Below are 56,652 nucleotides of genomic sequence, written 5' to 3'. Positions count from 1 at the left end.
TCGATGGAGGATCTCGTCGCCGCGCACCGCTCGCTCGGCGGTGAGGCGCGCGTGGTCGTCGCCGGCCGGCCGCGCACCCTCACGGCCGACCAGGCGACCGCGCTGCAGCGCGCGCTGCAGGAGGCGCTGAGCAACGCCCGCAAGCACGCGCCGGGACAGCCGGTCCGCGCCCGGCTGGACTGGGAGAATGACCGGGTGCGCCTCACCGTCTCGACCCCGCTCGGGGATGCAGCGCGCTCCGACCTGGCCGCGACCGGCGGCGGCCACGGCATCGAGGGGATGCGCGAGCGCTTCGCCGCCCTCCCGCTCGGCGGCGTCGCGACCGCCGGTGTGGACGGCGACGCCTTCACCGTGACCGCAGAGGCGAGGCTCGCGTGAGCGGGCAGGAGGCCGCCGAGCCGCGCATCCGGGTCGTCGTGGCGGACGATCAGGCGATCATCCGCGACGGGCTCGTCACCGTGCTCGGCCTGCTGCCGGACGTCGACGTCGTCGGGGCGGCCGCGGACGGGGAGGAGGCGGTCGCGCTTGCCGTCTCCGAGCGGCCCGACGTGATCCTGATGGATCTGCGGATGCCGGTCCTCGACGGGGTGGGAGCGACCGCGAGGGTCAGCACCGAGGCCCCGGAGACCGCGGTGCTCGTCCTCACCACCTACGCGGACGACGAGTCCATCCTCGGCGCCCTCCGTGCCGGGGCGCGGGGCTACCTGACCAAGGATGCGGGCAGGGCCGAGCTCGCGGCCGCCGTCCGGGCCGTCGCGCGCGGCCAGTCCACGTTCGCGCCGGAGGTGGGCGCGAGGATCATCGGGAACCTGACCGCCGCGTCCCCCGCTCCCGCCCCCGACCACGCCGGCGCGCTCGTGGCACGGTTTCCCGCGCTCACCCGGCGGGAGGCCGAGGTGCTCGCCCTGGTCGCGGACGGCCTGAGCAACGGCGAGATCGCGTCCTCTCTGTACGTCAGCGTCGCCACGGTGAAGACGCACATCAACGCGATCTTCGCCAAGCTCGCGGTGCGGGACAGGGCGCAGGCGATCGCGCTCGTCCGAAGCTGATCGCGGTCGTGGGGTCGCCTGTCGGCCGGATCCGGCGCAGGATGGCCGCATGACGGATCGTGTGCTCGTGACGGGTGGTTCCGGTTTCATCGGCGCGCATTGCGTGCTGGCGCTGCTGACGGCGGGCTACGAGGTGCGGACGACGATCCGCACACCGGGTCGTGCCGCCGACGTGCGTGCGCAGCTCGCCGAGGGAGGGCTCGAGGACGCGGGGGACCGGCTGACGTTCGCCGTGGCCGACCTCACCTCGGATGCGGGCTGGGCGGACGCCGTCGCCGGCTGCCGGTTCGTGCTGCACGTCGCATCCCCGTTCCCCGCCGTGCAGCCGAAGGACCCGGACGAGCTCATCGTGCCCGCCCGCGACGGGGCGCTGCGCGTGCTGCGGGCCGCGAGGGACGCCGGGGTCGAACGCGTGGTGCAGACCTCCTCCTTCGCCGCGATCGGCTACGGGCACGCGCCGACCGACCGGCCCTTCACCGAGGAGGACTGGACCGACCTGGAGAGCGGCCGCCCGGTCACGCCGTACGCCCGGTCGAAGACGATCGCCGAGCGTGCGGCCTGGGCCTTCGCGGCGGCGGAGGGTGGCGGACTGGAGCTGGCGACGGTCAACCCCGTCAGCGTCCTCGGCCCGGTCCTCGGGCCGGACTACTCCAGCTCCGTCGAGCTGGTCAAGCTGGTGCGGGAGGGGCGCCTCCGCCGGCTCCCCGACGTCTGGTTCGGCGTGGTCGACGTCCGCGACGTGGCCGATCTGCACCTGCTGGCGATGACGCGCCCCGAGGCGGCGGGGCAGCGCTTCATCGCGACGGCGGGGGACGCCATGAGCGCGCCGGAGGTGGCGCTGCTCATCCGAGGCCACCTCGGCGAGGCGGCCGGCGCGGGCATCAGCACCAAGCTCATGCCCGACTGGATGCTGCGGGCCGCGGCTCCGTTCAGCCGCCGCGTCCGCGGGTCGCTCCCCGAGATCGGCGTGCGCAGGAACGCCACCTCCGCCAAGGCGCGCTCGGTCCTCGGCTGGGACCCGCGCTCGCGCGAGGAGGCCGTCCTCGCGACCGTCGACACCCTCCCGCCGCGCCTCCGCTGACCGCTACGATCACCGGAATACCAAGGGGGCGCGCGGGGTTATACACCGAGACTGCGCCCCGGGTCAAGAAAAGACTGGACACGGCGCGTCTATTTGACATATAGTTGTTCTTTGCGCTCCCAGTCCACACATCTGCCTTCATATTGCGGTCGGCTCTGACTTTCCCCGCGCGCGCCTGGGCCCGGATCACCGGGTCAGATACGGCGTGAGCGATGCGCCTGGGAGTACTCGTCCACGAACCTACTCACCACCGACAGTAATCTGGCCCGACGGGGCCCACGGAGGTTATTTCCTTGGCTGCTGCGCGCAACGCAACCAACACTGACAAGACACCCAAGAACGGACGAGCCGCATCTCGTCTTTCGTTCGCAAAGATCACGGACACCCTCACCGTTCCCGATCTGCTCGCTCTGCAGACCGAGAGCTTCGACTGGCTGGTCGGCAACGACGCATGGAAGGCACGCGTCGCCGAAGCCGAGGAGCAGGGTCGTCAGGATCTGCCCGCCGCCACGGGCCTCGAGGAGATCTTCGAGGAGATCTCTCCGATCGAGGACCTCGGCGAGACCATGCAGCTCTCCTTCACCAACCCGTTCCTCGAGGAGAAGAAGTACTCGATCGACGAGTGCAAGGAGAAGGGCAAGACCTACGCGGCCCCGCTCTACGTCGAGGCCGAGTTCATGAACCACCTCACGGGTGAGATCAAGACCCAGACGGTCTTCATGGGCGACTTCCCGCTGATGACCGAGAAGGGCACGTTCATCATCAACGGCACCGAGCGTGTCGTCGTGTCGCAGCTCGTCCGCTCGCCGGGCGTCTACTTCGAGGCCGCCGCCGACAAGACGTCCGACAAGGACATCTACTCGGCGCGCATCATCCCGAGCCGCGGTGCGTGGCTCGAGTTCGAGATCGACAAGCGCGACCAGGTCGGTGTCCGCATCGACCGCAAGCGCAAGCAGTCGGTCACCGTCTTCCTGAAGGCCCTCGGCCTGACCAGCGAGGAGATCCTCTCCGAGTTCGCCGGCTACCAGTCGATCGAGCTCACCCTGGAGAAGGACGCCATCCTCACCAAGGAGGAGGCGCTCAAGGACATCTACCGGAAGCTCCGTCCGGGCGAGCAGGTCGCGGCCGAGGCCGCGCGTGCGCTGCTGGACAACTTCTACTTCAACCCGAAGCGCTACGACCTCGCCAAGGTCGGCCGCTACAAGATCAACCGCAAGCTGGGCCTGGAGGCTCCGCTCACGGACTCGGTGCTGACCGTCCAGGACATCATCGCCACGATCAAGTACCTGGTCGCCCTGCACGACGGCCAGACCACGATCAAGGGCCTCCGCAACGGGCAGCCCGCGGACATCCGCCTGGACATCGACGACATCGACCACTTCGGCAACCGTCGCATCCGCGCCGTCGGCGAGCTCATCCAGAACCAGGTCCGCACCGGTCTGTCCCGCATGGAGCGCGTCGTCCGCGAGCGCATGACCACGCAGGACATCGAGGCGATCACCCCGCAGACCCTGATCAACGTGCGACCCGTCGTCGCCGCGATCAAGGAGTTCTTCGGCACCTCGCAGCTCTCGCAGTTCATGGACCAGAACAACCCGCTCGCGGGTCTGACCCACAAGCGCCGCCTCTCGGCCCTCGGCCCCGGTGGTCTGAGCCGTGAGCGCGCGGGCGTCGAGGTCCGCGACGTCCACCCGTCGCACTACGGCCGCATGTGCCCGATCGAGACGCCGGAAGGCCCGAACATCGGTCTGATCGGCTCGCTCGCGTCGTTCGCGCGGATCAACTCCTTCGGCTTCATCGAGACGCCGTACCGCAAGGTCGTCGACGGCCGGGTCACCGACCAGATCGACTACCTGACCGCCTCCGAGGAGGACGACTTCGTCGTCGCGCAGGCCAACGCCCCGCTCGACGCCAACGGTCACTTCACCGAGGAGCGCGTGCTCGCCCGTCAGAAGGGCGGCGAGGTCGACCTGATCCCCGCCGAGGAGATCGGCTACATGGACGTCTCCCCGCGCCAGATGGTGTCGGTGGGTACCTCCCTGATCCCGTTCCTCGAGCACGACGACGCCAACCGAGCCCTCATGGGTGCGAACATGCAGCGCCAGGCGGTGCCGCTGCTCCGCTCGGAGAGCCCGGTCGTCGGAACCGGTATGGAGGGCTACGCGGCCATCGACGCCGGTGACGTGGTCATCGCCGAGAAGTCGGGTGTGGTCAGCGAGGTCTCGGCCGACGCTGTCACCGTCCAGGCGGACGACGGCACGTACAAGACCTACTACCTGCGCAAGTTCGACCGCTCGAACCAGGGCACCTCCTACAACCACCGCGTGGTCGTGGACGAGGGCGACCGGATCGAGGCGGGCGAGGTCGTCGCCGACGGCCCCGCCACCGAGAACGGCGAGCTCGCGCTCGGCAAGAACCTGCTCGTCGCGTTCATGCCGTGGGAGGGTCACAACTTCGAGGACGCGATCATCCTCAGCCAGAACCTGGTGAAGGACGACACCCTCTCCTCGATCCACATCGAGGAGTACGAGGTGGACGCCCGCGACACCAAGCTGGGCAAGGAGGAGATCACCCGCGACCTGCCGAACGTCAGCCCAGACCTCCTGGCCGACCTCGACGAGCGCGGCATCATCCGCATCGGCGCCGAGGTGCGCCCCGGCGACATCCTCGTCGGCAAGGTCACGCCGAAGGGCGAGACCGAGCTGTCGGCGGAGGAGCGCCTGCTCCGCGCGATCTTCAACGAGAAGAGCCGCGAGGTGCGCGACACCTCCCTCAAGGTCCCGCACGGCGAGGAGGGCACCATCATCGGTGTCAAGGTCTTCGACGCGCAGGACGGCGACGACGAGCTCGGTTCCGGTGTGAACCAGCGCGTGGTGGTCTACATCGCCCAGAAGCGCAAGATCACCGCGGGTGACAAGCTCGCCGGCCGTCACGGCAACAAGGGCGTCATCTCGAAGATCCTGCCGGTCGAGGACATGCCGTTCCTCGCGGACGGCACCCCGGTCGACGTGATCCTGAACCCGCTGGGTGTCCCGGGCCGCATGAACTTCGGTCAGGTCCTGGAGATCCACCTCGGCTGGATCGCCAAGAACGGCTGGGAGATCAAGGGCAAGCCGAAGTGGGCCGCTGAGCTCCCCGAGGCCGCGTTCAGCGCCGCCCCGAACACCAAGGTCGCGACCCCGGTGTTCGACGGTGCGAAGGAGGAGGAGATCGCGGGTCTGCTCGACTCGACCCTCCCGACGCGCGACGGAGAGCGCCTGATCGGCGGCTCCGGCAAGACGCAGCTCTTCGACGGCCGCTCCGGCGAGCCGTACCCGGACCCTGTGTCGGTCGGCTACATGTACATCCTGAAGCTGCACCACCTGGTCGACGACAAGATCCACGCGCGTTCGACCGGCCCGTACTCGATGATCACCCAGCAGCCGCTCGGTGGTAAGGCGCAGTTCGGTGGTCAGCGCTTCGGTGAGATGGAGGTGTGGGCCCTCGAGGCCTACGGTGCCGCGTACGCGCTGCAGGAGCTCCTGACCATCAAGTCGGATGACATCCTCGGCCGCGTCAAGGTCTACGAGGCCATCGTCAAGGGTGAGAACATCCAGGAGCCGGGCATCCCGGAGTCCTTCAAGGTCCTCATCAAGGAGATGCAGTCGCTCTGCCTGAACGTGGAGGTGCTGTCGGCCGACGGGCAGGCGGTCAGCCTGCGCGACGCGGACGACGAGGCCTTCCGCGCTGCGGAGGAGCTCGGCATCAACATCTCCTCCCGGTTCGAGTCGTCGTCCATCGACGAGATCTGACCCGGTAGCCAGACCCAACTGACGAATCTTCCATAGGAGAGAAGGAACATTGCTCGACGCAACAACTTTTGACGAGCTGCGTATCGGCCTGGCCACCGCTGACGACATCCGTCGCTGGAGCTACGGCGAGGTCAAGAAGCCCGAGACGATCAACTACCGCACGCTGAAGCCCGAGAAGGACGGCCTGTTCGGAGAGCAGATCTTCGGCCCGTCCCGCGACTGGGAGTGCTCGTGCGGCAAGTACAAGCGCGTCCGGTTCAAGGGCATCGTGTGCGAGCGCTGCGGCGTGGAGGTCACCAAGTCCTCCGTGCGCCGTGAGCGCATGGGCCACATCGAGCTCGCCGCGCCCGTCACGCACATCTGGTACTTCAAGGGCGTGCCGAGCCGTCTCGGCTACCTGCTCGACATGGCGCCGAAGGACCTCGAGAAGGTCATCTACTTCGCCGCGTACATGGTGATCGATGTCGACGAGGACGGCCGTCACGCCGACCTCCCCGGCCTCGAGAACGAGCTGCGCCTGGAGATCAAGACGCTGTCCGACCAGCGCGACGCCCGTGTGGCCGACCGCCTGCAGCGCCTCGAGGGCGACCTCGCTGCGCTCGAGGAGGAGGGCGCCAAGGCCGACCAGAAGCGTCGTGTCAAGGACACGGCGGAGAAGGAGATGGGCCAGATCCGCAAGTCCTACGACGAGGACATCGCCCGCCTCGAGCGCGTGTGGGAGTCGTTCCGCACCCTCAAGGTCGGCGACCTCAAGCCGGAGGACGCGGACTTCAACGAGCTCGTGGACCGCTACGGCCTGTACTTCGAGGCGTTCATGGGCGCCGAGGCGATCAAGCGCCGCCTGCAGGCGTTCGACCTGAACGCCGAGGCCGAGCTGCTCCGCGAGCAGATCGCGAACGGCAAGGGCCAGAAGAAGATCCGCGCGATCAAGCGTCTGCGCGTTGTCTCGTCGTTCCTCGCCACCGGCAACTCGCCGGCCGCGATGGTCCTCGACGTCGTCCCGGTCATCCCGCCGGAGCTGCGCCCGATGGTCCAGCTGGACGGTGGCCGCTTCGCGACCTCCGACCTGAACGACCTGTACCGCCGCGTGATCAACCGGAACAACCGCCTCCGTCGTCTGCTCGACCTCGGCGCGCCCGAGATCATCGTGAACAACGAGAAGCGCATGCTGCAGGAGGCCGTCGACGCGCTGTTCGACAACGGCCGCCGCGGCCGCCCCGTGACGGGTACCGGCAACCGCGCCCTCAAGTCCCTCAGCGACATGCTGAAGGGCAAGCAGGGTCGTTTCCGCCAGAACCTGCTCGGAAAGCGCGTGGACTACTCGGGCCGTTCGGTCATCATCGTGGGTCCGCAGCTCAAGCTGCACCAGTGCGGTCTGCCCAAGCAGATGGCCCTGGAGCTGTTCAAGCCGTTCGTGATCAAGCGCCTGATCGACCTGAGCCACGCTCAGAACATCAAGGCCGCCAAGCGCATGGTGGAGCGTTCGCGCCCGCAGGTGTGGGACGTGCTCGAGGAGATCATCCGCGAGCGCCCGGTTCTGCTGAACCGCGCCCCCACGCTGCACCGTCTGGGCATCCAGGCGTTCGAGCCGCAGCTCGTCGAGGGCAAGGCCATCCAGCTCCACCCGCTCGTCTGCGCCGCGTTCAACGCGGACTTCGACGGTGACCAGATGGCCGTGCACCTCCCGCTGTCGGTGGAGGCCCAGGCCGAGGCCCGCATCCTGATGCTCGCCTCGAACAACATCCTGAAGCCGTCGGACGGACGCCCGGTCACCCTGCCCTCGCAGGACATGATCATCGGTCTGCACCACCTCACCACCGTGCGCGAAGGCGCCGAGGGCGAGGGTCGCGCGTTCTCCTCGGTCTCCGAGGCGATCCTCGCGAAGGACCAGGGCACGCTGCACCTGAACGCCAAGGTCAAGATCCGCCTCGACAACTACGTGCCGTCGGACGCCGCCGACACGGGTGCCGAGCCGATCACCGCGATCGTGGAGACCACCCTCGGCCGCGCCCTCTTCAACGAGGCGCTGCCGGCGGACTACCCGTACGTGGAGGACGTCGCCGACAAGGGCACGATCTCGTCGATCGTGAACGCGCTGGCGGAGCGGTACCCGAAGGTGGAGGTCGCAGCCGCGCTCGACCGCATCAAGGACGCCGGCTTCTACTGGGGCACCCGCTCGGGCGTCACGGTGTCGCTGAGCGACATCCTGACCCCGCCGAACAAGGCGCAGATCGTGGCCGGCTACGAGAAGAAGGCCGCCAAGATCACCGCCGAGTTCGAGAAGGGTCTCACGACCGACCTCGAGCGTCGTCAGGAACTGGTGAAGATCTGGACCGAGGCGACCAACGAGGTGGCCGAGGCGATGCGCGCCAACTTCCCGGCGGACAACACCATCAACCGCATGGTCACCTCCGGTGCCCGTGGTAACTGGCTGCAGGTGCGCAACATCGCCGGTATGCGTGGTCTGGTGAACAACCCGAAGGGTGAGATCATCCCTCGTCCGATCATCTCCTCGTACCGCGAGGGGCTGTCGGTGGCCGAGTACTTCATCGCGACGCACGGTGCCCGTAAGGGTCTGGCGGACACGGCTCTCCGTACCGCCGACTCCGGCTACCTGACCCGTCGTCTGGTGGACGTCTCGCAGGATGTCATCATCCGCGAGGACGACTGCGGCACGACCAAGGGTCTTGACCTGCCGATCGCGACCGTGGACGCCGAGGGCGTGCTCACCCGCGACCCGAACGTCGAGAACTCCGTGTTCGCCCGGACGCTCGCGACCGACGCGGTCGCCGCGGACGGCACCGTCGTGGCGAAGGCCGGAGACGACGTGGGCGACGTGCTCATCGACAAGCTGGTGGCCGCCGGCGTGACCGACATCAAGGTCCGCTCGGTGCTCACCTGCGAGTCCGCGGTCGGCGTCTGCGCCGCCTGCTACGGCCGTTCGCTCGCGACCGGCAAGCTGGTGGACATCGGCGAGGCCGTCGGCATCATCGCGGCGCAGTCGATCGGTGAGCCCGGAACCCAGCTGACGATGCGTACCTTCCACACCGGTGGTTCGGCCTCCGCGGACGACATCACCCAGGGTCTGCCGCGCGTCCAGGAGCTGTTCGAGGCGCGTACCCCCAAGGGTGCGTCCCCGATCGCCGAGGCCGCGGGCCGCATCGTCATCGAGGAGACGGACAAGTCCCGCAAGGTCATCCTGACCCCGGACAGCGGCGACGAGCCGCACGTCTACCCGGTGCTGAAGCGCTCCACCCTCCTGGTGGAGGACGGGCAGCACGTCGAGCTCGGCCAGCAGCTGATCGTCGGCACCGTCGACCCGAAGGAGGTCCTCCGGGTCAAGGGTGTCCGCGAGGTGCAGAAGCACCTCGTGGGCGGCGTCCAGGGCGTCTACCGCTCGCAGGGTGTGCCGATCCACGACAAGCACATCGAGGTCATCGTCCGTCAGATGCTCCGCAAGGTCACCGTCGTCGACCACGGCGACACCGACCTGCTGCCGGGTGAGCTCGTCGACCGCTCGCGGTACAACGAGATCAACCGTGCTGCGCTGACCGAGGGCAAGAAGACGGCCTCGGCCCGTCAGGAGGTCATGGGTATCACCAAGGCCTCGCTGGCGACCGAGTCGTGGCTGTCGGCCGCGTCCTTCCAGGAGACCACCCGCGTCCTGACGCAGGCGGCCATGGAGGGCAAGTCCGACCCGCTGATCGGTCTCAAGGAGAACGTCATCATCGGTAAGCTCATCCCGGCCGGAACCGGCCTGTCGCGCTACCGGAACGTCTCCGTCGAGGCCACGGAGGAGGCGAAGGCGGAGCGCTACCCGAACCGCATCTTCACCGATGACTCCGCGTTCAGCGAGAACGACCTGAGCTTCGTCGACTTCGACAGCTTCAGCTCGGACGACTACACCCCGGGCACCTACAACTAAGGTTCCCGTACGACTGAGGCCCCCGGCACCCGCCGGGGGCCTTCGTCGTTTCCGGGCGGGGCGTCCAGCCGCCGAGTACGGAGATTCTCCGCGTACTCGGCGGTTTCGGGGGCATTCTCTGCGTACTCGTGAGGCTCCCTGTGGACAACGCGGGTGCGTGGATGCGGGAGAATGGGAGCATGTGGCGCCAGCTCCTCGAGTACACCGACAGCACCGGCAAGACCATGCTGGGCTGCGCGGGGGCGGCGCTGGTCGTGGCGGTCCTGAGCTTCGTCGCCGGGATCGCGCTCGCGGTCTCCGGGAACGCCACGCGCACGCTGCCGTTCTGGCTGGCGACGATGGGATGCGCGGTCATCGCCGGCGTCCTCGTCTACCTGGCCGGCCGCCGCGGCGACCTCAAGCGCCGCTGACCCCCGCACCGAGGGGCCCTCTCACCCGGCCTCATGGCTGACCCCCGCGCGCGGGGCACCCGCTCGCGGGGCTGTTCTGCGTGCAAACCGTGCGGTTACTGTGAACTGCTTCGTCGCCCCCGGAGTCTCGCCCGGGCGTGATGCGGCCCTGCCGGCATCACCCGACCCGGCCGGCAGGTCCTACCCGCAAGGAGGTCCCCCGTGGCGTCCATGACCGAGATCCTCATCCTTCACGGCCATCTTCCGATCGAGTATCTCGACCGGATCTCCTCAGAGCCCACCGCCGACGAGTCGGTGGTCAGGGAGCTGCTCCAGAACGGCGCGATCACGCCCGGCCAGATCGCCCGCGCCCGCGCGGCCCAGTCCGGCCTTCCCTTCGTGGAGCTGGCGGACTATCCCGTCGACCGCGCCGCCGTCACGCTCATCCCCGGCGCCATCTGCCGCAGGCACACCGTGCTGCCGATCGGCGTCGCCGACGGGCTCGTCATCCTGGCGATGGCCGACCCCGGCGACGTGTTCGCCATCGACGACGTCCGCGCGGCCTCGCACATGGGCATCGCGCCTGCGGTCGCCGACCAGGCCGACCTGCTGGCGGCGATCGACCGGTACGTGCGCGCCGACGGCGAGCTGAGCGACCTGACCTCGACCCTCGAGGAGGAGTCCGCTCCCGTCGAGCAGGCGTCGATCGCGGAGTCCGGCGACGACGACGCCCCGATCGTGCGGTTCGTGAACCTGCTGGTCAGCCAGGCCATCCAGGATCACGCGTCCGACATCCACATCGAGCCGGCCGAGCACGATGTGCGGGTCCGGTACCGGATCGACGGCGTGCTGCACGAGATGCAGTCTGCGCCGAAGGCGATCCAGAACGGCGTGATCTCGCGGCTGAAGATCATGTCGGACATCGACATCGCCGAGCGGCGGAAGCCCCAGGACGGCCGCATGTCGGTCGTGCACGGCGGCCGCCAGATCGACCTGCGCGTCGCAACGCTGCCGACCGTGTGGGGCGAGAAGGTCGTCATGCGGATCCTCGACAACAGCAACACGAGCATGTCGCTGCGGGACCTGAACCTGCTGGAGCGCAACTTCCAGACCTACAAGACGTCGTACTCCAAGCCGTACGGGATGATCCTGGTCACCGGCCCGACCGGCTCCGGCAAGTCGACCACCCTCTACACGACGCTGAACGCCGTCGCCCGGCCGGAGATCAACGTGATCACCGTCGAGGACCCGGTGGAGTACCGGATGGCGGGCATCAACCAGGTGCAGGTGAACCCGAAGGCCGGACTGACGTTCGCGTCGGCGCTCCGCAGCATCCTGCGCTCGGACCCGGATGTCGTGCTGCTGGGCGAGATCCGCGACCACGAGACGGCGCAGATCGCGATCGAGGCCTCGCTGACCGGTCACCTCGTGCTCTCGACCCTGCACACGAACGACGCGCCGAGCGCCGTCACCCGCCTGACCGAGATGGACATCGAACCGTTCCTGGTGGGGTCCGCGCTGGATTGCGTCGTCGCCCAGCGGCTCGCCCGACGGCTCTGCGACCGCTGCAAGCAGCCCGCGTCGTACGCCGCGGAGGACCTTCGCAGGCTGCGCTTCGACGTGGCCGCGGACCAGCCGGTTCCCCAGGTCTTCGCGCCGGTCGGCTGCCCGACCTGCTCCAACACCGGGTACCGCGGCCGGATCGCCGTGCACGAGGTGATGGCGGTGACCGAGGAGATCGAACGCCTCGCCGTCGACCGCGCCTCCAGCGCCGAGATCGGCGGCGCCGCCCGCCAGCAAGGGATGCTCACCCTCCGCGAGGACGGATGGGAGAAGGCGAAGCTCGGCCTCACCTCGGTCGAAGAGATCCTCAGAGTCGTCGCATGACAGTCAAGGAGGCACGATGACGAACGAGACGAGCTGGGGCGGTTTCACGCCGCCGACGCCGAAGCCGGTCTACGAGATCCCCGTGACGCCACCCGGCGCCACAGCGGACGGCTGGCACCCCGGCGCTGGCGCGCCGCTGGCGCCGCCCTCGTTCCCCCTGAACCCGCCGACGTTCGCGGAACCGCCGGCCGCGCCGGCGTTCGAGGCGGTGCTGCAGGGTTCCGAGCCACCGACGACGACGGCTCCGCTGCCGGTGGCCGAGGTCCCACAGGTGCCGGTGTACGAGCCGGCCGCGTACGAACCGGTCGCGTATGAACCGCCGGTGCTCGAGCCACCTGTCCCGGCGTACGAGCCGACCGCGTACGAGCCGACCGCGTACGAGCCGGTGGCCGCACACGAGCCGCCGACCGCGTACGAGCCGACCGCGTACAACGCGCCCACGTACACCGCCGCCGCGTACGACGCCGCTACCCCCGCGCCGCCGGCGTACGACCCCGCCCCGTACGAGCCGGAGCAGCCTGCGCCCACCGCCGTCTACTCCCTCGACGACGGCTCCGCTACGCCGTTCATCGCACCCGTCACCCGGCTCGTCCCGGAGGGCAGGCGCGCGGCGGAACCGGTCGCCCCGTCCGCGCCGTTCGAGACGGCGGCGCCCGCCGCGTTCGCCGAGGACACCGGCACCCTCACCCCGGCCGAGCGTGCCGCGCTGGACGCCGCCGACCCCGACCTCGTCGCGGCGCTCCGCGAGGTGGTGCTGCAGAAGGCGTCCGACCTGCACGTGACCGTCGGTGCACCCCCGATGGTCAGGATCGACGGCTCGCTCACCCCGGCGGGCACCACGGAGCCGTGGAACCACGAGCGCACGCTCTCCGCCCTCACCAGCCTCCTGACCGAGCGTCAGGCCGAGGTCTTCAAGCGCGAGCTGGAGCTGGACTTCGCGTTCACGATCTCCGCTAACTCCCGGTTCCGCGTGAACCTGTACCAGCAGCGTGGCTCGGTCGGCGCAGCGTTCCGTCTCATCCCCACCGAGATCAAGCAGCTGCGCGAGCTCGGGGTCCCGGAGGCGATCGGGACCTTCGCGGGCATGCCGCGCGGCCTGGTGCTCGTCACCGGGCCGACCGGTTCCGGCAAGTCGACGACACTCGCCGCGCTGATCGACCTCGTGAACTCCACCCGCGCCGACCACATCGTCACGGTCGAGGACCCGATCGAGTTCATGCACACGCACAAGCGGTCGATCGTCAACCAGCGCGAGGTCGGGCACGACACCCACAGCTTCAACAACGCGCTGAAGCACGTCCTCCGCCAGGACCCCGACGTCATCCTGATCGGCGAGCTCCGCGACCTGGAGACGATCTCGGTCGCCCTGACGGCCGCCGAGACCGGCCACCTCGTCTTCGCGACCCTGCACACCCAGGACGCGCCGCAGACGATCGACCGCGTGATCGACGTCTTCCCGCCGCACCAGCAGGACCAGGTGCGCGCCCAGCTGGCCGCCACGCTCCAGGGCGTCGTCTGCCAGACCCTGGTGAAGCGCGCGTCCGGCCGCGGCCGCGTCGTGGCCACCGAGGTGCTGATGATGACCCCGGCCATCGCCAACCTCATCCGCGAGGGCAAGACCTACCAGATCGCCTCCGCGATGCAGGCCGGCCGCGGCGACGGGATGCACACGATGGACCAGCACCTGGCGGAGCTGGTGGACTCCGGCACGATCACACGGCGGGCGGCCATGGAGAAGGCGCACGACATCGAGGGGATCACCCGGCTGATCCAGCGCGTGGACTCCTCCTCCGACGCGGCGGCCATCGCCGCCGGCGGCCCGGACTTCGGCGACCGCTACTCCGGAACGGTCAGGTAGAGGGATGGTGAGCTAGATGGCGGGGACGACGACGTACGCCTACCGCGGGCGCAACGCCGAGGGGAAGGTCGTCAAGGGCAAGCTGGATGCGCCGGGCGAGTCGGCCGTCGCCTCCCGGCTGCGGACCATGGGGCTCTCGCCGATCTCGATCGAGGAGGCGCCGGATGCCACCGGCCTGAACCGCGAGATCAACATCGGCTTCGGCAGCGGTGTGAAGCTCAAGGACCTCGCCATCATGAGCCGTCAGATGGCGACGATGATCGGCTCGGGACTCTCCATCTTGCGCACGCTCAACATCATCGCGGAGCAGACCGAGAACAAGAAGCTCGCCGGGATCATGGGCCACGTGCGCGACGACGTGGAGTCGGGCATCGCCATCTCCGACGCCATGCGCAAGCACGGCGACGTCTTCCCGCCGCTCATGGTCAACATGGTGCGCGCCGGTGAGACCGGCGGATTCCTCGACTCGTCCCTCGAGGCCATCGCGACGAACTTCGAGAAGGACGTCAAGCTCCGCGGCACCATCAAGTCGGCGCTGACCTATCCGGTGATCGTGCTCATCATGTCGCTGGTCGCCGTGATCGCGATGCTGCTGTTCATCGTCCCGGTGTTCGAGAACATGTTCAAGGGACTCGGCGGCCAGCTGCCGCTGCCCACGATGATCCTCGTGGAGCTCTCGCACGCGATGGTGTGGGTGGCCCCCGTGCTGCTCGTCGGCGGCATCGTGGGCGGGATCTGGTGGACCCGCAACAAGAACACGGAGAACGTGCGGCGCCGGGTCGATCCGGTCAAGCTCAAGCTGCCCATCTTCGGGTCGCTGATGAAGAAGATCGCCGTCGCCCGGTTCGCGCGCAACTTCGCCAACATGATCGGGGCGGGCGTGCCGATCCTGCAGGCGCTGAAGATCGTGGGGGAGACCTCCGGCAACTGGGTGATCGAGAACGCGCTCGTGAAGGTGGCCGAGTCGGTCCGGCAGGGTGAGTCGATCGCCGGCCCGCTCGCGGACCAGCCGGTGTTCCCGGCCATGGTGACCCAGATGATCGCCGTCGGCGAGGACTCCGGGTCGCTGGAGACCATGCTGAACAAGATCGCCGACTTCTACGACCAGGAGGTCGAGGCGGCCACGGAGCAGCTCACCGCAATGATCGAGCCGCTCATGATCGCCTTTCTCGGCGTGGTCATCGGCGGCATGGTGATCGCGCTCTACATGCCCATTTTCCAGATCTCCAGCCTCGTGAAGTGATCGTTCACATTCTGAAAACCCCCTGAACGAGGGCTCCCCATAACTGGGGTGCTGTATCAGAGAAATTGCCCCCTTTTGTGGGATTCTGCTCAAAATTTGCTCGGAAATACCATCAAGCCACGGAAGGGCACTCGCACCCGTCCGATACCCGCATTCACCCGACCGAATGGACAGCGCAATGTACTTCCGTCTCATGGGCAAGCTGAACGCTCGCCGCAAGAACCTCCTGGAGGAGGGCGAGAAGGGCTTCACCCTGATCGAGCTCCTCGTCGTCGTCATCATCATCGGCATCCTCGCCGCGATCGCCATCCCGGTGTACCTGGGCATCCAGGACGGCGCGAAGGACACCGGCACGAAATCCGACCTGACCAACGGCAAGACCGCCATCATCGGATGGATGAACGACAACCCCGGGAAGACCTACACGGACGCCGGGACCGCGATCTTCCCGACTTCCACGACGCTCGGTACGAACGCAGCGAAGTACGGCGCCACGATCAGCGACAACACCACGAGCATCACGTTCTCGACTACGACCAACGGCTTCTGCCTCGTGGGCGTGAGTAAGAGCTCCTCGACACCGTCGTTCAACGTCACCGACAACACCGGAACCAAGCGCGGGGCCACCTGCGGTGCGGACACCCCGTAACCCAGCCTGACCCGAAAGGGGCGCCGCACCCGCGGCGCCCCTTTCCCACTCCCGAGCCCCACCCACCACCATCCCGAACCCGACCCTGGGGAGGTGAACGCAATGTCAGCTCTGCTCGCGCGTCTGCGCTCCATCCGGACCTCTGAGTCCGGCGTCAGCCTCATCGAGGTGATCGTCGCCATGATGATCTTCGCGATCATCTCCGTCGGCGTCGCCTACTCGCTGCTCTCCGCGTTCACCATCACCGGCGACTCCCGGTCGCGCGCCGTCGCGAGCAACCTCGCCGCGCAGGAGATCGACCTCGACCGTTCCAGCGGCGACCTGTTCTCGCTCAACAGCACGGACACCGACAAGCAGGTGCGGGTGCCCGCCGGCACCGGCCTCGTCTACTCGATCAAGCGCATCGCCAGCTGGGTCTACGCGTCCGGCGCGGACGTGAACTGCAACGCCTCCGCCGCGTCGTCCATGCTCTACAAGCGCATCCGTGTCGAGGTGAGCTGGCCGAACATGATCGGTCAGCCGGTCACCTCGGACACCGTGATCGCACCCTCAACGAAGGTCAGCATCGACACGCTCGGCACCATCCTCGTCTCGACGCGGTCCGCCGCCGGAACGCCCGTCGCGGGCGTCGGCGTGGCGGTCTCGCCGAACCCCGGCTCCGTGCCGACGGCGACCGACAGCATGGGCTGCAGCTACGTCCTCAAGGTGCCAACGGGCACGTACACCGTCACGGCGTCCCTGCCCGGCTACGTCGACCCGCTGCAGAACCCGACGCCGTCGTCGACGACCGTCAAGGTGGAGGCCGGCAAGAGCACCTCCGCGAGCTTCACCTACGACAAGGCCGGGACGATGAAGTGGTCCTGGCCGACGGGCGGTGTGATCGTGCCATCGACGGCGAGCGTCAGCTTCCTCGGCACCTACGGCGTCTGGAGCACCGCGGCGAGCTCCCCGACCACCGCTACGCTGTTCCCGTCGACCGAGTACGACGTGGTGGCCGGCACCTATGTCCCGTACACCGACTCCACCAACTCGGGCTGCCGGTCCCCGAATCCCGGCGACTGGCCCCAGTACACCTCGGCGGGGAAGACCTACGCCGCGCCGGCCCCTCCCTCCGGCACCGTGGCACCGGGCGCCACCGCCACGCCTCTGGACATCGGGAAGCTGCCGATGGGCACGATCACGGTAACGAATCCGTCGAACCAGACCGGCAAGCTCACCATCCGGGCGGTGAGCACCGCGCCGTTCGTCTCCGGCGACCCCGGCTGCACCGCCAAGCCGCAGGCCATCGACTTCAGCACCCAGCTCGGTGCGTCCGCGAACAGCAAGATGACGATCGCCCTTCCCTACGGAGCGTGGACCCTGAAGTACGGGACGTCAACGAACCCCACGACGGTGGCGCCCTCCTCGTGGCTCTCCGTCCCCACCGGCGCGACCGGTGTCACCATCGGCTCCGGCGGCGCCTTCACCCTCGACCCCCGGGTGGTGCAGCCGTGACCCCCGCGCGGCTGCACCACCGCCTGCGGCGCGACGAGAGCGGCATCAGCCTGGTCGAGTGGATCGTCGCGATGTTCGTCTTCGGCATCGTCATCACCCTCATCGCGAACCTTTACGTCAGCACCACGCGCGCGATGGACAACGCGCAGAACACGAACCAGAACACCCGCTCGGCCTCCAACGCCATGAACGAGGTCGCCAGGATGCTGCGCGCCGGGACCGACAACCCGATCCAGGCGACCGGCTTCGGCACGCCGCCGCCGAACGACCCCGCGTTCGTCTACGCGCGCAACGAGTCGGTGCTGTTCTACGCGTTCGTCAACCTGACCGGCACCGCCCAGCAGCCCATCCAGGTGCGGCTGCGCATCGACGCGACGACCCGCAAGCTGTACGAGGACATCTGGCCGGCGACCAACATCGGCAACGGCTACTGGTCGTTTCCCGCCGAGTCCACGACCCCGCAGAAGACCAGGATTCTCGCCGACGCCATCGCGCCGCAGACCGGCACGGCCCCGTGGACCTTCACCTATCTGGATGCGAGCAATAACCCCATCACGACGAGCGCGGGAGCGGCGGGCGGTGTCGCCAACGTCAAGACCACGCTGGCGACCATCGCCGCCGTCCAGGTGTCGCTGACCATCCTCACCAAGCTCGGGGTCACCGCTCACTCAGTGACGCTGCAGAACTCCGTCGGCCTCCCGAACCTCGGACAGAACAGGGTGATCTCATGATGCGGAGTGTCAACGCCTGGTTCCGCGCCATCCGCGAGGGCCGCGAGGACGGCATGGCCCTGATCACCGTCGTCATCTTCGGGACCGTCCTCGTGATGCTCGTCGCGACCGCCGCCGCCTTCGCGGGCAGCGGCGCGATGAAGTCGCGGACGGACGACGACTGGAACGCCGCGATGGCCGCCGCGTACGCCGGGCTCGAGGACTACAAGGCCCGGCTGGCGAACGACAACACCTACGTGCAGTACCGGAACCCGGACGCGCCGTTCTCGGCGACCAGCACGGGTGCCCTCCCGCCGACGACGAACCGGGCGCTGCTCCTGGGCACGGGGCCCGACAAGTGGGCCCAGGTCCCGTCCGGCGACCCGGACAAGCCGTCTCGCGCCTACTACCGCTACGAGGTCGACAACTCCCAGTACTCGACGACGGGCGTCGTCCGGCTGCGCTCGACCGGGATGGTCGGCACCGAGATCCGCTCGATCGTCGTCAACGTGCGCCAGACCGGCTTCATCGACTTCCTCTACTTCACGGACTTCGAGGTGAAGGATCCGTCGCAGTCGAACAGCGCGTGCGCGACCTCGACCGGCAAGCCGAACTACGCCTGGTACTACTCCACGAACACCCATGCCAGCGCCTGCACCGAGATCCAGTTCGGCGCGAACGACACCATCAACGGCCCGCTGCATTCGAACGACACCCTGCTCATCTGCGGGTCGACGTTCAACGGGCCGGTGACCACGTCCAACCCCAAGACGCCGTTCTTCACGAAGGTGGACGGCTGCGCCGACCCGATCTTCAACAAGGGCACGCCGACCCTGGATGCGACGATCGGGATGCCGCAGACCAACTCGCAGATGAAGACCGAGACCCGGCTGGACGTGGACTCGGTCAAGCGGCCCGGCTGCCTCTACACGGGACCGACGATCATCACGTTCACCTCGGACGGGAACATGAACGTGAAGTCGCCGTTCACCTCGGTCACCCAGATCAAGGGCGACCCAGCCGGGGCCGGATCGGGAACGCCGGCCATGTGCGGCACGCCGGGCAACGTCGCCAATGGCCTCGGTTCGCCCGGTGGTGCGACCATTCCCGTCATCCCGCAGAACCTCATTTACGTGCAGGACGTACCGTCCGTCCCGACCACCACCGACAAGAACGGCTGGCCGTCGGGCACCTGGCCGACCGGCTTCACCTGCACCAACTCGCCGACCACCGGATCCGGCTTCACCTTCGGCACCGCCGCCTTCCCGATGGCGAACGAGGACGTCCCGACGGCGAGCCCCTCGCACTACGGCTGCCGCAAGGGCGACGTCTACGTTCAGGGAACGGTGCACGGCCAGATCACCGTCGCCGCTCAGGACTACGTGTACATCACCGGCGACCTGCTCTACCAGGACTCCACCAAGGACATCCTCGGCCTCGTCGGCAACAACGCCGTCTGGGTCTGGAACCCGTTCAACGGCAGCACCCCGCTGCTCGGCAAGAACCGCACGATCTACGCGGCGATCCTCTCGGTGGCGCACACCTTCATGGTGCAGAACTACGACAAGGGCACCGCGAAGCGCGGCACGCTCAACGTCTACGGCGCCATCGCCCAGGAGTACCGCGGCACGGTCGGAACGGCGGGCTCGCCCGGCACAGGATATGACAAGAACTACAACTACGATCCCCGCTTCAAGTACACGGCACCGCCCAAATTCCTCTCGCCGGTCTCCACGAGCTACGGCGTGAGCACGCTCGTCGAGGTGCCGAAGGCGTTCACGCCCGACGGGAGTGCAGCCGGATGACCGGCGCGACCGCCTCCGCGCTGCTCTGGTCCCTCGTCGTTCTCGGTGGGGTGCTCGGTCTCGCCGTCGGTTCCTTCCTGAACGTGGTCGCCTACCGCCTGCCGATCGGCGCCTCCCTCGTGAGTCCGCCGAGCGCGTGCCCGGGATGCGGCTCGGCGATCCGGGCATACGACAACATCCCCGTGCTGTCCTGGCTGGCACTGCGCGGCCGGTGCCGGGACTGCCGCGAACCGATCAACTGGCGCTACCCCGTCGTCGAGGCGGCGACCGGCGTGCTGTTCGTCGTCGTGGCGGTCGTCTTCCTGCCGGGATTCGGGACGGGGAGCGCGGTGTCCGCCGCGCTGACCCTGGCGGCCTTCCTCTACCTCGCCGCAGTCAGCGTTGCCCTGGCCGTGATCGACATCGACACGCACACGCTGCCGAACCGGATCGTGCTGCCGGCCTATGCCGTCGGCGGCCTCCTGCTCGGGGCGGCGCTGATCGTCGACGGCGAGTGGGGGAGGCTGCTGTCGGCGGCCGTCGGCTGCGTCGGGGCGTTCCTCTTCTATCTCGTCCTCGCGCTCGCCCGACCGGGAGGGATGGGCTTCGGCGACGTCAAGCTCGCGGGTGTGCTCGGCCTGTACCTCGGCTCCCTCGGCTGGGCCCAGCTGGCGATCGGCGTCTTCGCCGCGTTCGTCCTGGGGGGCGTGTACGGCATCGCGCTCACGCTCGCCCGGCGCGCCACGCGGCGCAGCGGCATCCCATTCGGCCCGTGGATGCTCGCCGGGGCGTGGCTCGGAATTCTCGCCGGCGGACCGCTCTGGGCGGGCTACCTGGCTCTGATCGGACTCGGCTGAGGCCGGGGAAGGAGGATGGCATGTCGACCAGCATCGTGGGTGTGGACATCGGCAACGGCATGATCCGCGCCGTCGAACTCGCCGACCCCGCAAAGCCGAAGCCGACGCTGTTGCGGCACGCGGAGGTCCCGCTGCCGGAAGGCGCGGTGAACCGCGGAGAGGTGCTCGAGCCCAACACCGTCGCCGCGGCGCTGCGCGAGCTCTGGCGCAAGGGCGGCTTCAAGACGCGCGACATCGTGCTCGGGATGGGCAACCAGCGGGTGCTCGCGCGCGATCTGGCGATGCCGCTGATGTCGATCGAGCGGATCCGCGAGTCCCTCCCGTTCCATGTGCAGGACATGCTGCCCGTGCCGGTCGCGGACGCACTCCTCGACTTCTACCCGGTCTCGTACGGACAGAGCGAGGGCGGCCCCGTCGTCAACGGCCTGCTGATCGCGGCCGTCAAGGATGCGGTTCTCGCCAACGTCCGCGCCGCCGAGCTCGCCGGTCTCACGCCGGTGGACGTCGACCTCATCCCGTTCGCGCTGAGCCGGGTGCTGCTGACCCGCGGCGAGCCGAGCGGATTCTCGGCGCTGGTCGACATCGGGGCGAACACCACGACGGTCGTGATCGCCGCCGACGGTGTGCCGCAGTTCGTCCGCATCATCCCCGCCGGCGGCAGCGACATGACCGAGGCGCTCCGCTCCGGGCTCGAGATCGCCCCGCACGAGGCGGAGGGGGTCAAGCGCACACTCGGACTCGCCTCGCAGGTGAGCAGCGTCGACGAGCAGCGCGCGGTGGAGATCATCTACCAGGCCGCCGGCGAGCTGCTGTCGAGCCTGCGGAACACGATCAACTACTTCGTGAACACCCGCCCGGACGCCCGCGTCGAGCGCGTCGTGCTCAGCGGCGGCGGCGCGGGCCTGCAGGGACTGCCGGAGGCGCTCGGTGAGATGACCCGCCTCCCCGTCGTGCCCGGTGACCCCTACGTTGCTGTCGGGTTGTCCCGGTCCTTGAACGCGGATGAGCTCCGCGCGAAACGCTCCAGCCTGACGGTGGCGCTGGGCCTGGCGATCGGAAGTGCAGCATGAGCAGGACCCAGACGACGTCCTCGGCGGCGACCGCCGAGAAGCCGGCGAAGACCAATTGGCTGACCCGCCCGATCGGCGGTTCCGGCAAGGCCAAGCAGCCGAAGGGACGCGCGGCGGCGCCGGCGCTACCACCGGCGCCGGTGGAGGGCCCGCCCGGCGGCGCGGCCGCGCCTCCGTCCGTTGCCGCAAAGGGTGGGGCGGCCGCCGCGGCGAAGGACGCACCGAAGGCCGCGCCCGCGCCGATCGCGGTCGGCGGAGAACCGCGCGTCTCGCTGATCCCACCGGAGGTCCTCGCGCGCAGGAAGGCCCGCGGCGTCCGCCGGTCCCTCGCGTGGGGCGTGCTGGGAGTCGTCCTCATCACGGTCGCGGCCGTCGGCGGTACGGCCGTGCTCGGCATCCGGGCGCAGATCGATCTCGTCGCGGCGCAGGCGCGCACCGGGGAGCTCCTGGCCGAGCAGGCGCAGTACACCGAGGTACGGAAGGTGCAGGATCAGGTCTCCCTCGTCGAGGCCGCGCAGCAAGTGGGCGCATCCACGGAGATCGACTGGAAGGACTACCTGCAGAAGGTCCAGGCCACACTGCCAGGGGACGTCAGCATGACGGCGGTCACCATCGACTCGTCGACGCCGCTGGCGACCTACGCGCAGCCGACCGCGCCCCTGCAGGGCGCCCGCGTCGCAACTCTCACGTTCGAGGCGTCCAGCCCGACGCTCCCGGTCGTGCCCGTCTGGCTGACGGCTCTCGCAAAGCTGCCCGGCTTCGCCGACGCGACCCCGGGTTCCGTGAGCCTGGATGAGACGACGAAGACCTACACCCTCAGCATCACGATGCACATCAATGAGACCGCCTTCGACCGGCGGTTCGACTCCCAGGAGAAGTGAGCATGGACAAGAACCGGCTGTGGATCATCTGCAGCGTGCTCGTCATGGCCCTCGTGCTCGCGGGCGGCTGGTTCCTCGGCGTGCAGCCCCAGCTCGCGGCGATCGGCGACGCCGAGTCTCAGACCGCCTCCGTGCAGAGCACGAACGACCAGTACGCCCAGGCGATCGCGAAGCTGAAGAAGGAGTCCGAGGATCTGCCCGCGCTGAAGAAGAAGCTCGCCTCGCTCGCGGCGTCCGTGCCGGAGGGGTCCGCCATCCCGGCCTTCGTCGATCAGTTGAACGCCCTGTACGCGTCCTCGAACGTGGTGTGCGTCGACCAGTCGTTCTCCGACGCCGTCGCCTACACGCCGGTCGCGCCTCCGGCAGCAGCGACCCCGTCGAGCACGCAGACCCCCGCTCCGGCGGCGACCGCGGCGCCGACGCCCGCCCCGACTCCGGCGGCGACGGCCGGCGTCCCGCCCGTCGTGAACTCCCTGATCACGACTACGAACTTCGCCGCGCGCCCGGTCTCCGTGACGGTCCGCGGCCAGTACGCGGACATCCTCACCTTCGTCAAAGGACTGCAGAGCGGATCGAGGCTCTTCCTCGTCACTTCGCTGAGCACGGCCCCGACCACGGGTGCGGACGCGCCGCCGGGTTCCCTCGACGCCAAGATCGCCGGCTACGTCTTCTCGCTGACGCCGGACGGCCAGACGGGCGGCGCTCAGCAGCAGGGCGGTGCAGCGCAGCCGCCTGCGGAGGCCTCCAAGTGAGCTGACCCGCCCCCGGCCCGCCCTCCCTCGGATTGGGGTGCCCCGTTGCTACAGTGGGCACGACTGATGGATGCCCGACCGGGCCGATCGAGGAGTGGCATCATGAGCGACACCACGCCGGAACCCGCGCCGAAGCCGAACGGCGCGAACACCGGGAGCGCCGAGGACGTGCGGAGCACGGACACCGCAGGCGCCGCCGCGTCCGCGCCGGCCGCACCCGCGACCTCCCCGGCCGAGTCCGCGGCCGCGGAGCCGTCCGCCGCCGAGCCGCGCGACGCCGATCCCGACGTGACGAACCCGCCGTCGAGCCCGGTCTCCGCCCGTGGTCACGTGAACCGCCCGGCCGGCGAGGATGCGGCACAGGCCGCGCCGGCAGCAGCCGCGCCCGCACCCGCGCCCGCGCAGGCCATCGAGCCCGAGCCGTCTCCCGCCGCCACCGAGGACGACGTCGCCGCCGCCGTCGCCCGCTCCACCGACCCGTCCGGGCAGCCCGGCGCGACAGCGGCCGGGTCCGCATCCGTCGACACCGCCTCGCCCGCGCAGTCGGCCACGCCCGTCATCGCCGCCGCCGAGGCCGCGAACCTGCAAGCGTCCAACGCGTCAAACGCATCCGCTGCGTCCAGCGCGACTACCGCGACCGCCGCCTACGGCGCCGCCCCCGCCGGCGAGGCCACCTGGGCTCCCGAGCCGGCCACGCAGGTCGCGCCCCAGCAGCCCGGACCGCAGCCCGTCGCTCCGATCTTCCTGCAGCGCCCCGAGCCGCCGAAGAAGAAGAGCAACCGCGGCGTCGGCATCCTCATCGCCCTGGTCGGCACCGTCGCGTTCGCGCTGCTCTGGGTGGTCGCGATCGTCCTGATCGGCGCGCTCATCACGCCGGGCAACGAGCTGCTCTCCACGCTCCGCGACTACTTCACCGCGCACTACTCCGGCTGGGTCCCCGTCGTCGCGTTCTTCATCGGGATGGTCGTGCTCATCCAGATCGTGAACCGCGCGCGCTGGTGGGCGTACATCCTCGGCGGCCTGTTCGTCGCCGTCTTCGTCTACCTCGCCTACGTGGGGGCCGACCTGATCGACCTGCGCTACTGGCAGCGGACTCCCGGCGAGCGGGCGATCCTGCTCGGCACCGTGTGGCCGAACCCGTTCGCGGTCGTCGCCGGCGTGCTCGCCCGCGAGATCTCGATCTGGACCGGCGCCTGGCTCGCCGCCCGCGGCCGCAAGCTCAAGGCGCGCAACGCCGAGGCGCAGGCCGACTACGAGCAGCAGCTCGCCGACGCCCAGAACCAGGCGGCCGCCGCCTACGTGCAGCAGGGGTACTGATCGGAGCACAGCCGGATGCGTGACGAGCGCGCGTACACGACGGTCGTCGCGTGCTTCGCGGCCGGGCTCTACCTGGCGGTGCTGGTCGCGGCGTTCGGCCTGATCTCGCTGGCCACGAACACCGAGGTGATCGCCGACCCGTCGGCGGGGCCGCTGGTCGGCCCGGTGATGACCGGCGCCGCGGTCGTGATGCTGCTGGTCTTCCTGATCGTGCTCGGCCGGCGCGTGCCCGGTGCCGCACAGCGCGTCGCCCCCGGTGTCGCGTTCGGCGTCGCGGTCGCCTGCTACGCGGTCTACATCGGCGCCGGCGGTGTGGTCGGCGCGGCCGGTGACCCGAGCCAGCCGTTCCACTACTTCCTGTTCGCGTTCGACCAGCTGCTCAGCTGGTACTCGCTCACCGTCGCCGTCGCCGCGTTCGTGGTGACCCTGCTCTACCAGCTGGTTCTGGTCGGCCGGTTCCAGCAGCGCGGCCGCCCGCGCTGGCCGTGGGAGCGCGACGACGACGAGTGAGCGTCACACCGGCAGCTGCACCCGCGTGAACGTGCCCTTGTGGATGTACATCCCGCGTCCGGGAGGGAACTCCGACCTGTTCAGCCGCGGCAGCGGCGTCTTCAGCAGCAGGTCGCCCTCCATCGAGTCCGGCTGCAGCAGGATCCCGCGCCGCCCGTTCTTCACCTCGCCGAGCAGCGGCCACGACGACCCCCACGCGCTCGTCTCCGCCTCGGCAACCAGCAGATGGTCGCTGCGGCGTGCGGCGCGCACCAGCTCCACGATCGGGGAGTCGGCCGGGGTCTGCAGGAAGTCGCCGATGCTCTCCACGAACACCGCGATCCTGCCCTCGGTGTCCGGATCGGTGACGGCCGCCGTGAGGTCCTTCGCGAGCTCGGCGGCGTCGGCGGGCGTGAGCGCCGTGCCCGCCCACAGCGGGGAGGCGGCGAGCGGCGACCGCGACGAGCCAAGGTAGTAGAGCCGCGCCTGCGGGTCGAAGCGCGCGAGCGAGGACGCGAGCGTCGCGAGCGCGGTGGTCCGGCCGCTCGCCGGTGGGCCTGCGACCAGCATCGTCCCGCTCGGCTCGAACCCGTACGGGCCGAGGTCCACGTCGCTGACGCCGAGCACCGGGCTGTCGCCGTGCGCGACCGGCAGCGAGGACAGCGGCACCTCCTTCGGCAGCGACCCGATGGCCGGCGCCGGCCGGATGCCCGCCCGCTCCATCGCCTCGGCGAGCCTCCGCACCGCCTCGGACTGGTCGGACACGGCGCGGGAGCCGCCGAGCACGGCGATCTGCGTCTCGAAGCCGTCCACGATCGCGCGGCCGGGAGGGGACGCGGGCGAGAGGATGTCGTTCGGCACGTCGAGCATCCCGTAGCCGTCCTCGGCGAGCCGCAACACGACCCGGCGCTGCACGAGCGCGCCGATCGCCGTCGGCACGGCGCCCGCACGGTCGCCGGTGAGCGCGACGTGCATCCCGAGCCGGCGGCCGTCGGCCAGGATGTCGCGGAACACGTCGTACCACTGCGAGCGGCCCGCCGGGATCTCGAAGTCCTCGCGGAAGCTCGGGAAGCCGTCCACCAGCAGCAGGATGCGCGGCTCGTCCAGGCGCCCGGTCAGCGACCGGTACTCTGTGATGCTGGACGCGTTCGCCTCCGCGTAGCGCGGGCCGCGCTCCTCCAGCGTCTGCTTCAGCGTGCGGAACAGCCGGATGATCCGCTCGGCGTCGTCGCCAGGGATGATCGAGCCGACGTGCGGCAGCTTCTCCAGCATCCGCAGGCTGCCCGCGCCGAAGTCGAGGCCGTAGACGTGCACGGGGCCGCCGCGCGGCGTGATCGCCGCGGCGGAGGCGATGGTGCGCAGCACCGTGGACTTGCCGGAGCCGCCGGTGCCGTAGATGGCCAGGTTGCCGTCCACGTCCGGCCGGAAGTACACCGGGCGCTGCTCCTGACGGTCCGGGATGTCGGAGACGCCGAGCAGCAGTTCCGCGTCCGTGCGCTGCCGCAGCAGGCCGAGGTCGTAGCCCGCGGCGAGCTCGTCGAGCCACGGGCGGCGGGGCGCGGGGATGCGCGCCGCGCTGTGGGCGCGCACGATCGAGGCGACCAGACGTTGCTGGTCCGTCGGGCCGAGGTCGCGGTCCGGCTGCTCGGCCGGGCGCTCCTCCTCCCAGCGCACCTCGCCGCCGAACCTCAGCTCGGCGACCTCGATGCCCGCTCGTTCCGGCTCGCGGGTCGTCCAGCCGCCGCCGTACGCCGACTGGAAGGTGGTCAGCCGGCCGGGACCGGTCTTCGCCATCCCGCGGCCCGGCAGCCCCTGGTCGAAGTGCGCCGCGTCCGGCACCCCGACGACGTCCTGGCTGTCGGACTCGTCCGCCATCCGCAGCGCGATGCGCAGGTTGGTGTTGGCGCGCAGGTTGTCCTTGATCACGCCGGCGGGTCGCTGCGTCGCCATGATCAGGTGGATGCCGAGCGAGCGTCCGCGCTGGGCGATGTCCACGACGCCGTCGACGAACTCGGGCACCTCGCCGACGAGCGCGGCGAACTCGTCGATCACGAGCACGAGCGCGGGAGGGCTGTCCGGGTCGCCGCGCTTCTCCAGCTCCAGCAGATCCTTGGCCTTCTTGCGGTTGAGCAGGTGCTCGCGGTGGTGCAGCTCGGCGCGGAGGCTGGTCAGCGCACGGCGCACGAGGTGCGGGGAGAGGTCGGTGACGAGGCCGACGCAGTGCGGCAGGTTGACGCAGTCGGCGAAGGCGGAGCCGCCCTTGTAGTCGACGAAGAGGAAGGTGACCCTGTCGGGGCTGTACTCCGCCGCCATCCCGAGCACCCACGCCTGCAGGAATTCGCTCTTACCGGCGCCGGTCGTGCCGCCCACGAGCGCGTGCGGACCCTGCGTGCGCAGGTCCAGGTGCATCGGGTCGACCCCTGCCGACCCGATGGTCGCGCGCAGCGTCCCCGGCCGGCGTTTGGCGGGCCGAGCGCTTGAGGAGCGGTCGTGGATGGACGCGTTCTGCCGCCAGCGGTCGATGACCGCGGACGACGACTCCGCCAGCTCGTGGCCGAGCAGCGTGACGAGGGACACCGAGCGCGGCAGATCGCTGGCGTCGGCGACGAGGGCGCCCGCGTCGATGACCGGGGCCATCCGGCGCGCGTAGTCGAGCGCGGTCGCGGCGGAGACCGGCTCGGTCACGACGTCGGTCACCGTCTCGCCCAGCCGCACGAAGCCGGCGGTGGCGCGGTGTGGCTGGTCGGTGTGCGCGAGGTACGTGCGGCACACGGCGGGGAGCGCCGCCACGTCGTCGGAGATCCAGACCGGGAACACACCGGCGTCGGCGGCGGCCTCCGCGAACTGCACGAGCCGGGCCCGATCGAGGGCGACGTCGTCGGAGATGACGACGACGACGGCGGGCACCGGGGACGGCGTGCCGTCGACCGTCTGGCCGCCGCCGACCTCGGCGCCGCGCTCGAGCGCCGCGCGCTCCTGCTCCATCGCTCCGCGGCGCTGCGCGGACCGCTTCGCCGTGGCCAGGCGCTCCTCCACGAGCCCCTCGAGCGCGCTCAGCACGCTCGCCGCGCTCGATGCGCTGTCGGCCAGGTGTCCTCCGGCGACCGGGCTGTGCGGGGAGGAGGTGTGCGGCATCCACTTCAGCCAGCCCAGCTCCTTCGACCAGCGCGGCGAGACCAGTGCGGCGACGGCGAGCTCGGCGGGGGAGTGCAGCGCGGTCAGCTGCACGAGCACCGAGTTGACCGACCCCGCCGCGTGCTCCGCGGGTCCTGCGATGCCGAGGGCGCCCGACTCGTAGAGGTTGTCGAGCACCGGCACGTCCTCGACGCGCTCGTGCGAGCGGATCACCGCATCCAGGCGCTCCTGGAACTCCGGGATGAGCTCGCCGCGTTCGCTCGACTGGATGCTGTTGCGCGAGGTCATCGAGCCGCGCCCGAGCTGCAGGTTCAGGAACGACCAGTGCTCGGGGCGCCGGGTCCACAGCAGCGGCCCGCGCAGCACGGCCTGGGACAGCGCGTCCGCCGTCGTCGGCGTCTCCGCTCGACGCAGCTCCGTCTCCCGGACACGCTCCTCGTCCAGCTTGTCCGTGAGCGCCGCGAGACGCTGCTCGAACACGGCGATCTGCTTCTTCAGCTTGCGCTTTCCCCTGGTGCGGCTCGCCACGTAGTTGCCGATCAGCATCACAGGGGACAGCAGTACGAACAGCAGCGTCGTCGGCTGGCGGGTGATGAAGAACATCGCGCCGCCGAGCAGCACGGGCGCGATCATCGCCAGCAGCGGGAAGGGCGGGTCGTCCTTCTCTCCCGGCACCTCCGGCGCCTGGAACACCTGCCCGGTGTAGCGGCGCTCCACCCGCGGCGACCGGTTGAAGAACACCGGCCCGGCGGTCGGCGTCGCCTGCGGCGCCTCCGATCCCGCCGCGACCGACAGCTCCACCTCGGTGTCGCCGATCAGCAGCGTCTCGGAGCGGCGCACGGTGAACCGGGTGACCAGGCCACCGTCGACGACGACGCCGTTCGCCGAGCCGAGGTCGACCACCTCCACACCGTCGCCCGCCTCGAAGCGGACGTGCCGCTTCGACACCAGCGGGTCCTGCAGCACGATGTCGCAGCCCTCGTCGCGGCCGAGCACCGTCGAGCCCGAGCGCAGCGGGAAGTCGCGCCCGGCGTCCGGACCGCTCAGGATGCGCAGGGTCGCGAGCACCGGCGTCTCGCCGAGCTCCGGGGGCGCGTAGTGCAGGCCGGCATCCGCGAGGGCGACCGTCGCGCCGCTCCCGATCCACGCCTCGCCGACCGGGGCGTCCGGCGGCAGGATCAGCGGCTCGGCCTGGCCGGGCAGCTGCGCGCGCAGGGTGAGCGCGGCGTCGTCGGCGAGCGTGCCCGTGCGCTTCGGGTCGATGCGGCCGATGGTCGCGGCGATCTCGGAGATGCTGGCGGCGGCGTCGGCGGTGACGACGATGTCGTCCGTGCTTCCGGCGGAACGGGCGAGGGTGAGTTTCAGGCGCACGATACGCACCATACCCACGCGCGCGCGTGGACGACGATGGGGACCGCTCCCCATGGATGCGGCTTGGGTTCTGTCCCACCGGATGGGGACCGCTCCCCATGGATGCGCGTGGCCCACCCGGGTAGGTTGCTGAAGGCAGGATGCCCGTGACCAAGGGGGAAGAAGTGTCCGACCTCGTACTCAAGCTCGACGAACTCGTCCAGCTGCGCGACGACCTCGACGCCGTCGTGCGCGAGTTCCACAACGCAGACGACTTCAGCGACTCCGTCGCCGACGCGACCGGCCACGACGAGCTCGCCGGCCACGTGCGCGACTTCGCGCACAAGTGGAACGAGAAGCGCAAGAGCATGACCGAGAACGTGGAGAACGTCCAGAAGGTCATCGCGGCCGTGGCGGACAACTTCACCAAGGTGGACGGCGACCTCGCCAAGGCCCTCGAAGAGAAGAAGTGAAGCAGGGAGCGGAGAAGAAGTGAGTGACAAGGAATTCCAGCCGCTGACCGGCGACCCCGACCTGCTCGAGACCAAGGCCAAGCACTACCAGGCGATCGGCGAGGCCATCCAGCGGGCGTCGAAGGAGCTGAACAAGATCCACGACGTCGATGGCTACAAATCTCAAGCGGTCGACAAGCTCAAGGAGATGTCCAAGGACACCGCGGACGACATCTCGAAGGCCAAGGACCGCTACGCGAAGACCGCGTCCGCGCTCATCGCCTACGCCGCCTCCCTCCGCGAGGCGAAGGACGACGCCGACAAGGCCATCGCCCTGATCAACAGCAAGCAGGCCGACGCCGACGCGGCGAAGACGGCGGCGAAGACCGCGCACACCGACGCCCAGAACGCCAAGCCCGACGACGCGTCCACGGCCAAGAAGTCGGCGGACGACGCCGACGACGCCGCCAGGGACGCGAACGCCGCCCTGCAGGCCGCCCACCAGGCCTGGTACGACGCCAAGGACAAGAAGGACGGCGCGGCGAGGAAAGCGGTCGACGCGATCGTCGACGTCGTCGACCACCACAACAACGGTCTGAAGAACCCCGGGTTCTGGGACAAGGTCATGGATGTGATCAGCACCATCGGCGACATCGCCGGCGTGCTCGCGATCTTCTTCTCCTGGGTGCCCATCCTCGGCCAGGTCCTCGTCGTCATCGCCCTCGTCGCCTCCGTCATCAAGCTGGTGGACGCAGTGGTCAAGTACGCGAAGGGCGAGGGCAGCATCCTCGGCATCGTCGGCGCCGCCGTCGGTGTCGCGCTCAGCCTCTTCGGCGGACGGATCTTCGCGTTCCTCGGCAAGGCCGCGCGCGTCAAGAGTCTGGCCCGCGTCCCGAAGCTCGCCGCCGGTGCGCAGCGCACCTCCCAGGACGCGCTCAAGCTGCGCATCGCCGACCGGCTGATGACGTCGGCGAGAAGCAAGCTGTTCCAGAAGCCGCTGGACGACGTCAACCCGGTCAAGATCTGGCAGGCGGCCGGCGAGTCCGCCGCGGGCCAGCGCGAGGCCTACCGGGCGCTGGTCACGGACGGCGCGGACAAGATGAAGGCGATGCGCACGCTGCTCGGCATCGACAAGAACATGACGTCGGCCGTGATCCACGACGCCCGCGACCTCCAGTGGCGGAACCCGCTCACGGCGGTCGTCGCGTACCATCAGGGCAGCGCGCTGTACAACAAGGCCGCGGGGCTGGCGAACGTGCCGAACTCCATCGACACGCTCGTGAACAAGTTCAGCGGCGGCCCTGCGCACTCGGACGCCCCGAAGCTGCCGAGCGTCGACCTGACCAAGTTCGCGGTCGACCACGCCGACAGGTACACGCCGACGTACAAGTCCAACAACGTCTGGGGAGGCTGAGCGGATGTCACTGAGGCCGCGCGACATCGTCGACATCTCCTTCGAGGCGCCGGAGGGCTGGTTCGACGTCGAGCTGCTCGGCGAGCCGGGCTCGGACGACTGGCCGGAGCGGCTGGCGTCTGCGCTCGCGTCCCCGGGCATGGCGGCGCAGCTCCGCGTGCTGCAGCAGGTGCTGCACGCCGAGGACCCGACGGGCGCGACGCGCGCCAGGGTCTACGTCCCCGAGCCGACCGCCGGGGTCATCTCCGCCTACCAGACGTACGAGCTGCTCCGGCTGGAGGTCGACGACACCCCCGAGAGCTACCTCGCCGCGACCGACGCCGAGAGCGCGCACAGGGAGCCGGGCTACGAGGTGATCGGCTACCGCTCGTGGCGGACCGCGCATCCCCTCGGCGAGCTCGTCGGCTTCACCCACCTGACCGCGCTGGAGGACGACGCGGCCGGGGACGCGCTGCTGGAGCAGCGGGTCGTGTTCGCGATCTTCCCGGTCGGCGCCGCGCAGGCGTTCCACACGATCTTCCGCTCCGGGTTCATCGGCGGCTTCGACGACATGGTCGCCGAGACGCAGGCGATCGCCGACTCCGTCCGCGTCACCCTCGGGGAGGCGGCATGAGCGACGCGCGGTCCGTGACCGTCGAGGACGAGCTCACGATCGTCTTCCCCGGCACCTGGGCGATGATCCCGCTGAACGACCCGGAACGCTCCGCGCGGAGTATCGCCCGGCTGGTCAGCGAGCGCGTCGGCCGGGCCGACCGCCTTGCCCGCGTCCGCCGGACGGCGAAGGCGGAGCTGGAGAAGCTGGTCGCGCTCGCCGAGGACTCCGACGCGTTCGCGCTCGCGATGTCCATGGAGATCCTCCCCGGCGTCCCGTTCCCTGCGTCGATCGTGATGGCGCGCGAGGCGCTGCCCGCGGGTGACGACGCGGAGGCGCGGCTGGAGCGGGCCTTCCCGGACGGGGAACCGCTCGCGTTCTCGTTCGGCCCCGTCCGCAGGCGCTCGAGCGTGCGGCAGACGACCTACGAGGAGGAGTCGGCGCCCGAACTGCTCGCCGACTACCGGTTCGAGGCGCCGGACGGCGAGCGGATCATCCACCTGCGGGTGAATGCGCCAATGGTCACCGACCCCGACCTCTACCTGGAGCTGTTCGACGCGATCGTCGACTCGATCAGCTTCCGCGCACCGCTCGAGCGGCCGGCTGCCGGTTGAGCTGACCGCGCGCCGCGCGGACGACCAGCAGCACCGTCAGTGCCACCAGCGCGAGCGTCACGATCGTCCAGACCACGGCGGCGACCGGCCCGACGGGCCACAGCAGCCAGCCGGCGAGCAGGAACGAGGCGAGCCCGTACGGAATGCCCGCAAGCAGCACCCCGCGGCTCGGGCGCCAGCCGAGGAACATCACCCGCGCCCAGAACTCCGTCCACGGCGTCAACCGGACCGGGAGCAGGGACATCGCGGTCGGCAGCACGGTGATCGGGCCGATCACGTCGCGCGACCAGCCGGTGCTCGAGAGCCTCTCGCCGGCGTATCCCGGCGAGAGGCTGCGGACGACGTACGTCCAGGCGAGCACCGCGAGCGGGACGGCCCCGAGCGCCAGCGTCACGTACGCGTAGCCGAGCAGCGGGACGAGGAGGACGACGACGAGCAGCAGGAAGAGCACCGTGGAGACGACGTCCGACTCCAGGAGGAACGCCCGCGCGCTGAAGTCGCCGTCGATGCCGAGCCCGATGGTGAGGGCGAGCGGGAGGGCGAGCACCACGACGGCGAGCACGGTCCACACGAGCGCGATCAGCAGATAGCCGAACGGACGCAGCGCGCGCTCCGTCCCCGACGGCGGGGTCGCGGAGCGGTCGGATCGCGTCTTCGCCGCGGCGGAGCGGGCAGCGGGCGAGGCCGGGTTGGGCTTCATCGGGCTGTATTTCGGCACGCGTCCCAGGCTAGACCGGCCCGTCCACGCACGCGAGCGGAGGGGATGGGTACCGCTCCCCATTCCGTCCACGCCGCCGTCCTGGTTAGGTGGATGACAGCTGGCCGGCCCCGGGGGACGGCCTTCCAGACGACACCGAAGGGACCAACTCCTCATGGCCAACATGAACGTCACGTACGGCGAGATGACCGATGCCGCCAACCGCCTCACCGCGGGCAAGGACGACATCACCGCCAAGCTGCACGAGCTCCAGAACCTCGTGAACGGCCTCGTCAACGGCGGCTTCGTCACCGACCAGGCGTCCGGAGCGTTCCACAGCTCCTACGAGCAGTTCACGAAGGGCACCACCGAGGCCGTGAACGGTCTCGACGGGATGTCGCAGTTCCTCACCAAGGCGGCGGACGCCCTGCAGAACGTGGACAGCGAGCTCGCCAAGGGCATCGGCGGCTGAGCCGGACCGGCACGCACGCTTCCAGACGAGCGCGGGTACCCCGAACGGGTGCCCGCGCTCGTCGGCGTTCGGCCATAGGCTGTCCCTCGGTCGAAGGGGGAACCGTGAGTCTCGAGCCTGCTGCAGCGCCGCCACGCCGGGTGCGCATCCTTTGGTACTGGTGGGCGCTCGTCGCAGCCGCGGTCCTGTCCACCGCGGCGGCCGCGTTCTTCTCCGCCACCACGATCGCCGCGGTGCAGGCGACGCCACGGATCGCCGTCGCCCACTACCTGGACGCACTGGTGCACGGCAAGGCGAAGGAGGCGATGCGGCTCGGCGGCATCGCAGCGCGCGACGGCGACCTGCTCCTCACCGAGAAGGCGTACGCAACCGCGTCCGACCGGATCACCTCGTACACGCTGGCCGCACCGGTCACCCGTAAGGGCGTGACGACGGTGAAGGCGACGGTGCAGCAGGGCGACCGGCCATACGAGCGCACGTTCCGGGTGGTGCGGGCGGGCGGCCTGCCGTTCCTGCCGCTCTGGGCGCTCGCCCCGGTGACCCCCGACACCGTCGAGGTCCAGGTCGCCGGCCCGACGGGCCTCACCTTCAGGATCGCCGGCGTCACGCCGAAGCCGGGCACCGGCGTACTCAAGCTCCGCGCGCTTCCCGGCAGCTACCCCGTGGACGTGACCTCCGCGAGCTCCGACTTCTCCGCCGATAGCGGTGTCGCCATCTCGCACCCCTCTGGCAGCGTCGTCACGCCGACCGTCTTCGCCGCCCGGCTCTCCGAGACCGGCTACGCCGACGCCAAGGCGGCCGTCGAGTCCTGGCTGGACGCGTGTCTTGCCACGCAGGACGCGGCGCCCGCCAACTGCCCCTTCACGGTGGGGGAGCCGGCGACCGACGGCATCCGGATAAGCGACCTGCACTGGTCCCTCGTCGCCCGACCCGACGTCGACATCCTGTACGGGGACTGGTATGACGGCGGCTGGGACGTCCGCGCGTCGGGGGGCACCGTGACGGCCTCCGCCACGCTGACCAGGATCACCGACGGGGCGACGACGCACGTCACCACGGGCGACATCCCGTTCGCGTACGCGGGAACGGTGACCTTCACCGGTGACGGCGCCGTCTTCACGCCGCTGCGGAACGACGGTTCCTCGCAGGGCTGACCGCCCTTTCGCCCTGCGCGGACACGGCACTAGCACGCCCGCGTTCATTTGACCGTCAACCGCGCGGACGATAGTATTTATCGGGTGTGCGCTCTGTCGCGCGCTTGTTGTGTGCTCGCGAGGGCCGACACCGAGCGAGCCGGCACGTACTCATCCGATGGGCGGAGAGACCGCACGGAATCACCGCCCCCACGGCATATCGGCCATCGGTCCGATACCCCTCGAATCCCGAATCGACCCGCGACGCGGGTGGATCGGGGTGCGGGGAAAAAGCAACAACTGTCACCGTGCAGTCCATATAAGGAGAAGTCAGTGCCAACCATTCAGCAGTTGGTCCGCAAGGGCCGGACGCCGAAGGTCACGAAGACCAAGGCGCCCGCCCTGAAGGCCAACCCCCAGCAGCGCGGCGTGTGCACCCGCGTCTACACGACCACCCCGAAGAAGCCGAACTCGGCGCTTCGCAAGGTCGCCCGTGTCAAGCTCTCGAACGGGACCGAGGTCACCGCGTACATCCCCGGTGAGGGCCACAACCTGCAGGAGCACTCGATGGTGCTCGTCCGCGGCGGTCGTGTGAAGGACCTCCCCGGTGTGCGCTACAAGATCGTCCGTGGCGCCCTCGACACCCAGGCCGTGAAGAACCGCAAGCAGGCTCGCAGCCGCTACGGCGCGAAGATGGAGAAGAAGTAATGCCTCGCAAGGGTCCCGCTCCGAAGCGCCCCGTCGTCGCCGACCCGGTGTACGGCGCGCCGGTCGTCAGCCAGCTCGTCAACAAGATCCTCCTCGACGGCAAGAAGGGCCTCGCCGAGCGCATCGTCTACGACGCGCTCGAGGGCGTCGCCTCGAAGTCCGGCCAGGACGCGGTCACCACGCTCAAGAAGGCGCTGGACAACATCCGCCCGACCCTCGAGGTCCGCAGCCGCCGCGTCGGCGGCTCGACCTACCAGGTCCCGGTCGAGGTCAAGCCGCACCGCGCGAACACGCTCGCGCTGCGCTGGCTCACCAGCTACGCCAAGGGTCGTCGCGAGAAGACGATGACCGAGCGTCTCACCAACGAGATCCTCGACGCTTCCAACGGCCTCGGCGCCGCGGTGAAGCGCCGCGAGGACACGCACAAGATGGCCGAGTCGAACAAGGCCTTCGCCCACTACCGCTGGTAAGCACGGCACCGCTGGTAACCCAAGTCATCCAGGAAACACTGGCGTCCGTCCGGGTGTTGCACTCTTCGTGAGCGCCGCACCCGGACGGCACCACTTCCACTCTCTACTTTTCGGAGGAACCCTGTGGCACAGGACGTGCTCACCGACCTGAAAAAGGTCCGCAACATCGGCATCATGGCCCACATCGATGCCGGCAAGACCACCACGACCGAGCGCATCCTGTTCTACACGGGCGTCAACCACAAGATCGGTGAGACCCACGACGGCGCCTCGACCACCGACTGGATGGAGCAGGAGAAGGAGCGCGGCATCACCATCACGTCCGCGGCCGTCACCTGTTTCTGGAACAAGAACCAGATCAACATCATCGACACGCCGGGTCACGTCGACTTCACCGTCGAGGTGGAGCGCTCGCTCCGCGTCCTCGACGGCGCGGTCGCCGTCTTCGACGCGAAGGAGGGCGTCGAGCCCCAGTCGGAGACCGTGTGGCGTCAGGCCGACAAGTACGTCGTCCCGCGCATCTGCTTCGTCAACAAGATGGACAAGCTCGGCGCCGACTTCTACTTCACGGTCGACACCATCGTGTCGCGCCTCGGCGCCAAGCCGCTGGTGATGCAGCTCCCGATCGGTGCCGAGTCCGACTTCGTCGGCGTCGTCGACCTGGTCGAGATGCGCGCGCTGGTCTGGCCGGGCGACGCCAAGGGTGATGTCACCATGGGCGCCAAGTACGAGGTCCAGGAGATCCCCGCCGACCTTCAGGAGAAGGCCGAGGAGTACCGCAACCGCCTGCTCGAGACCGTCGCCGAGTCCGACGACGCGCTGCTCGAGAAGTTCTTCGGCGGCGAGGAGATCACCGTTCCGGAGATCAAGGCGGCCATCCGCAAGCTCACCGTGAACAACGAGATCTACCCGGTCCTCTGCGGCTCGGCGTTCAAGAACCGCGGCGTCCAGCCGATGCTCGACGCCGTGATCGACTACCTCCCGTCGCCGCTCGACGTGCCCGCCATCGAGGCGCACAACCCGCGCGACGAGGAGCAGGTCATCCTGCGCCACGCCGACGCGAGCGAGCCGTTCTCGGCGCTGGCGTTCAAGGTCGCCGTCCACCCGTTCTTCGGTCGTCTGACCTACGTGCGCGTGTACTCGGGCCGGGTCGACTCCGGTGCCGCGGTCGTGAACTCGACCAAGGGCCGCAAGGAGCGCATCGGCAAGATCTTCCAGATGCACGCCAACAAGGAGAACCCGGTCGATTTCGTCACCGCCGGCAACATCTACGCGGTGATCGGCCTCAAGGACACCACCACCGGTGACACCCTGAGCGACCCCGACAACCAGGTCGTGCTCGAGTCGATGACCTTCCCGGAGCCCGTGATCGAGGTCGCGATCGAGCCGAAGACCAAGGCCGACCAGGAGAAGCTCGGCACGGCCATCCAGAAGCTGGCCGAAGAGGACCCGACGTTCCGCACCGAGCAGAACCAGGAGACCGGTCAGACGGTCATCAAGGGCATGGGCGAGCTCCACCTCGACATCCTGGTCGACCGCATGAAGCGGGAGTTCAACGTCGAGGCGAACGTGGGCAAGCCCCAGGTGGCCTACCGCGAGACCATCCGCCGCACGGTGGAGAAGTACGACTACACCCACAAGAAGCAGACCGGTGGTTCCGGTCAGTTCGCTAAGGTGCAGATCACCCTGGAGCCGCTCGAGGTCACCCCGGAGACCTCGTACGAGTTCGTGAACGCCGTCACCGGCGGTCGCGTGCCGCGCGAGTACATCCCCTCGGTGGACGCGGGCATCCAGGACGCGATGCAGGTCGGCGTGCTCGCCGGCTTCCCGACGGTGGGCGTCAAGGCGACGCTCGTCGACGGTGCCTCGCACGACGTCGACTCCTCGGAGATGGCGTTCAAGATCGCCGGCTCGATGGCCTACAAGGAGGCCGCTCGCAAGGCGAACCCGGTGCTCCTCGAGCCGCTCATGGCGGTCGAGGTGCGCACGCCCGAGGAGTACATGGGCGACGTCATCGGCGACCTGAACTCGCGTCGTGGGCAGATCCAGTCGATGGAGGACGCCAGCGGTGTGAAGGTCGTCAAGGCGAACGTCCCGCTGTCCGAGATGTTCGGCTACATCGGCGACCTGCGGTCGAAGACCTCTGGCCGCGCGGTGTACTCGATGCAGTTCGACTCCTACGCTGAGGTCCCGAAGGCTGTCGCCGACGAGATCGTCCAGAAGAGCAAGGGCGAGTGACCTCGGTCGCTGGCCTGGGCAACATCCCGTAACATTAGAAACCAATCCCGTAGATCCGCCGGTCGAAATCCGTCGACCGGGGTATCTACACGAGAGTCCTGAGGAGGACCCACAGTGGCTAAGGCCAAGTTCGAGCGGACTAAGCCGCACGTCAACATCGGAACCATCGGTCACGTCGACCACGGCAAGACGACGCTCACCGCGGCGATCTCCAAGGTGCTTGCTGACAAGTACCCGTCGGCGACCAACGTTCAGCGCGACTTCGCGTCGATCGACTCGGCTCCGGAAGAGCGTCAGCGTGGTATCACGATCAACATCTCGCACGTCGAGTACGAGACGCCGAAGCGCCACTACGCGCACGTTGACGCCCCGGGTCACGCCGACTACATCAAGAACATGATCACCGGTGCTGCTCAGATGGACGGCGCGATCCTCGTGGTCGCCGCCACCGACGGTCCGATGGCTCAGACCCGCGAGCACGTCCTGCTCGCGAAGCAGGTCGGCGTGCCGTACCTGCTCGTCGCCCTGAACAAGGCCGACATGGTCGACGACGAGGAGATCCTGGAGCTCGTCGAGCTCGAGGTCCGCGAGCTCCTCTCCAGCCAGGACTTCCCGGGCGACGACGCTCCCGTCGTTCGCGTCTCGGGCCTCAAGGCTCTCGAGGGCGACGAGAAGTGGGTGCAGTCGGTCCTCGACCTCATGGAGGCCGTCGACGAGTCCATCCCGGACCCGGTGCGCGACAAGGACAAGCCGTTCCTGATGCCGATCGAGGACGTCTTCACGATCACCGGTCGTGGAACCGTCGTCACGGGCCGCGCCGAGCGTGGCACGCTGGCCATCAACTCCGAGGTCGAGATCGTCGGCATCCGCCCGACGCAGAAGACCACGGTCACGGGTATCGAAATGTTCCACAAGCAGCTCGACGAGGCCTGGGCCGGCGAGAACTGTGGTCTGCTCCTCCGCGGCACCAAGCGCGAGGACGTGGAGCGCGGCCAGGTCGTCGTGAAGCCGGGTTCGGTTACGCCGCACACCAACTTCGAGGGCACTGCCTACATCCTCTCGAAGGAGGAGGGTGGCCGTCACAACCCCTTCTACACGAACTACCGCCCGCAGTTCTACTTCCGTACCACCGACGTCACCGGCGTCATCTCGCTGCCCGAGGGCACCGAGATGGTCATGCCCGGCGACACCACCGACATGACGGTCGAGCTCATCCAGCCGATCGCCATGGAGGAGGGCCTCGGCTTCGCCATCCGTGAGGGTGGCCGCACCGTCGGCGCTGGTACCGTCACGAAGATCATCAAGTAAGTAGCTTCTCTACTTCACTCGGCGAGGGCCGGATCCGCTTGGATCCGGCCCTCGGTCGTTTCCCGGGGGTTTACCTCTCCGCCGTCGAGGCGCAGAATGGGCCCACCGTTTCAACCGAACGGGTCCGTCGATGAAGGGAGACGCCTATGGTGAGCCGCAGCCTCGCAAACCAGACCAAGCCGCGAACCGGATCACGGACGAAGAGTTCGGAAGCCGCGTAAGCGGTCTTGGAACCACACGGGCGGCCGCGCGAGGAACCGCCTGGGGCGGGGTCGGCACACGCTGCCGGCCCCGCTTTCCCTGTCTGCCGCTCCTCGTCACGTCTGCGCATCGTCGCCCCGCCGCACACACGACACTGCGCCGCACTCTCGATCGTCCACAGGAAGAGGTGCGGTGGACTGTATCCACAGATGTGGTCGATGGCACACCTGATGGGCACGAGGTCACTAGACAGAGGGCATGGAGAGGGTGTCCGACGCCGAAATCGTCCTGGTTCGTGAGCTTCGCGACCGGACGGAGACGCGTCAGCAACATGCGCGGGCGGCGCTGAACGGCACCGAGGTCCGCGTCGCACACGGAGCGTATGTCGGACGCGCCGAGTGGGAGGGACGGGACGCGCGAGAGCGCCACCTCTTGCGGATGGTCGCGTACTCGCGTACTCGGAAACGGCCACCTCTCTTCTCGCACTGGTCGGCGGCGGTGGCTCATTGCCTGCCGTTGATCGGACCGGTTCCTGACAGGCTCCACGTCTCCATCGGCCGTACGAGCGGCGGACGGTCGGCGGGAGCCGTGGCGGCCCATTCCACCGCCATACCGGACACCGATGTCGTCGATATCGACGGACTCCGGGTCACGTCGCTCGCTCGCACAGTCGTGGATGTCGCGTCGATGTCCACAATGGCGGATGCCGTGACCATCGCCGACTGCGCCCTTCGACTCGGTCTACCGAAGACCTGCGTGATGGATGCCTGGGAGAGAGCCGTCCCCCTCCGGGGACACCGCCGAGCGCTCGACGTCATCGACTTCGCGGACGCGCGGTCCGAGTCGCCGCTCGAATCGCTGAGCAGAGTGAGCATGTATCGAATGGGTGTGGCGCAACCAGACCTGCAGCTGCCCTTTCGTGACCGCCGGGGGCTGATCGGTTACGTCGACTTCGCCTGGCCGAGCCTCGGCATCGTCGGCGAAGCGGACGGGGACGCGAAGTATCTCGACGCGACGATGCGCAACGGACGATCAGCCGACAGGGTGGTGCTCGACGAGAAGATCCGGGAGGACCGGCTTCGTGCGCTCGGCCTTCGCGTGGTCCGCTGGCGCTGGGAGGTCGCATCCCGCCCCCGAGAGCTCGCCTCTCTCCTGTTCGCAGCCGGTGTCCCACCCCGTGCGCCCGATGACTGCGGCGCCGCGTTACAACTGCGGTAGCGCGCCCCGCAGTGCACGTTACGCCGCGTCGCAGACACCGCGCAGGGCGGCGCGACACGCCCGGGTTGCAGCATCGCCGCGCATCTGGCAAACTTGTTGGGTTCAACATTTCGGAACGAGCGTGCTGACGTGCGCTCCGGACGGATCACTGCCAGGCAGTGCATAGCCCACCGCACAGGGCCTTCGGGACCGGCGGGACGATGGTTAGGCCGCAGGCAGCAGGACACGCTCACACAAGACCACCTTCGAGGCCAGGGGCTTTCTCTGTCCTGAATTCGGGCGACACGCCCGAGCGCGGGGGTCGGTGAGTTGACAGAAGAATAGTGGCGTTCCCCACGCGTACGTCGCACCGCGTCCAATGCGAGAAACGGCCTGAGAATGGCCCGGATCGTACGACGCCATAACAAGAGAGAGAGTCAGACATGGCGGGACAGAAGATCCGCATTCGGCTTAAGTCGTATGACCACGAGGTCATCGACACCTCGGCGCGCAAGATCGTCGACACGGTGACCCGTGCCGGCGCGACCGTCGTCGGCCCGGTGCCGCTTCCCACCGAGAAGAACGTGGTGTGCGTCATCCGTTCGCCCCACAAGTACAAGGACAGCCGTGAGCACTTCGAGATGCGCACGCACAAGCGGCTGATCGACATCATCGACCCGACCCCGAAGGCCGTCGACTCGCTCATGCGTCTCGACCTGCCGGCGGACGTCAACATCGAGATCAAGCTCTAAGGGGGAGTGCCGCTATGTCCAACATCGAGACCAAGACTTCCCGTGGCCTCCTCGGCAAGAAGCTCGGCATGACCCAGGTCTGGGACGAGAACAACAAGCTCATCCCCGTGACGGTCATCGAGATCACGCCGAACGTCGTGACCCAGGTCCGCACCCCCGAGGCCGACGGCTACAACGCCGTCCAGATCGCCTACGGCCAGATCGACCCGCGCAAGGTCAACAAGCCCGCCGCCGGTCACTTCGACAAGGCCGGCGTCACGCCGCGCCGTCACCTGACCGAGGTCCGCACCGCCGACGCCGCCGAGTACTCGGCCGGCCAGGAGCTCACCGTCGATGGCACCTTCGAGGCCGGCCAGCTGGTCGACGTCGTCGGCACCTCGAAGGGTAAGGGCTTCGCCGGTGTCATGAAGCGCCACAACTTCCAGGGCGTCTCCGCTTCGCACGGTGCGCACCGCAACCACCGCAAGCCGGGTTCCATCGGCGCCTCCTCGACCCCGAGCCGTGTCTTCAAGGGCATGCGCATGGCCGGTCGCATGGGTGGCGAGCGCGTGACCGTCCTGAACCTCAAGGTCCAGGCCGTCGACGCCGAGAAGGGCCTGCTGCTGGTCAAGGGTGCCGTTCCCGGCGCTCGTGGCCGCATCGTTTTCGTCCGCAACGCAGTGAAGGGGGCCTAAGGTAAATGGCTACCTCGATTGACGTCCTCGACCTGAAGGGCAAGAAGGCCGGCTCCGTCGAGCTCCCCGACAGCATCTTCGACGTTCAGACCAACATCCCGCTGATCCACCAGGTCGTGACCGCCCAGCTCGCCGCCGCGCGCCAGGGCACGCACAAGACCAAGAACCGTGGTGAGGTCTCCGGCGCCGGCCGCAAGCCGTTCAAGCAGAAGGGCACCGGTCGCGCTCGTCAGGGCTCCATCCGCGCTCCTCAGATGACCGGTGGTGGCATCGTCCACGGCCCGACGCCGCGCGACTACTCGCAGCGCACCCCGAAGAAGATGATCGCCGCGGCTCTGCTCGGTGCCATCTCCGACCGCGCACGCGGCGGCCGCATCCACGCCGTCCAGGCCTTCACCGCCGGCGAGGTCCCCTCGACCAAGGCCGTCGTGGACCTGCTCAGCGGCATCGCCACCTCGCGCCACGTCCTCGTGGTCCTCGAGCGTGACGACGAGCTCGCGTTCAAGAGCGTGCGCAACGTGCCGACCGTGCACGTGCTGACCTACGACCAGCTGAACGCCTACGACGTCCTGGTGAGCGACGACATCGTCTTCTCGCAGGCCGCGCTCGAGGGCTTCATCGCTGCCAAGACCAAGAAGGAAGAGGTGAACGCGTAATGGCCGCCGTCAACAAGGACCCGCGCGACGTCATCATCGCTCCGGTCGTCTCCGAGAAGAGCTACGGCCTGATCGACGAGGGCAAGTACACCTTCCTCGTCGACACGCGTTCGAACAAGACCGAGATCAAGCTCGCCATCGAGTCGATCTTCAAGGTCGAGGTCGCGTCGGTGAACACCCTGAACCGCCAGGGCAAGACCCGTCGCACCCGCTTCGGCACCGGCAAGCGCAAGGACACCAAGCGCGCCATCGTCACGCTGAAGTCCGGTTCCATCGACATCTTCACGGCCGTCGGCTGAGCGAAGGACTAGAGGAAGACAGACATGGCTATTCGTAACTACAAGCCCACGACCCCCGGTCGTCGCGGCTCCTCGGTCGCCGACTTCGCCGAGATCACCCGTTCGACCCCGGAGAAGTCCCTTCTCCGTCCGCTGTCGAAGAGCGGTGGCCGCAACAACCAGGGCCGCATCACGACCCGTCACATCGGTGGTGGCCACAAGCGCCAGTACCGCGTGATCGACTTCCGTCGCAACGACAAGGACGGCGTCAACGCCAAGGTCGCTCACATCGAGTACGACCCCAACCGCACGGCTCGCATCGCGCTCCTGCACTTCCTGGACGGCACCAAGCGCTACATCCTGGCGCCCGCCGGCCTGAAGCAGGGCGACATCGTCGAGTCGGGTGCCGGCGCTGACATCAAGCCGGGCAACAACCTGCCGCTGCGCAACATCCCGACCGGTACCGTCGTGCACGCGATCGAGCTGAAGCCGGGTGGAGGCGCCAAGCTGGCCCGCTCCGCCGGTGCCTCGGTGCGTCTCGTCGCGAAGGACGGCCCCTACGCCCAGCTGCGCCTCCCGTCCGGTGAGGTCCGCAACGTCGACGCGCGCTGCCGTGCGACGATCGGCGAGGTCGGCAATGCCGAGCAGTCGAACATCAACTGGGGCAAGGCCGGCCGTATGCGCTGGAAGGGCGTCCGCCCGACCGTCCGCGGTGTCGCGATGAACCCGATCGACCACCCGCACGGTGGTGGTGAGGGCAAGACCTCCGGTGGTCGCCACCCGGTCAGCCCGTGGGGTCAGAAGGAAGGCCGCACGCGCCACCCCAACAAGGAAAGCGACAAGCTCATCGTTCGCCGTCGGAACGCCGGCAAGAAGCGTAAGTAGGAGTTCAAGAAGATGCCACGCAGTCTCAAGAAGGGCCCCTTCGTCGACGAGCACCTGTTTCGCAAGGTGGTCGCCGCGAACGAGGCCAACAGCAAGAACGTGATCAAGACCTGGTCGCGCCGCTCGATGATCGTCCCGGCCATGCTGGGTCACACCATCGCGGTGCACGACGGTCGCAAGCACATCCCTGTGTTCGTCACCGAGACCATGGTCGGTCACAAGCTCGGCGAGTTCGCGCCGACGCGTACCTTCCGTGGTCACGTGAAGGACGACAAGAAGGGTCGTCGCCGCTAACGCGGTGACGAAAGGAGGAGAGAAATGGTGGAGTCGATCGCACGCGTGCGACACATCCGCGTCACCCCCATGAAGGCCCGTCGCGTCGTCAACCTGATCCGCGGCAAGCAGGCCCAGGAGGCCCTGGCCATCCTGAAGTTCGCTCCGCAGAGCGCGAGCGAGCCGGTGTACAAGCTGGTCGCGTCGGCCATCGCCAACGCGCGAGTCAAGGCCGACCAGTCGAACACCTACCTGGACGAGCAGGACCTGTACGTGAGCCGCGCCTTCGTGGACGAGGGCACGACCCTCAAGCGGTTCCAGCCGCGCGCTCAGGGCCGGGCCTTCCGCATCAACAAGCGCACCAGCCACATCACGGTCGTCCTCTCGACGCCGGATGAGGTCCAGGACGCCAAGGCTTCGAAGAAGGCGAGCAACTAATGGGTCAGAAAGTCAACCCGTACGGCTTCCGTCTGGGCATCACCACCGACCACGTGTCGCGGTGGTTCTCGGACAGCACGAAGAAGGGTCAGCGTTACAGCGACTACCTCGCTGAGGACGTCAAGATCCGCACCCTGCTGAAGACGTCGCTCGACCGCGCGGGCGTGTCCCGCATCGAGATCGAGCGCACCCGCGACCGCGTCCGCGTCGACATCCACACCGCCCGCCCGGGCATCGTGATCGGTCGCCGTGGCGCCGAGGCCGAGCGCATCCGCGCCGACCTCGAGAAGCTCTCGGGCAAGCAGATCCAGCTGAACATCCTCGAGGTCAAGAACCCCGAGGCCGACGCCCAGCTCGTCGCGCAGGGCATCGCCGAGCAGCTCGCGGCACGTGTGGCCTTCCGCCGCGCGATGCGCAAGGGCCTGCAGGGCGCGCAGCGCGCCGGCGCCAAGGGTGTCCGCATCCAGGTGTCGGGCCGTCTCGGCGGCGCCGAGATGAGCCGCTCGGAGTTCTACCGCGAGGGTCGTGTGCCGCTGCACACGCTCCGCGCCAACATCGACTACGGCTTCTACGAGGCCAAGACCACCTTCGGTCGCATTGGTGTGAAGGTGTGGATCTACAAGGGCGACATCACGAACAAGGAGCTTGCCCGCGAGCAGGCCAACCAGAAGCCGTCGCGCGAGCGCAACGACCGTGACCGTCCGCGTCGCGGCGGTGGCCGGGGCAACGCACCCGCCGCCGAGACCGCGCCGGCCGCAGCAGGAGTTGAGGCATAACCATGTTGATCCCACGCAGAGTCAAGCACCGCAAGCAGCACCACCCCGGCCGTAGCGGCCAGGCGACCGGTGGCACGAAGGTCTCCTTCGGCGAGTTCGGCATCCAGGCCCTGACCCCCGCTTACGTGACCAACCGTCAGATCGAGTCCGCTCGTATCGCCATGACGCGTCACATCAAGCGTGGCGGCAAGGTGTGGATCAACATCTACCCGGACCGTCCGCTCACGAAGAAGCCGGCCGAGACCCGAATGGGTTCCGGTAAGGGTTCGCCGGAGTGGTGGGTCGCTAACGTCAAGCCGGGTCGGGTCCTCTTCGAGGTCTCCGGCGTCTCCGAGCAGCTCGCTCGTGAGGCGATGACCCGTGCAATCCACAAGCTGCCCCTCAAGGCACGCATCATCAAGCGCGAGGAGGGCGACGCGTAATGGCGATCGGCACCAAGGAGCTCGCCCCCAGCGAGCTCGACACCTTTGAAGACGAGCGTCTGATCGACGAGCTGAAGAAGGCCAAGGAAGAGCTGTTCAACCTGCGCTTCCAGTCGGCCACCGGTCAGCTCGAGAGCCACGGCCGCCTGCGCGCCGTGAAGCGCGACATCGCTCGTATCTACACCGTGATCCGTGAGCGCGAGCTCGGGATCCGGGCGACCCCGGCTCCGGCCGAGGCCACGCCCGCCAAGGAGAAGAAGAGCAAGGCGAAGAAGGAGGCCCCCGCGGCCGCCGACGTCGCCGAGACCGAGACTGAGGAGGCCAAGTAATGGCTGAGACCACCAAGGCTGCGGCCGCGGAGTCGGCGGCCGACGAGGCCCTCGTCCGTGGTTACCGCAAGGCCCGTCGCGGGTACGTCGTCAGCGACAAGATGGACAAGACCATCGTCGTCGAGGTCGAGGACCGCGTGAAGCACCCCCTGTACGGCAAGGTCCTCCGCCGCACCTCGAAGGTGAAGGCGCACGATGAGAACAACACCGCCGGCATCGGCGACCTCGTTCTCATCAACGAGACCCGCCCCCTGAGCGCCAGCAAGCGGTGGCGCCTGGTTGAGATTCTGGAGAAGGCCAAGTGATTCAGCAGGAATCCCGACTCAAGGTCGCCGACAACACGGGTGCCAAGGAGCTCCTGACCATCCGTGTCCTCGGCGGATCCAGCCGTCGCTACGCCGGCCTGGGCGACGTCATCGTCGCCACGGTCAAGGACGCGATCCCCGGCGGCAACGTCAAGAAGGGCGATGTCGTCAAGGCCGTCGTCGTGCGCGTGCGGAAGAACACCCGCCGCCCGGACGGCTCCTACATCAAGTTCGACGAGAACGCCGCCGTGATCCTGAAGAACGACGGTGACCCCCGTGGCACCCGTATCTTCGGACCGGTCGGCCGTGAGCTTCGCGACAAGAAGTTCATGAAGATCATCTCGCTGGCCCCGGAGGTGCTGTAACCCATGGCGAACATCAAGAAGGGCGACCTGGTCCAGGTCATCTCGGGCCGCTCGCAGGCCCGCGGTGGTGACCGCGGCAAGCAGGGTCGCGTCATCGAGGTTCTCGTGGAGAAGAACCGCGTCATCGTCGAGGGCGTCAACTTCGTGACCAAGCACGTGCGCGTCGGCCAGACGCAGCGTGGCACGAAGACCGGCGGCATCGAGACCCACGAGGCTCCGATCCACGTCTCCAACGTGGCGCTGGTTGACCCCGAGACCAAGAAGCCGACCCGCGTCGGCTTCCGCACCGAGACCGTTACGAAGGACGGCGTCACCAAGACGGTCCGCGTTCGTTACGCCAAGAAGTCTGGTAAGGACCTGTAATGACGGACACTGCAACGAGTGCTGGCAAAATCCAGCCTCGCCTGAAGCAGAAGTACAAGACCGACATCTCCGCTCAGCTCAAGAGCGACTTCGGTTTCACCAACGTGCACCAGGTGCCCGGTCTGGTGAAGATCGTCGTCAACATGGGCGTGGGCGAGGCTGCTCGCGACGGCAAGGTGATCGACGGTGCGATCAACGACCTCACCCTGATCACCGGCCAGAAGCCGCAGGTCACCAAGGCCCGCAAGTCCATCGCGCAGTTCAAGCTGCGCGAGGGACAGCCGATCGGTGCGCACGTCACGCTGCGCGGCGACCGGATGTGGGAGTTCCTCGACCGCCTGCTCTCGCTCGCGCTGCCCCGTATCCGGGACTTCCGCGGCCTGAGCGACCGTCAGTTCGACGGCAACGGCAACTACACGTTCGGTCTCACGGAGCAGTCGATGTTCCACGAGATCAACCAGGACAGGATCGACCGCGTCCGCGGTATGGACATCACGGTCGTGACCACCGCGAAGAACGACGAGGAGGGTCGTGCACTGCTCAAGCAGCTCGGCTTCCCCTTCCGTTCCGCGGATGCGGCGAACTAGCAGCAACAGCTCTAGTAGCCTTGTCTACTTGTGGGCCGGCCACCCGGCCGGCCCACTTCCACCACAGGTCGTCAGTCGTGTAACGGCTGAACGAAACCTGGTGACAGAAGGAAAACCGAAATGACAATGACAGATCCGGTCGCAGACATGCTGACCAGACTGCGCAACGCGAACTCGGCTCACCACGACACCGTGTCGATGCCGCACTCGAAGCTCAAGTCGCACATCGCCGAGATCCTCACCTCCGAGGGCTACATCTCCGGCTGGGAGGTCACCGACGCCCGTGTCGGCCAGACCCTGACGCTGAAGCTCAAGTTCGGCCCGAACCGCGAGCGTTCCATCGCCGGTATCAAGCGCGTGTCCAAGCCCGGCCTTCGCGTCTACGCGAAGTCCACCGAGATCCCCAAGGTCCTCGGCGGGCTCGGCGTCGCCATCCTGTCCACCTCCTCCGGTCTGCTCACGGACCGCCAGGCTGAGAAGAAGGGCGTGGGTGGGGAAGTCCTCGCCTACGTGTGGTAACCCGCCATGTCGCGTATTGGAAGACTGCCCATCGACGTCCCCGCAGGGGTCGATGTGAAGATCGACGGCCAGGCCGTCGTCGTCAAGGGTCCGAAGGGTGAGCTCAGCCTCACCGTCGCGAACCCGATCGAGGTGAAGCTGGAGGAGGGCCAGGTCCTGGTCACCCGTCCGGACGACGAGCGCGAGTCGCGTTCGCTGCACGGCCTCACCCGCACCCTCATCAACAACAACATCATCGGCGTCACCCAGGGCTATACGAAGGGCCTGGAGATCGTCGGCACCGGTTACCGCGTCGCGCAGAAGGGTGCGGCCGTCGAGTTCGCGCTCGGCTTCTCGCACCCGGTCACCGTCGAGCCGCCGGCAGGCATCACGTTCACGGTCGAGGGCAACAACAAGCTCACCGTCAGCGGGATCGACAAGCAGGCGGTCGGCGAGGTCGCCGCGAACATCCGCAAGATCCGCAAGCCCGAGCCGTACAAGGGCAAGGGTGTGCGCTACGCCGGCGAGGTCGTCCGTCGCAAGGCCGGAAAGGCTGGTAAGTAATCATGGCTCTGGGTACCAGAGGAAAGAGCAAGGCGGCCGCACGTGACCGTCGTCACACCCGCCTTCGCAAGAAGATCGAGGGCACCGCGGTTCGTCCGCGCCTGGTCGTGACCCGTTCGGCCCGCCACGTCTTCGTGCAGGTCGTCGACGACGCGAAGGGCCACACGCTGGCCTCCGCGTCGACCATGGAGTCGGACCTGCGCACCTTCGACGGTGACAAGACCGCGAAGGCCCGCAAGGTCGGCGAGCTCGTCGCCGAGCGTGCGAAGAGCGCCGGCATCGAGGCGGTCGTCTTCGACCGTGGTGGCAGCAAGTACGCGGGTCGCGTCGCTGCTGTCGCCGAGGGAGCTCGAGAGGGTGGATTGAACCTGTGAGTGACAACAAGGAGCAGACCGTGGCCGACCAGGCAGTGGCCGAGGCGCCGGTGGAGACCGCTGCGTCCACCGAGAGCACCCGCAACGAGCGCGAGCCGCGCCGTGGTGGCCGTGAGCGCAACCCCAACCGTGACCGCGGCAGCCGCGACGCCGACAAGAGCCAGTTCCTGGAGCGCGTCGTCACCATCAACCGCGTCTCCAAGGTCGTGAAGGGTGGTCGTCGCTTCAGCTTCACCGCTCTCGTGGTCGTCGGAGACGGCAACGGCCTGGTGGGCGTCGGCTACGGCAAGGCCCGTGAGGTGCCGCTGGCGATCTCGAAGGGCGTCGAGGAGGCGAAGAAGAACTTCTTCCGGGTTCCGCGCGTCGGCAACACCATCCCGCACCCGGTGCAGGGTGAGGCCGCCGCCGGTGTGGTCCTCCTGCGTCCGGCCGCCGCCGGTACCGGTGTTATCGCCGGTGGTCCGGTGCGCGCCGTGCTGGAGTGCGCCGGCATCCACGACGTGCTGAGCAAGTCGCTCGGCTCGTCCAACACGATCAACATCGTGCACGCGACCGTCGAGGCGCTGCAGCAGCTCGAGGAGCCTCGTGCCGTCGCTGCCCGCCGTGGGCTCGACTACGACCAGGTGGCTCCGGCTCGCCTGCTGCGTGCCGAGGCTGAGGCGGCCGAGGCCGCCGCGAGCGCGAAGGCAGGTGCCTGATGGCTGCGCGTCTGAAGATCACGCAGATCAAGTCGAAAGTGAGCGAGAAGCAGTACCAGCGCGACACGCTGCGCAGTCTGGGACTGAAGCGCATCGGTGACGTCGTCGTCCGCGAGGACACCCCGCAGAACCGCGGGTACGTCAACACCGTCGCTCACCTGGTGAAGGTTGAGGAGATCGACTAATGGCTGACGACAAGCCGAACACTGAGGCTGCCGAGAAGCCGGCCGCCGCCAAGAAGCCCGCCACCAAGGCCGCCGCCAAGCCGGCTGCCGAGAAGGCGACCACCGCGAAGAAGGCTCCGGCCAAGAAGGCGCCGGCGAAGGCCGCCGCCGACAAGGCCGCCGCCTCCAGCACGGACGAGACCGTCGCCGCCCCGGCGAAGAAGGCCTCGGCCAAGAAGGACGTCGCCGCCCCGCGCGAGCAGGTCCTGAAGGTGCACCACCTGCGTCCCGCCGCCGGTGCCAAGAAGGACCGGACCCGCGTCGGACGCGGTGAGGGCTCGAAGGGTAAGACGGCCGGCCGCGGTACCAAGGGTACGAAGGCCCGCTACCAGGTCCGTCCCGGGTTCCAGGGTGGCCAGCTTCCGTTCCACATGCGGTCGCCGAAGCTGCGCGGGTTCAAGAACCCGTTCCGCGTCGAGTACCAGGTCGTGAACCTGGAGAAGCTCGCCGAGCTGTACCCGTCCGGCGGTGACGTCACCGTCGCGGACCTCGTCGCCAAGGGCGCCGTTCGCAAGAACGAGAAGGTCAAGGTTCTCGGCAACGGGGACATTGCGGTTAAGCTGAACGTTGCGGTCGACAAGGTCTCCGGCTCTGCTGAGCAGAAGATCGTCGCCGCTGGTGGCTCCATCAAGTAGCCGCCCGTAAAGCAGCGCAGTCGGGTGGCCGGGGTACCGGTCACCCGACTGACTCTTACAGGAAAGCAGGACGCACCTTGTTTAGCGCCGTCGCGCGGATCTTCCGCACCCCGGATCTTCGCCGCAAGATCTTCTTCACGCTGGGGATCATCGCCCTGTTCCGGCTGGGATCCTTCATCCCCGCGCCGTTCGTCGACTTCGCCAATGTGCAGACCTGTCTGAACGCCAACCAGGACACCTCGGGCCTCTACTCGCTCGTCAACCTGTTCTCGGGCGGCGCACTCCTCAAGCTCTCGATCTTCGCGCTCGGCATCATGCCGTACATCACCGCGTCGATCATCGTGCAGCTGCTGCGCGTGGTCATCCCGCGCTTCGAGACCCTCTACAAGGAGGGTCAGGCCGGTCAGGCCAAGCTGACGCAGTACACGCGTTACCTCACCATCGCGCTCGGCGTGCTCCAGTCGACCACGCTGATCACGGTCGCCCGCTCGGGCGCCCTGTTCGGCTCGACCGCCGTCCAGCAGTGCCAGCAGCTCGTCACGGACGACTCCTGGTACGCGATCATGCTCATGGTCATCACCATGACCGCCGGCACCGGCCTCATCATGTGGATGGGCGAGCTCGTCACCGAGCGCGGCATCGGCAACGGCATGTCGCTCCTCATCTTCACCTCGATCGCCGCGCAGTTCCCGAGCTCGCTCTGGGCCATCGCGCAGTCGCAGAGCATCGAGGTCCTCCTGGTCGTGATCGCCATCGGCCTGCTCATCGTCGCCGCCGTCGTCTTCGTCGAGCAGTCCCAGCGCCGCATCCCCGTGCAGTACGCCAAGCGGATGGTCGGCAGGCGGACCTACGGCGGGAACAACACGTACATCCCGATCAAGGTGAACATGGCCGGCGTCGTGCCCGTCATCTTCGCGTCGTCGCTGCTGTACCTGCCCGCGCTGATCGCACAGTTCAACCAGCCCGCCGCCGGCAAGGCTCCGGCTCCGTGGGTGACCTGGATCACGAACTATCTGACCAAGGGCGACCACCCGCTCTACATGCTCCTGTACTTTCTCCTGATCGTCGGCTTCACGTACTTCTACGTCGCGATCACGTTCAACCCGGAGGAGGTCGCGGACAACATGAAGAAGTACGGCGGCTTCATCCCCGGCATCCGCGCGGGACGCCCGACGGCCGAGTACCTGGACTACGTGCTCACGCGCGTGACCCTCCCCGGCTCGATCTACCTCGGTGTCATCGCGCTGATCCCGCTGGTGGCGTTCGCATTGCTCGGCGCCAGTCAGAACTTCATGTTCGGCGGCACGTCCATCCTGATCATCGTCGGTGTTGGTCTGGAGACGGTCAAGCAGATCGACTCCCAGCTCCAGCAGCGGCACTACGAAGGGCTTCTGCGTTGACCCGTATGCTGATCGTCGGACCTCCCGGAGCGGGCAAGGGCACTCAGGCCTCCCGCATCAGCACCGCGTACGGGATCCCCGACATCTCCACGGGCGACATCTTCCGGGCGAACATCAAGAACGAGACCCCGCTCGGTCTGCAGGTGAAGGCCATCGTGGACGCCGGCGACTATGTTCCGGACAGCCTGACCAACCAGCTCGTCACCGACCGTCTGGAGGAGGAGGACGCCCAGGGCGGCTTCCTGCTCGACGGGTACCCGCGCACGCTCGACCAGGTCCGCTTCCTGGACGAGCTGCTCGCGTCGAAGGGCCAGGAGCTGCAGGCGGTCATCCAGCTGGTCGCCGACCAGGACGAGATCGTCGCCCGGCTCAGCAAGCGTGCGCAGGAGCAGGGTCGCGCCGACGACTCCGAGGAGGCCATCCGGCACCGCCAGGAGGTCTACCTTCGCGAGACCTCGCCGCTGATCGACGTCTACCGTGAGCGCGGGCTGCTGGTCGAGGTCGACGGCCTCGGCGGCATCGACGAGGTCGCGACGCGCGTCCGCGAGGCGCTCGCCGATCGCGGCATCCACCCGCTCACCGGCGCCGACGAGCCCGTCGCGTAGCCTTCGTGGTGTTCAAAAAGTCCATCTACAAGTCGCCTGCCCAGTTGCGTCTCATGGTCGCGCCGGGCCGGGCGACCGCGGCATCGCTGTCGGCCGTCGCCGATGCGGTCGCCGCGGGTGTCACGACCCTCGAGCTCGACGGGATCGCCGAGGCGGCGATCGAGGCGCTGGGCGCCGCGTCGAACTTCAAGCTCGAGGCCGGCTACCACCACACCATCTGCGCCTCGGTGAACGACGAGGTCGTGCACGGCATCCCGGGCGCACGCATCCTGCAGCCGGGTGACATCGTGTCCGTGGACAGCGGTGCGATCCAGGAGGGCTGGAACGGCGATGCGGCGCGCACCTTCGTGCTGCCGGATCCCGCCCGCCCGGAGGTCGTCGCCGAACGCAGGCGCCTCTCCGACGTGACCGAGGCGTCGCTCTGGCACGGCATCGCGCGACTGGCGACGGCGCGGCACCTCAACGAGGTGGGGGAGGCCGTCGAGGACTACATCGAGTCGCAGGGCGACTACGGCATCCTCACCGACTACATCGGCCACGGCATCGGCCGGCGGATGCACGAGGAGCCACCGGTCTTCAACTACCGGGTCCGGGCGAAGGGCCCGGAGGTGAAGCCGGGACTCGTCGTCGCGATCGAGCCGATGGTGGTCCTGGGCGACCAGGACACCTACGTGAAGGACGACGGCTGGACCGTCGCCACCGAGGACGGCTCGGCCGCCGCGCACTGGGAGCACAGTGTCGCCGTGCACGCCGGCGGGATCTGGGTGCTCACCGCGGAGGACGGCGGTGCCGCGGGTCTCGCGCCGTTCGGCATCACCCCGGCCCCGATCGCCTGAACCGCGCGTTCGCTGAGAGCGGGAGCAGATCATAGACCAGGATTGGCGAATCCGGCGGACTTCCCATAAGATTGATCCTTGGTGTCTTAGGCGTGCTTTCCGCATGCCGTGATCCCAGTCAACGCACGACCAGCAAACCCCAACTTTTAGCGACAGTGAGGCTATGGCCAAAAAAGACGGTGTCATCGAGATCGAAGGATCTGTGATCGAGGCGCTCCCGAACGCGATGTTCCGCGTCGAGCTGACCAATGGTCACAAGGTTCTTGCCCACATCTCCGGCAAGATGCGTCAGCACTACATCCGCATCCTCCCCGAGGACCGCGTGATCGTCGAGCTGAGCCCCTACGATCTGACCCGCGGCCGGATCGTCTACCGCTACAAGTAAAGGTCTGCTGTAAGTAACGGCCACGCCACCGGGTAGCCCCTGGCGAGGTACGAGGACAGCGAACAAAGGTAAGAAACACTCATGAAGGTCAACCCCTCCGTCAAGAGGATCTGCGACAAGTGCAAGGTCATCCGTCGTAACGGCCGGGTCATGGTCATCTGCGAGAACCCGCGCCACAAGCAGCGCCAGGGCTGATCGCAGCCGATCCCAACTGAATATCGAGGCAATCCCAGAACCCGCGCCGTCTGACGGACGCGGGGGACACCCCCGGAGGAGGCCGGGGCACCGGGACTGCTGAAGACCTCCACTCAATACAGGAGAAGCCACACCATGGCACGTCTAGCAGGCGTCGACATCCCGCGCGAGAAGCGCGTGGAGGTCGCACTCACCTACATCTACGGCGTCGGGCGCACGCGTGCGCTGCAGACCCTTCGCGAGACCGGGATCTCCGGCGACATCCGCGTCAAGGACCTGACCGACGACCAGCTCGTCGCACTGCGCGACTTCATCGAAGGCAACTTCAAGGTCGAGGGTGACCTCCGCCGTGAGGTCGCCGCCGACATCCGCCGCAAGGTCGAGATCGGCAGCTACGAGGGCATCCGCCACCGCAAGGGCCTCCCGGTCCGCGGCCAGCGAACCAAGACGAACGCGCGCACCCGCAAGGGCCCGAAGCGCACCGTCGCCGGTAAGAAGAAGGCTCGCTAGGCCGACAACAGGACTGAAGGAGAAAGAAAATGGCAGCACCCAAGTCGGCCGCTCGCAAGCCGCGCAAGAAGGAAAAGAAGAACATCGCTGTGGGCCAGGCCCACATCAAGAGCACCTTCAACAACACCATCGTCTCGATCACCGACACCACCGGTGCGGTCATCAGCTGGGCATCGTCCGGCGGCGTCGGCTTCAAGGGCTCGCGCAAGTCGACCCCGTTCGCCGCGCAGCTCGCGGCCGAGTCGGCCGCGCGTCAGGCCCAGGAGCACGGAATGAAGAAGGTGGACGTCTTCGTCAAGGGTCCGGGTTCGGGCCGCGAGACCGCGATCCGCTCCCTCCAGGCCGCAGGCCTCGAGGTCGGCTCGATCAACGACGTCACCCCCCAGGCGCACAACGGCTGCCGCCCGCCGAAGCGTCGCCGCGTCTAGTTCTCTTCTCGTCCGCCCAGGCGGCGGTCCATCTCGGGCCGCCGCCTGACGGCGTGACGAACCCCACCTCACTCAACGCAAGTGTCATATAGCGGACACTTAGCCGAAAGGAATCAATAGTGCTCATTGCACAGCGTCCTACGCTCACCGAAGAGAACATCTCGGAGTTCCGGTCGCGGTTCGTCATCGAGCCGCTGGAGCCGGGCTTCGGCTACACCCTCGGCAACTCCCTGCGCCGCACCCTGCTCTCCTCCATCCCCGGCGCCGCGGTCACCAGCATTCGCATCGACGGCGTGCTGCACGAGTTCAGCACCGTGCCGGGTGTCAAGGAGGACGTCACCGAGATCATCCTGAACATCAAGGGTCTCGTGGTCTCGAGCGAGCACGACGAGCCGATCACCGCGTACCTCCGCAAGACCGGCGCCGGTCAGGTCACCGCCGCTGACATCTCGGCTCCGGCCGGTGTGGAGATCCACAACCCCGAGCTGGTCATCGCGACCCTCAACGACAAGGCGAAGTTCGAGGTCGAGCTGACCATCGAGCGCGGCCGCGGCTACGTCTCGGCGCAGCAGAACCGCAACGAGTACTCCGAGGCGGGCCAGATCCCGATCGACTCGATCTACTCCCCGGTCCTGAAGGTCACCTACCGCGTCGAGGCCACCCGTGCGGGCGAGCGCACCGACTTCGACCGTCTCGTGGTCGATGTCGAGACCAAGCCGGCGATCAGCCCGCGCGACGCCATCGCGTCCGCAGGCCGCACGCTCGTCGAGCTGTTCGGTCTGGCGCGCGAGCTCAACAGCGCTGCCGAGGGCATCGAGATCGGCCCGGCGCCGGTCGACCAGGTCCTCAGCTCCGAGCTGTCGATGCCGATCGAGGACCTGGACCTGTCGGTCCGTTCCTACAACTGCCTCAAGCGCGAGGGCATCAACACCGTGAGCGAGCTCGTCTCGCTGTCGGAGACGCAGCTCATGAACATCCGCAACTTCGGTC

The 56,652-nt window shown here is 68.3% G+C and carries 60 protein-coding genes (2 of these 60 cut by a window edge); 58 read left to right on the top strand and 2 right to left on the bottom strand.

Annotated features, from left to right (window positions below):
- The 19 genes from AAME72_RS02760 to AAME72_RS02670 all read left to right on the top strand — a co-directional run.
- Positions 1-378, top strand: the end of a protein-coding gene (locus AAME72_RS02760) for a histidine kinase (protein ID WP_348788709.1). 765 nt of this gene lie to the left of the window's left edge; the window shows 378 of its 1,143 coding nt (coding positions 766-1,143); the start codon falls outside the window, past its left edge; its stop codon occupies positions 376-378.
- On the top strand, positions 375-1,049 hold the full coding sequence (locus AAME72_RS02755) for a response regulator transcription factor (protein WP_348788708.1): 675 nt from the start codon (positions 375-377) through the stop codon (positions 1,047-1,049). Before AAME72_RS02760 ends, AAME72_RS02755 begins: the two co-directional genes overlap by 4 nt.
- A 49-nt stretch (positions 1,050-1,098) precedes the next feature.
- Positions 1,099-2,130 carry an NAD-dependent epimerase/dehydratase family protein gene (locus tag AAME72_RS02750; protein WP_348788707.1) on the top strand — a complete coding sequence of 344 codons (1,032 nt, stop codon included), beginning with the start codon at positions 1,099-1,101 and terminating at the stop codon, positions 2,128-2,130.
- 293 nt (positions 2,131-2,423) lie between these two features.
- Positions 2,424-5,921, top strand: coding sequence for a DNA-directed RNA polymerase subunit beta (rpoB, locus tag AAME72_RS02745; RefSeq protein WP_348788706.1), 3,498 nt, complete (start codon positions 2,424-2,426; stop codon positions 5,919-5,921).
- Between the two features lie 49 nt (positions 5,922-5,970).
- Entirely contained in the window at positions 5,971-9,846 is a 3,876-nt protein-coding gene (gene rpoC, locus AAME72_RS02740; RefSeq protein WP_348788705.1) for a DNA-directed RNA polymerase subunit beta', read from the top strand.
- 179 nt (positions 9,847-10,025) lie between these two features.
- Positions 10,026-10,256, top strand: coding sequence for a hypothetical protein (locus AAME72_RS02735; protein ID WP_348788704.1), 231 nt, complete (start codon positions 10,026-10,028; stop codon positions 10,254-10,256).
- Positions 10,257-10,457: 201 nt separating this feature from the next.
- The gene (locus AAME72_RS02730) at positions 10,458-12,122 is read left to right on the top strand and encodes an ATPase, T2SS/T4P/T4SS family (protein WP_348788703.1); all 1,665 of its coding nucleotides are present in this window, start codon (positions 10,458-10,460) and stop codon (positions 12,120-12,122) included.
- A 16-nt stretch (positions 12,123-12,138) separates the two neighbouring features.
- Positions 12,139-13,980 carry a PilT/PilU family type 4a pilus ATPase gene (locus AAME72_RS02725; protein WP_348788702.1) on the top strand — a complete coding sequence of 614 codons (1,842 nt, stop codon included), beginning with the start codon at positions 12,139-12,141 and terminating at the stop codon, positions 13,978-13,980.
- A 16-nt stretch (positions 13,981-13,996) separates the two neighbouring features.
- On the top strand, positions 13,997-15,223 hold the full coding sequence (locus AAME72_RS02720) for a type II secretion system F family protein (RefSeq protein WP_348788701.1): 1,227 nt from the start codon (positions 13,997-13,999) through the stop codon (positions 15,221-15,223).
- Between the two features lie 166 nt (positions 15,224-15,389).
- The gene (locus AAME72_RS02715) at positions 15,390-15,872 is read left to right on the top strand and encodes a prepilin-type N-terminal cleavage/methylation domain-containing protein (RefSeq protein WP_348788700.1); all 483 of its coding nucleotides are present in this window, start codon (positions 15,390-15,392) and stop codon (positions 15,870-15,872) included.
- A gap of 102 nt (positions 15,873-15,974) precedes the next feature.
- On the top strand, positions 15,975-17,366 hold the full coding sequence (locus AAME72_RS02710; protein ID WP_348788699.1) for a prepilin-type N-terminal cleavage/methylation domain-containing protein: 1,392 nt from the start codon (positions 15,975-15,977) through the stop codon (positions 17,364-17,366).
- Complete coding sequence (locus AAME72_RS02705) at positions 17,363-18,097, top strand: prepilin-type N-terminal cleavage/methylation domain-containing protein (RefSeq protein WP_348788698.1); 735 nt, start codon at positions 17,363-17,365, stop codon at positions 18,095-18,097. The genes AAME72_RS02710 and AAME72_RS02705 overlap by 4 nt, the downstream gene beginning before the upstream one ends.
- A complete protein-coding gene (locus tag AAME72_RS02700; protein WP_348788697.1) occupies positions 18,094-19,881 on the top strand; it encodes a hypothetical protein in 1,788 nt (595 codons plus the stop codon). Before AAME72_RS02705 ends, AAME72_RS02700 begins: the two co-directional genes overlap by 4 nt.
- Entirely contained in the window at positions 19,878-20,717 is an 840-nt protein-coding gene (locus tag AAME72_RS02695) for a prepilin peptidase (protein ID WP_348788696.1), read from the top strand. The genes AAME72_RS02700 and AAME72_RS02695 overlap by 4 nt, the downstream gene beginning before the upstream one ends.
- A 20-nt stretch (positions 20,718-20,737) precedes the next feature.
- Positions 20,738-21,787, top strand: coding sequence for a type IV pilus assembly protein PilM (gene pilM / locus AAME72_RS02690; protein WP_348788695.1), 1,050 nt, complete (start codon positions 20,738-20,740; stop codon positions 21,785-21,787).
- Positions 21,784-22,668: a hypothetical protein gene (locus AAME72_RS02685; RefSeq protein WP_348788694.1), complete on the top strand. Its 885-nt coding sequence runs from the start codon at positions 21,784-21,786 to the stop codon at positions 22,666-22,668. The genes pilM and AAME72_RS02685 overlap by 4 nt, the downstream gene beginning before the upstream one ends.
- Positions 22,669-22,670: 2 nt before the next feature.
- Positions 22,671-23,420, top strand: coding sequence for a hypothetical protein (locus AAME72_RS02680; protein WP_348788693.1), 750 nt, complete (start codon positions 22,671-22,673; stop codon positions 23,418-23,420).
- Between the two features lie 102 nt (positions 23,421-23,522).
- On the top strand, positions 23,523-24,737 hold the full coding sequence (locus AAME72_RS02675) for a hypothetical protein (RefSeq protein WP_348788692.1): 1,215 nt from the start codon (positions 23,523-23,525) through the stop codon (positions 24,735-24,737).
- A 15-nt stretch (positions 24,738-24,752) separates the two neighbouring features.
- Positions 24,753-25,247 carry a DUF6121 family protein gene (locus AAME72_RS02670; protein ID WP_348788691.1) on the top strand — a complete coding sequence of 165 codons (495 nt, stop codon included), beginning with the start codon at positions 24,753-24,755 and terminating at the stop codon, positions 25,245-25,247.
- A 3-nt stretch (positions 25,248-25,250) separates the two neighbouring features.
- On the opposite strand, the gene AAME72_RS02665 is transcribed toward AAME72_RS02670, so the two are convergent.
- Positions 25,251-29,732, bottom strand: coding sequence for an FtsK/SpoIIIE domain-containing protein (locus tag AAME72_RS02665; RefSeq protein WP_348788690.1), 4,482 nt, complete (start codon positions 29,730-29,732; stop codon positions 25,251-25,253).
- A 164-nt stretch (positions 29,733-29,896) separates the two neighbouring features.
- Here AAME72_RS02665 and AAME72_RS02660 point away from each other — a divergent pair, with 164 nt between their 5' ends.
- Genes AAME72_RS02660 through AAME72_RS02645 form a run of 4 tightly spaced genes read left to right on the top strand, consistent with a single transcriptional unit; the run spans position 29,897 to position 32,783 of the window.
- Entirely contained in the window at positions 29,897-30,184 is a 288-nt protein-coding gene (locus AAME72_RS02660; protein WP_314146757.1) for a hypothetical protein, read from the top strand.
- A gap of 19 nt (positions 30,185-30,203) precedes the next feature.
- Positions 30,204-31,577, top strand: a complete 1,374-nt coding sequence (locus AAME72_RS02655; RefSeq protein WP_348788689.1) for a putative T7SS-secreted protein — start codon at positions 30,204-30,206, stop codon at positions 31,575-31,577.
- Positions 31,578-31,581: 4 nt separating this feature from the next.
- Positions 31,582-32,190 carry a hypothetical protein gene (locus AAME72_RS02650; protein WP_348788688.1) on the top strand — a complete coding sequence of 203 codons (609 nt, stop codon included), beginning with the start codon at positions 31,582-31,584 and terminating at the stop codon, positions 32,188-32,190.
- Positions 32,187-32,783: a hypothetical protein gene (locus AAME72_RS02645; RefSeq protein WP_348788687.1), complete on the top strand. Its 597-nt coding sequence runs from the start codon at positions 32,187-32,189 to the stop codon at positions 32,781-32,783. The genes AAME72_RS02650 and AAME72_RS02645 overlap by 4 nt, the downstream gene beginning before the upstream one ends.
- Here the strand turns inward: AAME72_RS02645 and AAME72_RS02640 are convergent.
- Positions 32,743-33,501, bottom strand: coding sequence for a hypothetical protein (locus tag AAME72_RS02640; RefSeq protein ID WP_348788686.1), 759 nt, complete (start codon positions 33,499-33,501; stop codon positions 32,743-32,745). The two genes, AAME72_RS02645 and AAME72_RS02640, sit on opposite strands and share 41 nt — an antisense overlap.
- Before the next feature lie 154 nt (positions 33,502-33,655).
- Between AAME72_RS02640 and AAME72_RS02635 the strand changes: the two genes are divergently transcribed.
- The 35 genes from AAME72_RS02635 to AAME72_RS02465 all read left to right on the top strand — a co-directional run.
- Positions 33,656-33,952, top strand: a complete 297-nt coding sequence (locus AAME72_RS02635) for a WXG100 family type VII secretion target (RefSeq protein ID WP_314146762.1) — start codon at positions 33,656-33,658, stop codon at positions 33,950-33,952.
- 140 nt (positions 33,953-34,092) lie between these two features.
- The gene (locus AAME72_RS02630) at positions 34,093-35,106 is read left to right on the top strand and encodes a hypothetical protein (protein ID WP_348788685.1); all 1,014 of its coding nucleotides are present in this window, start codon (positions 34,093-34,095) and stop codon (positions 35,104-35,106) included.
- Between the two features lie 312 nt (positions 35,107-35,418).
- Positions 35,419-35,793: a 30S ribosomal protein S12 gene (gene rpsL, locus AAME72_RS02625; RefSeq protein ID WP_011186743.1), complete on the top strand. Its 375-nt coding sequence runs from the start codon at positions 35,419-35,421 to the stop codon at positions 35,791-35,793.
- On the top strand, positions 35,793-36,263 hold the full coding sequence (rpsG, locus tag AAME72_RS02620) for a 30S ribosomal protein S7 (RefSeq protein WP_301212339.1): 471 nt from the start codon (positions 35,793-35,795) through the stop codon (positions 36,261-36,263). The genes rpsL and rpsG overlap by 1 nt, the downstream gene beginning before the upstream one ends.
- Positions 36,264-36,386: 123 nt before the next feature.
- Positions 36,387-38,501, top strand: a complete 2,115-nt coding sequence (gene fusA, locus AAME72_RS02615; RefSeq protein ID WP_348788684.1) for an elongation factor G — start codon at positions 36,387-36,389, stop codon at positions 38,499-38,501.
- A 114-nt stretch (positions 38,502-38,615) separates the two neighbouring features.
- Complete coding sequence (tuf, locus tag AAME72_RS02610) at positions 38,616-39,809, top strand: elongation factor Tu (protein WP_298660390.1); 1,194 nt, start codon at positions 38,616-38,618, stop codon at positions 39,807-39,809.
- A 459-nt stretch (positions 39,810-40,268) separates the two neighbouring features.
- Positions 40,269-41,228: a hypothetical protein gene (locus AAME72_RS02605; RefSeq protein ID WP_348788683.1), complete on the top strand. Its 960-nt coding sequence runs from the start codon at positions 40,269-40,271 to the stop codon at positions 41,226-41,228.
- 422 nt (positions 41,229-41,650) lie between these two features.
- Positions 41,651-41,959, top strand: a complete 309-nt coding sequence (gene rpsJ, locus AAME72_RS02600; RefSeq protein ID WP_005050520.1) for a 30S ribosomal protein S10 — start codon at positions 41,651-41,653, stop codon at positions 41,957-41,959.
- 14 nt (positions 41,960-41,973) lie between these two features.
- Complete coding sequence (gene rplC / locus AAME72_RS02595; RefSeq protein ID WP_348788682.1) at positions 41,974-42,633, top strand: 50S ribosomal protein L3; 660 nt, start codon at positions 41,974-41,976, stop codon at positions 42,631-42,633.
- 5 nt (positions 42,634-42,638) lie between these two features.
- The gene (gene rplD / locus AAME72_RS02590; RefSeq protein ID WP_348788681.1) at positions 42,639-43,289 is read left to right on the top strand and encodes a 50S ribosomal protein L4; all 651 of its coding nucleotides are present in this window, start codon (positions 42,639-42,641) and stop codon (positions 43,287-43,289) included.
- Entirely contained in the window at positions 43,289-43,588 is a 300-nt protein-coding gene (gene rplW, locus AAME72_RS02585) for a 50S ribosomal protein L23 (protein ID WP_348788680.1), read from the top strand. Before rplD ends, rplW begins: the two co-directional genes overlap by 1 nt.
- 24 nt (positions 43,589-43,612) lie before the next feature.
- Positions 43,613-44,452, top strand: coding sequence for a 50S ribosomal protein L2 (gene rplB / locus AAME72_RS02580; RefSeq protein ID WP_314146769.1), 840 nt, complete (start codon positions 43,613-43,615; stop codon positions 44,450-44,452).
- 12 nt (positions 44,453-44,464) lie between these two features.
- Positions 44,465-44,746: a 30S ribosomal protein S19 gene (gene rpsS / locus AAME72_RS02575; protein WP_018191964.1), complete on the top strand. Its 282-nt coding sequence runs from the start codon at positions 44,465-44,467 to the stop codon at positions 44,744-44,746.
- Between the two features lie 24 nt (positions 44,747-44,770).
- A complete protein-coding gene (gene rplV / locus AAME72_RS02570; RefSeq protein ID WP_348788679.1) occupies positions 44,771-45,163 on the top strand; it encodes a 50S ribosomal protein L22 in 393 nt (130 codons plus the stop codon).
- Positions 45,163-45,939 (top strand): 30S ribosomal protein S3, encoded by a 777-nt coding sequence (rpsC, locus tag AAME72_RS02565; protein ID WP_348788678.1) that lies wholly within the window; start codon positions 45,163-45,165, stop codon positions 45,937-45,939. Before rplV ends, rpsC begins: the two co-directional genes overlap by 1 nt.
- A gap of 2 nt (positions 45,940-45,941) precedes the next feature.
- Complete coding sequence (gene rplP / locus AAME72_RS02560; RefSeq protein WP_018191961.1) at positions 45,942-46,361, top strand: 50S ribosomal protein L16; 420 nt, start codon at positions 45,942-45,944, stop codon at positions 46,359-46,361.
- Entirely contained in the window at positions 46,361-46,690 is a 330-nt protein-coding gene (rpmC, locus tag AAME72_RS02555; RefSeq protein WP_348788677.1) for a 50S ribosomal protein L29, read from the top strand. The genes rplP and rpmC overlap by 1 nt, the downstream gene beginning before the upstream one ends.
- Positions 46,690-46,995: a 30S ribosomal protein S17 gene (rpsQ, locus tag AAME72_RS02550; RefSeq protein WP_241705710.1), complete on the top strand. Its 306-nt coding sequence runs from the start codon at positions 46,690-46,692 to the stop codon at positions 46,993-46,995. Before rpmC ends, rpsQ begins: the two co-directional genes overlap by 1 nt.
- Positions 46,992-47,360, top strand: a complete 369-nt coding sequence (rplN, locus tag AAME72_RS02545; protein ID WP_021759574.1) for a 50S ribosomal protein L14 — start codon at positions 46,992-46,994, stop codon at positions 47,358-47,360. The genes rpsQ and rplN overlap by 4 nt, the downstream gene beginning before the upstream one ends.
- Before the next feature lie 3 nt (positions 47,361-47,363).
- Entirely contained in the window at positions 47,364-47,723 is a 360-nt protein-coding gene (gene rplX / locus AAME72_RS02540; RefSeq protein WP_158865608.1) for a 50S ribosomal protein L24, read from the top strand.
- The gene (rplE, locus tag AAME72_RS02535; RefSeq protein WP_348788676.1) at positions 47,723-48,310 is read left to right on the top strand and encodes a 50S ribosomal protein L5; all 588 of its coding nucleotides are present in this window, start codon (positions 47,723-47,725) and stop codon (positions 48,308-48,310) included. The genes rplX and rplE overlap by 1 nt, the downstream gene beginning before the upstream one ends.
- Before the next feature lie 120 nt (positions 48,311-48,430).
- Positions 48,431-48,829: a 30S ribosomal protein S8 gene (gene rpsH / locus AAME72_RS02530; RefSeq protein ID WP_314146775.1), complete on the top strand. Its 399-nt coding sequence runs from the start codon at positions 48,431-48,433 to the stop codon at positions 48,827-48,829.
- 6 nt (positions 48,830-48,835) lie between these two features.
- Positions 48,836-49,372: a 50S ribosomal protein L6 gene (gene rplF / locus AAME72_RS02525; protein ID WP_348788675.1), complete on the top strand. Its 537-nt coding sequence runs from the start codon at positions 48,836-48,838 to the stop codon at positions 49,370-49,372.
- A gap of 2 nt (positions 49,373-49,374) precedes the next feature.
- Positions 49,375-49,746 carry a 50S ribosomal protein L18 gene (gene rplR, locus AAME72_RS02520; RefSeq protein ID WP_348788674.1) on the top strand — a complete coding sequence of 124 codons (372 nt, stop codon included), beginning with the start codon at positions 49,375-49,377 and terminating at the stop codon, positions 49,744-49,746.
- A complete protein-coding gene (rpsE, locus tag AAME72_RS02515; RefSeq protein ID WP_348788673.1) occupies positions 49,743-50,444 on the top strand; it encodes a 30S ribosomal protein S5 in 702 nt (233 codons plus the stop codon). Before rplR ends, rpsE begins: the two co-directional genes overlap by 4 nt.
- Entirely contained in the window at positions 50,444-50,629 is a 186-nt protein-coding gene (gene rpmD / locus AAME72_RS02510; protein WP_021759561.1) for a 50S ribosomal protein L30, read from the top strand. The genes rpsE and rpmD overlap by 1 nt, the downstream gene beginning before the upstream one ends.
- Positions 50,629-51,303 (top strand): 50S ribosomal protein L15, encoded by a 675-nt coding sequence (gene rplO / locus AAME72_RS02505; RefSeq protein WP_348788672.1) that lies wholly within the window; start codon positions 50,629-50,631, stop codon positions 51,301-51,303. Before rpmD ends, rplO begins: the two co-directional genes overlap by 1 nt.
- Before the next feature lie 77 nt (positions 51,304-51,380).
- Complete coding sequence (secY, locus tag AAME72_RS02500) at positions 51,381-52,703, top strand: preprotein translocase subunit SecY (protein WP_348788671.1); 1,323 nt, start codon at positions 51,381-51,383, stop codon at positions 52,701-52,703.
- Entirely contained in the window at positions 52,700-53,308 is a 609-nt protein-coding gene (locus AAME72_RS02495) for an adenylate kinase (RefSeq protein WP_348788670.1), read from the top strand. Before secY ends, AAME72_RS02495 begins: the two co-directional genes overlap by 4 nt.
- A gap of 5 nt (positions 53,309-53,313) precedes the next feature.
- Positions 53,314-54,144: a type I methionyl aminopeptidase gene (gene map, locus AAME72_RS02490; protein WP_348788669.1), complete on the top strand. Its 831-nt coding sequence runs from the start codon at positions 53,314-53,316 to the stop codon at positions 54,142-54,144.
- Positions 54,145-54,307: 163 nt separating this feature from the next.
- On the top strand, positions 54,308-54,529 hold the full coding sequence (infA, locus tag AAME72_RS02485) for a translation initiation factor IF-1 (protein ID WP_011186713.1): 222 nt from the start codon (positions 54,308-54,310) through the stop codon (positions 54,527-54,529).
- Positions 54,530-54,610: 81 nt separating this feature from the next.
- Positions 54,611-54,724 (top strand): 50S ribosomal protein L36, encoded by a 114-nt coding sequence (gene rpmJ, locus AAME72_RS02480; protein ID WP_018191946.1) that lies wholly within the window; start codon positions 54,611-54,613, stop codon positions 54,722-54,724.
- Positions 54,725-54,859: 135 nt separating this feature from the next.
- The gene (gene rpsM / locus AAME72_RS02475) at positions 54,860-55,234 is read left to right on the top strand and encodes a 30S ribosomal protein S13 (RefSeq protein ID WP_179605016.1); all 375 of its coding nucleotides are present in this window, start codon (positions 54,860-54,862) and stop codon (positions 55,232-55,234) included.
- Positions 55,235-55,263: 29 nt separating this feature from the next.
- The gene (gene rpsK / locus AAME72_RS02470; protein ID WP_018191944.1) at positions 55,264-55,662 is read left to right on the top strand and encodes a 30S ribosomal protein S11; all 399 of its coding nucleotides are present in this window, start codon (positions 55,264-55,266) and stop codon (positions 55,660-55,662) included.
- 119 nt (positions 55,663-55,781) lie between these two features.
- Positions 55,782-56,652, top strand: partial view of a DNA-directed RNA polymerase subunit alpha gene (locus tag AAME72_RS02465; RefSeq protein WP_041767718.1) — the 5' portion only. 128 nt of this gene lie beyond the right edge of the window; the window shows 871 of its 999 coding nt (coding positions 1-871); its start codon is at positions 55,782-55,784; the stop codon falls past the right edge of the window.

The organism is Leifsonia sp. NPDC080035 (assembly GCF_040050925.1).
Taxonomy (GTDB): Bacteria; Actinomycetota; Actinomycetes; order Actinomycetales; family Microbacteriaceae; genus Leifsonia.
Note: the sequence above shows the minus strand (reverse complement) of the source record. Positions and strands in the feature narration are given on the sequence as shown.

Bases quoted from the DNA above. Each gene is read 5' to 3' on its own strand.
- AAME72_RS02750 (WP_348788707.1), top strand. From the start codon at position 1,099: ATGACGGATCGTGTGCTCGTGACGGGTGGTTCCGGTTTCATCGGCGCG.
- AAME72_RS02735 (WP_348788704.1), top strand. From the start codon at position 10,026: ATGTGGCGCCAGCTCCTCGAGTACACCGACAGCACCGGCAAGACCATG.
- AAME72_RS02725 (WP_348788702.1), top strand. From the start codon at position 12,139: ATGACGAACGAGACGAGCTGGGGCGGTTTCACGCCGCCGACGCCGAAG.
- AAME72_RS02720 (WP_348788701.1), top strand. From the start codon at position 13,997: ATGGCGGGGACGACGACGTACGCCTACCGCGGGCGCAACGCCGAGGGG.
- AAME72_RS02715 (WP_348788700.1), top strand. From the start codon at position 15,390: ATGGACAGCGCAATGTACTTCCGTCTCATGGGCAAGCTGAACGCTCGC.
- AAME72_RS02710 (WP_348788699.1), top strand. From the start codon at position 15,975: ATGTCAGCTCTGCTCGCGCGTCTGCGCTCCATCCGGACCTCTGAGTCC.
- AAME72_RS02700 (WP_348788697.1), top strand. From the start codon at position 18,094: ATGATGCGGAGTGTCAACGCCTGGTTCCGCGCCATCCGCGAGGGCCGC.
- AAME72_RS02695 (WP_348788696.1), top strand. From the start codon at position 19,878: ATGACCGGCGCGACCGCCTCCGCGCTGCTCTGGTCCCTCGTCGTTCTC.
- pilM (WP_348788695.1), top strand. From the start codon at position 20,738: ATGTCGACCAGCATCGTGGGTGTGGACATCGGCAACGGCATGATCCGC.
- AAME72_RS02685 (WP_348788694.1), top strand. From the start codon at position 21,784: ATGAGCAGGACCCAGACGACGTCCTCGGCGGCGACCGCCGAGAAGCCG.
- AAME72_RS02680 (WP_348788693.1), top strand. From the start codon at position 22,671: ATGGACAAGAACCGGCTGTGGATCATCTGCAGCGTGCTCGTCATGGCC.
- AAME72_RS02675 (WP_348788692.1), top strand. From the start codon at position 23,523: ATGAGCGACACCACGCCGGAACCCGCGCCGAAGCCGAACGGCGCGAAC.
- AAME72_RS02670 (WP_348788691.1), top strand. From the start codon at position 24,753: ATGCGTGACGAGCGCGCGTACACGACGGTCGTCGCGTGCTTCGCGGCC.
- AAME72_RS02650 (WP_348788688.1), top strand. From the start codon at position 31,582: ATGTCACTGAGGCCGCGCGACATCGTCGACATCTCCTTCGAGGCGCCG.
- AAME72_RS02645 (WP_348788687.1), top strand. From the start codon at position 32,187: ATGAGCGACGCGCGGTCCGTGACCGTCGAGGACGAGCTCACGATCGTC.
- AAME72_RS02635 (WP_314146762.1), top strand. From the start codon at position 33,656: ATGGCCAACATGAACGTCACGTACGGCGAGATGACCGATGCCGCCAAC.
- rpsG (WP_301212339.1), top strand. From the start codon at position 35,793: ATGCCTCGCAAGGGTCCCGCTCCGAAGCGCCCCGTCGTCGCCGACCCG.
- AAME72_RS02605 (WP_348788683.1), top strand. From the start codon at position 40,269: ATGGAGAGGGTGTCCGACGCCGAAATCGTCCTGGTTCGTGAGCTTCGC.
- rpsJ (WP_005050520.1), top strand. From the start codon at position 41,651: ATGGCGGGACAGAAGATCCGCATTCGGCTTAAGTCGTATGACCACGAG.
- rplC (WP_348788682.1), top strand. From the start codon at position 41,974: ATGTCCAACATCGAGACCAAGACTTCCCGTGGCCTCCTCGGCAAGAAG.
- rplD (WP_348788681.1), top strand. From the start codon at position 42,639: ATGGCTACCTCGATTGACGTCCTCGACCTGAAGGGCAAGAAGGCCGGC.
- rplW (WP_348788680.1), top strand. From the start codon at position 43,289: ATGGCCGCCGTCAACAAGGACCCGCGCGACGTCATCATCGCTCCGGTC.
- rplB (WP_314146769.1), top strand. From the start codon at position 43,613: ATGGCTATTCGTAACTACAAGCCCACGACCCCCGGTCGTCGCGGCTCC.
- rpsS (WP_018191964.1), top strand. From the start codon at position 44,465: ATGCCACGCAGTCTCAAGAAGGGCCCCTTCGTCGACGAGCACCTGTTT.
- rplV (WP_348788679.1), top strand. From the start codon at position 44,771: ATGGTGGAGTCGATCGCACGCGTGCGACACATCCGCGTCACCCCCATG.
- rpsC (WP_348788678.1), top strand. From the start codon at position 45,163: ATGGGTCAGAAAGTCAACCCGTACGGCTTCCGTCTGGGCATCACCACC.
- rplP (WP_018191961.1), top strand. From the start codon at position 45,942: ATGTTGATCCCACGCAGAGTCAAGCACCGCAAGCAGCACCACCCCGGC.
- rpmC (WP_348788677.1), top strand. From the start codon at position 46,361: ATGGCGATCGGCACCAAGGAGCTCGCCCCCAGCGAGCTCGACACCTTT.
- rpsQ (WP_241705710.1), top strand. From the start codon at position 46,690: ATGGCTGAGACCACCAAGGCTGCGGCCGCGGAGTCGGCGGCCGACGAG.
- rplX (WP_158865608.1), top strand. From the start codon at position 47,364: ATGGCGAACATCAAGAAGGGCGACCTGGTCCAGGTCATCTCGGGCCGC.
- rplE (WP_348788676.1), top strand. From the start codon at position 47,723: ATGACGGACACTGCAACGAGTGCTGGCAAAATCCAGCCTCGCCTGAAG.
- rpsH (WP_314146775.1), top strand. From the start codon at position 48,431: ATGACAATGACAGATCCGGTCGCAGACATGCTGACCAGACTGCGCAAC.
- rplF (WP_348788675.1), top strand. From the start codon at position 48,836: ATGTCGCGTATTGGAAGACTGCCCATCGACGTCCCCGCAGGGGTCGAT.
- rplR (WP_348788674.1), top strand. From the start codon at position 49,375: ATGGCTCTGGGTACCAGAGGAAAGAGCAAGGCGGCCGCACGTGACCGT.
- rpmD (WP_021759561.1), top strand. From the start codon at position 50,444: ATGGCTGCGCGTCTGAAGATCACGCAGATCAAGTCGAAAGTGAGCGAG.
- rplO (WP_348788672.1), top strand. From the start codon at position 50,629: ATGGCTGACGACAAGCCGAACACTGAGGCTGCCGAGAAGCCGGCCGCC.
- infA (WP_011186713.1), top strand. From the start codon at position 54,308: ATGGCCAAAAAAGACGGTGTCATCGAGATCGAAGGATCTGTGATCGAG.
- rpmJ (WP_018191946.1), top strand. From the start codon at position 54,611: ATGAAGGTCAACCCCTCCGTCAAGAGGATCTGCGACAAGTGCAAGGTC.
- rpsM (WP_179605016.1), top strand. From the start codon at position 54,860: ATGGCACGTCTAGCAGGCGTCGACATCCCGCGCGAGAAGCGCGTGGAG.
- rpsK (WP_018191944.1), top strand. From the start codon at position 55,264: ATGGCAGCACCCAAGTCGGCCGCTCGCAAGCCGCGCAAGAAGGAAAAG.